The 57671-nt window shown below is 59.6% G+C and carries 47 protein-coding genes and 1 tRNA gene (2 of these 48 running past the window's edge); 13 read left to right on the top strand and 35 right to left on the bottom strand.

Going from position 1 to position 57671, the window contains the following annotated elements; genetic code table 11:
• Together LJ360_RS07610 and LJ360_RS07605 are read right to left on the bottom strand one after the other, a co-directional pair.
• Positions 1-202: the 5' end (the start) of an AMP-binding protein gene (locus tag LJ360_RS07610; protein ID WP_264995754.1), read on the bottom strand. The gene continues 740 nt to the left of window position 1, outside the view; the window shows 202 of its 942 coding nt (coding positions 1-202); its start codon is at positions 200-202; its stop codon lies beyond the left edge, outside the window.
• Entirely contained in the window at positions 186-905 is a 720-nt protein-coding gene (locus LJ360_RS07605) for a thermostable hemolysin (RefSeq protein ID WP_091849496.1), read from the bottom strand. Before LJ360_RS07605 ends, LJ360_RS07610 begins: the two co-directional genes overlap by 17 nt.
• A 135-nt stretch (positions 906-1040) precedes the next feature.
• Between LJ360_RS07605 and LJ360_RS07600 the strand changes: the two genes are divergently transcribed.
• The 5 genes from LJ360_RS07600 (at position 1041) to LJ360_RS07580 (ending at position 6386) form a co-directional block, all read left to right on the top strand.
• Entirely contained in the window at positions 1041-1733 is a 693-nt protein-coding gene (locus tag LJ360_RS07600; protein ID WP_264995753.1) for a response regulator transcription factor, read from the top strand.
• Entirely contained in the window at positions 1724-3118 is a 1395-nt protein-coding gene (locus LJ360_RS07595; protein ID WP_091849492.1) for an ATP-binding protein, read from the top strand. Before LJ360_RS07600 ends, LJ360_RS07595 begins: the two co-directional genes overlap by 10 nt.
• 91 nt (positions 3119-3209) lie before the next feature.
• Positions 3210-3956: a glycosyltransferase family 2 protein gene (locus LJ360_RS07590; protein ID WP_091849490.1), complete on the top strand. Its 747-nt coding sequence runs from the start codon at positions 3210-3212 to the stop codon at positions 3954-3956.
• A 1-nt stretch (position 3957) separates the two neighbouring features.
• Positions 3958-4641 carry a TVP38/TMEM64 family protein gene (locus tag LJ360_RS07585; RefSeq protein ID WP_091849488.1) on the top strand — a complete coding sequence of 228 codons (684 nt, stop codon included), beginning with the start codon at positions 3958-3960 and terminating at the stop codon, positions 4639-4641.
• Positions 4638-6386, top strand: a complete 1749-nt coding sequence (locus LJ360_RS07580) for an ArnT family glycosyltransferase (RefSeq protein ID WP_091849486.1) — start codon at positions 4638-4640, stop codon at positions 6384-6386. Before LJ360_RS07585 ends, LJ360_RS07580 begins: the two co-directional genes overlap by 4 nt.
• A 95-nt stretch (positions 6387-6481) precedes the next feature.
• On the opposite strand, the gene LJ360_RS07575 is transcribed toward LJ360_RS07580, so the two are convergent.
• On the bottom strand, positions 6482-7666 hold the full coding sequence (locus LJ360_RS07575; RefSeq protein WP_091849484.1) for a TAXI family TRAP transporter solute-binding subunit: 1185 nt from the start codon (positions 7664-7666) through the stop codon (positions 6482-6484).
• Positions 7667-7872: 206 nt separating this feature from the next.
• Here LJ360_RS07575 and LJ360_RS07570 point away from each other — a divergent pair, with 206 nt between their 5' ends.
• Complete coding sequence (locus LJ360_RS07570) at positions 7873-8568, top strand: TetR/AcrR family transcriptional regulator (RefSeq protein WP_091849482.1); 696 nt, start codon at positions 7873-7875, stop codon at positions 8566-8568.
• 141 nt (positions 8569-8709) lie between these two features.
• Here LJ360_RS07570 and LJ360_RS07565 read toward each other — a convergent pair whose 3' ends face one another.
• From LJ360_RS07565 to djlA, 4 genes are all read right to left on the bottom strand, one after another.
• The gene (locus LJ360_RS07565; protein WP_091849480.1) at positions 8710-10647 is read right to left on the bottom strand and encodes a TRAP transporter permease; all 1938 of its coding nucleotides are present in this window, start codon (positions 10645-10647) and stop codon (positions 8710-8712) included.
• A 92-nt stretch (positions 10648-10739) separates the two neighbouring features.
• Positions 10740-11933: a TAXI family TRAP transporter solute-binding subunit gene (locus LJ360_RS07560; RefSeq protein WP_091849478.1), complete on the bottom strand. Its 1194-nt coding sequence runs from the start codon at positions 11931-11933 to the stop codon at positions 10740-10742.
• A 189-nt stretch (positions 11934-12122) separates the two neighbouring features.
• Positions 12123-13313, bottom strand: a complete 1191-nt coding sequence (locus LJ360_RS07555) for a TAXI family TRAP transporter solute-binding subunit (protein ID WP_218144781.1) — start codon at positions 13311-13313, stop codon at positions 12123-12125.
• 158 nt (positions 13314-13471) lie between these two features.
• Entirely contained in the window at positions 13472-14251 is a 780-nt protein-coding gene (djlA, locus tag LJ360_RS07550; protein WP_091849474.1) for a co-chaperone DjlA, read from the bottom strand.
• 139 nt (positions 14252-14390) lie between these two features.
• Here djlA and LJ360_RS07545 point away from each other — a divergent pair, with 139 nt between their 5' ends.
• Positions 14391-15410 (top strand): CNNM domain-containing protein, encoded by a 1020-nt coding sequence (locus tag LJ360_RS07545; protein WP_091849472.1) that lies wholly within the window; start codon positions 14391-14393, stop codon positions 15408-15410.
• 124 nt (positions 15411-15534) lie between these two features.
• Here LJ360_RS07545 and LJ360_RS07540 read toward each other — a convergent pair whose 3' ends face one another.
• From LJ360_RS07540 to LJ360_RS07435, 22 genes are all read right to left on the bottom strand, one after another.
• A complete protein-coding gene (locus tag LJ360_RS07540) occupies positions 15535-15900 on the bottom strand; it encodes a MerR family transcriptional regulator (RefSeq protein ID WP_091849470.1) in 366 nt (121 codons plus the stop codon).
• Positions 15881-16183 (bottom strand): integration host factor subunit alpha, encoded by a 303-nt coding sequence (ihfA, locus tag LJ360_RS07535; RefSeq protein WP_091849468.1) that lies wholly within the window; start codon positions 16181-16183, stop codon positions 15881-15883. The genes LJ360_RS07540 and ihfA overlap by 20 nt, the downstream gene beginning before the upstream one ends.
• A gap of 2 nt (positions 16184-16185) precedes the next feature.
• The gene (gene pheT, locus LJ360_RS07530; RefSeq protein ID WP_264995752.1) at positions 16186-18558 is read right to left on the bottom strand and encodes a phenylalanine--tRNA ligase subunit beta; all 2373 of its coding nucleotides are present in this window, start codon (positions 18556-18558) and stop codon (positions 16186-16188) included.
• 31 nt (positions 18559-18589) lie between these two features.
• Positions 18590-19588, bottom strand: coding sequence for a phenylalanine--tRNA ligase subunit alpha (gene pheS / locus LJ360_RS07525; RefSeq protein ID WP_091849464.1), 999 nt, complete (start codon positions 19586-19588; stop codon positions 18590-18592).
• A 131-nt stretch (positions 19589-19719) separates the two neighbouring features.
• A complete protein-coding gene (gene rplT / locus LJ360_RS07520) occupies positions 19720-20073 on the bottom strand; it encodes a 50S ribosomal protein L20 (protein WP_091849462.1) in 354 nt (117 codons plus the stop codon).
• Between the two features lie 28 nt (positions 20074-20101).
• A complete protein-coding gene (rpmI, locus tag LJ360_RS07515; RefSeq protein WP_091849460.1) occupies positions 20102-20293 on the bottom strand; it encodes a 50S ribosomal protein L35 in 192 nt (63 codons plus the stop codon).
• 96 nt (positions 20294-20389) lie between these two features.
• Positions 20390-20935 carry a translation initiation factor IF-3 gene (gene infC, locus LJ360_RS07510; RefSeq protein ID WP_091849458.1) on the bottom strand — a complete coding sequence of 182 codons (546 nt, stop codon included), beginning with the start codon at positions 20933-20935 and terminating at the stop codon, positions 20390-20392.
• A complete protein-coding gene (thrS, locus tag LJ360_RS07505; protein WP_091849456.1) occupies positions 20932-22857 on the bottom strand; it encodes a threonine--tRNA ligase in 1926 nt (641 codons plus the stop codon). Before thrS ends, infC begins: the two co-directional genes overlap by 4 nt.
• A gap of 109 nt (positions 22858-22966) precedes the next feature.
• Positions 22967-25582, bottom strand: a complete 2616-nt coding sequence (locus tag LJ360_RS07500; protein WP_264995751.1) for a TRAP transporter permease — start codon at positions 25580-25582, stop codon at positions 22967-22969.
• A gap of 87 nt (positions 25583-25669) precedes the next feature.
• Entirely contained in the window at positions 25670-26662 is a 993-nt protein-coding gene (locus LJ360_RS07495) for a TAXI family TRAP transporter solute-binding subunit (protein WP_091849453.1), read from the bottom strand.
• Positions 26663-26878: 216 nt separating this feature from the next.
• On the bottom strand, positions 26879-29518 hold the full coding sequence (pepN, locus tag LJ360_RS07490) for an aminopeptidase N (RefSeq protein WP_264995750.1): 2640 nt from the start codon (positions 29516-29518) through the stop codon (positions 26879-26881).
• A 4-nt stretch (positions 29519-29522) separates the two neighbouring features.
• Positions 29523-30362, bottom strand: coding sequence for a DUF2797 domain-containing protein (locus LJ360_RS07485; protein ID WP_264995749.1), 840 nt, complete (start codon positions 30360-30362; stop codon positions 29523-29525).
• Positions 30363-30369: 7 nt separating this feature from the next.
• Positions 30370-30630, bottom strand: coding sequence for a YeaC family protein (locus LJ360_RS07480; protein WP_091849449.1), 261 nt, complete (start codon positions 30628-30630; stop codon positions 30370-30372).
• A gap of 167 nt (positions 30631-30797) precedes the next feature.
• Complete coding sequence (locus LJ360_RS07475) at positions 30798-31661, bottom strand: rhomboid family intramembrane serine protease (RefSeq protein WP_264995748.1); 864 nt, start codon at positions 31659-31661, stop codon at positions 30798-30800.
• Positions 31662-31666: 5 nt separating this feature from the next.
• Positions 31667-32677 carry a metallophosphoesterase gene (locus LJ360_RS07470; protein WP_264995747.1) on the bottom strand — a complete coding sequence of 337 codons (1011 nt, stop codon included), beginning with the start codon at positions 32675-32677 and terminating at the stop codon, positions 31667-31669.
• Positions 32678-32679: 2 nt separating this feature from the next.
• Positions 32680-33564, bottom strand: a complete 885-nt coding sequence (locus LJ360_RS07465) for an NAD(+) kinase (protein WP_264995746.1) — start codon at positions 33562-33564, stop codon at positions 32680-32682.
• A 129-nt stretch (positions 33565-33693) separates the two neighbouring features.
• On the bottom strand, positions 33694-34962 hold the full coding sequence (locus LJ360_RS07460; protein WP_264995745.1) for a DNA repair protein: 1269 nt from the start codon (positions 34960-34962) through the stop codon (positions 33694-33696).
• A 200-nt stretch (positions 34963-35162) separates the two neighbouring features.
• Positions 35163-37229 (bottom strand): NADPH-dependent 2,4-dienoyl-CoA reductase, encoded by a 2067-nt coding sequence (locus tag LJ360_RS07455; protein WP_264995744.1) that lies wholly within the window; start codon positions 37227-37229, stop codon positions 35163-35165.
• A gap of 367 nt (positions 37230-37596) precedes the next feature.
• Positions 37597-37673: transfer RNA gene (locus tag LJ360_RS07450), tRNA-Asp, on the bottom strand.
• A gap of 130 nt (positions 37674-37803) precedes the next feature.
• Positions 37804-39423, bottom strand: coding sequence for a response regulator (locus LJ360_RS07445; RefSeq protein ID WP_264995743.1), 1620 nt, complete (start codon positions 39421-39423; stop codon positions 37804-37806).
• A gap of 44 nt (positions 39424-39467) precedes the next feature.
• Positions 39468-40094: a response regulator FixJ gene (gene fixJ / locus LJ360_RS07440; protein ID WP_264995742.1), complete on the bottom strand. Its 627-nt coding sequence runs from the start codon at positions 40092-40094 to the stop codon at positions 39468-39470.
• A 96-nt stretch (positions 40095-40190) separates the two neighbouring features.
• Entirely contained in the window at positions 40191-42602 is a 2412-nt protein-coding gene (locus LJ360_RS07435; protein ID WP_264995741.1) for a Lon protease family protein, read from the bottom strand.
• A gap of 275 nt (positions 42603-42877) precedes the next feature.
• Between LJ360_RS07435 and LJ360_RS07430 the strand changes: the two genes are divergently transcribed.
• Entirely contained in the window at positions 42878-43162 is a 285-nt protein-coding gene (locus LJ360_RS07430; protein ID WP_264995740.1) for a hypothetical protein, read from the top strand.
• A gap of 61 nt (positions 43163-43223) precedes the next feature.
• On the opposite strand, the gene LJ360_RS07425 is transcribed toward LJ360_RS07430, so the two are convergent.
• From LJ360_RS07425 to LJ360_RS07415, 3 genes are all read right to left on the bottom strand, one after another.
• Positions 43224-43694, bottom strand: coding sequence for a flavodoxin family protein (locus LJ360_RS07425; RefSeq protein WP_264995739.1), 471 nt, complete (start codon positions 43692-43694; stop codon positions 43224-43226).
• 25 nt (positions 43695-43719) lie between these two features.
• Positions 43720-44772, bottom strand: a complete 1053-nt coding sequence (recA, locus tag LJ360_RS07420) for a recombinase RecA (RefSeq protein ID WP_264995738.1) — start codon at positions 44770-44772, stop codon at positions 43720-43722.
• 123 nt (positions 44773-44895) lie between these two features.
• A complete protein-coding gene (locus LJ360_RS07415; RefSeq protein ID WP_264995737.1) occupies positions 44896-45393 on the bottom strand; it encodes a CinA family protein in 498 nt (165 codons plus the stop codon).
• Positions 45394-45567: 174 nt separating this feature from the next.
• On the opposite strand from LJ360_RS07415, the gene mutS reads away from it, so the two are divergent.
• Both mutS and fdxA read left to right on the top strand, forming a co-directional pair.
• Positions 45568-48180, top strand: a complete 2613-nt coding sequence (gene mutS / locus LJ360_RS07410) for a DNA mismatch repair protein MutS (RefSeq protein WP_264995736.1) — start codon at positions 45568-45570, stop codon at positions 48178-48180.
• Positions 48181-48370: 190 nt separating this feature from the next.
• Positions 48371-48694 carry a ferredoxin FdxA gene (fdxA, locus tag LJ360_RS07405; RefSeq protein ID WP_091849422.1) on the top strand — a complete coding sequence of 108 codons (324 nt, stop codon included), beginning with the start codon at positions 48371-48373 and terminating at the stop codon, positions 48692-48694.
• A gap of 94 nt (positions 48695-48788) precedes the next feature.
• Here fdxA and LJ360_RS07400 read toward each other — a convergent pair whose 3' ends face one another.
• Entirely contained in the window at positions 48789-49733 is a 945-nt protein-coding gene (locus LJ360_RS07400) for a DegV family protein (RefSeq protein WP_264995735.1), read from the bottom strand.
• Between the two features lie 269 nt (positions 49734-50002).
• Between LJ360_RS07400 and LJ360_RS07395 the strand changes: the two genes are divergently transcribed.
• From LJ360_RS07395 to LJ360_RS07385, 3 genes are all read left to right on the top strand, one after another.
• The gene (locus LJ360_RS07395; RefSeq protein WP_264995734.1) at positions 50003-51184 is read left to right on the top strand and encodes an NAD(P)/FAD-dependent oxidoreductase; all 1182 of its coding nucleotides are present in this window, start codon (positions 50003-50005) and stop codon (positions 51182-51184) included.
• 417 nt (positions 51185-51601) lie between these two features.
• Positions 51602-52666 carry an AraC family transcriptional regulator gene (locus LJ360_RS07390; RefSeq protein ID WP_264995733.1) on the top strand — a complete coding sequence of 355 codons (1065 nt, stop codon included), beginning with the start codon at positions 51602-51604 and terminating at the stop codon, positions 52664-52666.
• Positions 52663-53526 (top strand): lipase secretion chaperone, encoded by an 864-nt coding sequence (locus LJ360_RS07385; RefSeq protein ID WP_264995732.1) that lies wholly within the window; start codon positions 52663-52665, stop codon positions 53524-53526. Before LJ360_RS07390 ends, LJ360_RS07385 begins: the two co-directional genes overlap by 4 nt.
• A gap of 33 nt (positions 53527-53559) precedes the next feature.
• Here the strand turns inward: LJ360_RS07385 and LJ360_RS07380 are convergent, their stop codons facing one another.
• Both LJ360_RS07380 and LJ360_RS07375 read right to left on the bottom strand, forming a co-directional pair.
• Positions 53560-56622 carry an efflux RND transporter permease subunit gene (locus LJ360_RS07380; RefSeq protein WP_264995731.1) on the bottom strand — a complete coding sequence of 1021 codons (3063 nt, stop codon included), beginning with the start codon at positions 56620-56622 and terminating at the stop codon, positions 53560-53562.
• A 3-nt stretch (positions 56623-56625) separates the two neighbouring features.
• Positions 56626-57671: the 3' portion of an efflux RND transporter periplasmic adaptor subunit gene (locus LJ360_RS07375; RefSeq protein WP_264995730.1), read on the bottom strand. Its footprint extends 34 nt past the window's final position; the window shows 1046 of its 1080 coding nt (coding positions 35-1080); the start codon falls outside the window, past its right edge; the stop codon is at positions 56626-56628.

Genomic DNA, 57671 nt, shown 5'->3' with positions numbered 1-57671 from the left:
CCAGGTCGGCCACCACCCAGGCCGGGGCGTTGTCGCCACAAAGGCCAATGCGTTGCAGCCCACGCTGCCTCAGTACGGCAGCAAGCTCCTCAGCGGACTCCAGCAGCTGCCGGTAGGTGAAATCTCGGTCACCAGCCACCAGAGCCAGTCGATCCGGGTGGGCCTCAGCGGCCGCCTGCAAACGCTCAGGCAATGTAGCCATAACGACCCTCCGCACATCGGGATTTCTCCGCAGTCTCCGGTTCCACCCCGGAGGCCAGCGCCACCTTGTCCATCAGGCCCCGGGCACGCAGGCCGGCCAGGCCCGCGGGGACATTCATGGCCATGACTCTCGGGTTGTGCCGGTAGTAACATCCCCAGCCATCCCCCCCGTCCGCCAGCCGCTCCGGCCTCGCGCTGCCAAGATCCGCCACCCGAATACCCATGCGCTGAAACCCGTTACGCAATTGGTCTGTGCCAGTGCAGACCACCCAGTGCAGCCTGCGCTGCTCAAGCCAGAGCGCCATCGCCGCAAACAGCAGGCGACTGACTCCGGCCTCGACACCAGCAAGGTGAGCAATTTCCATGATGCTATCGCGACAGCCGCCCGGTGCCGGCAAGGCGCGTTCCACGGGTTGGTCAAGGTAATCTTCAAGGAACAAGCGTTCCGAAGCTGCCTCACGTACGCCGACGGCAGCCAGCAAGGTGCCATGGGCATTGACCAGCACCATCAGCGGCAGCGGCCGCAGATCAGGACGGGCCCCATAGGCCTGCAGGAACCGGCGTTGTATAAAGTCGGTTACCCGCGGGGCGGCTTCAGTGTCGCAACGGACCTGGCACAATCCGTACTGGCCACAGCGCACCACAGGCGTCACCTCATCGGAGGAGAGGTCCAGGCTGGTGGGCATGATCAGAGGGTCATTCATAGGCTATCTCCCTGTTACCCCGAGACATTAGGGGAGCAGCCTTAACCCCGCCTTAAAGAAAACAAGGGGTTTTCTTAAGAAGCCCTTAAGATTTCTGTGCCAGAATGTGTCGGTGAATCAGATAAGGATGGCTCCATGCGCATTCTCCTTGTGGAAGACGACCACATGCTGGCCGACACCATGCTCGCCATGTTGCGGGAGGATCAGCACACCGTGGATTGGCTTGACGATGGCCAGCAGGCCCTCCATGCCCTCAGTGACGAACATTTCGACCTGGCCATCCTCGACCTGACACTGCCCCGACTGGACGGACTGGATGTGCTGGCTCGCAGTCGCAGTGCGGGTGTGCTGACCCCGGTCATTATCCTGACAGCCCGCTCTGACCTGGAAGAGAAACTCCAGGGCCTGGACGCCGGAGCCGATGATTACCTCACCAAGCCCTTCGCCATGGCCGAGCTTAAGGCCCGCATCCGTGCGGTCACCCGCCGGGGCAGTGCATCCCCGAGCGTTGGCATGACCGTCGGCACGTTGCACCTGAACCCGGACTCGGGCCAGCTGACCTTCGGTGACCAGGTGATCACCTTGCCCCGCAGCGAATTGCAGATCCTCCATTACCTGATGCGGCACCCGGACCAGGTAGCCACCCGACGCCGGCTTGAAGAGCAGCTTTACGGCTGGGACCAGGGCGTGGAAAGCAACGCCCTGGAGGTGCATATCCACCATCTGCGGCGGCGCCTGGGGAAATCGGTGATTCGAACCATTCGTGGCGTCGGTTACCTGCTGGACAGCCAGGAGGCCCAAAGTTGCGGAACCGCCCCATGTCCCTGACCCGTACGCTGATCGCCCTGGTTGCCTCCACTGTCATGCTGATTGCGGCAGTTGCCGCTGCCTGGAGCTATATCGAAAGTAACCATGAACTGGAAGAGCTGTTCGATGCCGAGCTGGCACAGAGCACCCGGGTTATCCAGGGCCTGGTGCACCACCTGGCCAGCACCGGGTCTCCGGAGCAACTGTCGGGCATTCTCCAGCAAACCCTGCAATTGCCCGAGGGGGCGCTGGATGAGGGAGACTATGACGAAGTGCTCCCGGACGGCACCGGCCACAAATACGAGAAAAAACTGGCCTTCGAGGTCTGGACCCCGGAGGGTACCCCCCTGCTGGACACCCTCGCCGCCAACGATGACCTGGCGCTGAAGCCTGGCTACGCCTGGGCAGAAGCCACCGGGTTCCAGTGGCGTACGTTCACCTTGCAGGACCCACAGACCGGCTACTGGATACGCACTGCACAGCGGGAGGACATTCGCCAGGAGCTCAGCCAGCAACTGGCCATGGGCAATATTTTCCCCTTGCTGATCGCCCTGCCTCTGCTGGTTTTGGCTGTTGCCGTTGCCATCCAGCTGGGCTTCCGGCCCCTGCGAAAGCTGGAGCAGCCGGTGAGACACATGGCCCCTGAGCGGATACACCCCCTCAATACCCAACACGCTCCGCGAGAAGTCAGCGGGCTGGTGATGGCGGTCAACGGTTTGCTGGAGCGCCTGGATGATGCCCTCGATCGGGAACGGCGCTTTTCCGCCGACGCCGCCCATGAGCTGCGAACCCCCCTGACCGCGTTGCGTCTGAACCTGGAAAAGCTGGAAGCCACGGACCCGGCAAAGTTCCGGGAACTGACGGCCGCCGTGGACCGGATGGGGCACCTGGTGGAACAGATGCTGTTGCTGAGCCGGGTAGACGCCGGTGTCGGGTTCAGTCCCGAGTATGTCAACCTGTCGGACATTGTTGCCCAGAGTATTGCCGATGTTTCTCCCCTGGCCCTGCGCAAGGGCATCGAACCGTCCCTGGAAGACTCGATCGGCCAAGCCATGGTCAGTGGCCAGGCGGCCTTGCTCAACACGTTGATGCGGTCTCTGCTGGCCAACGCCATACAGTACAGTCCCGAAAATACCCGGATAGACACACAGCTTTCGGCCGATGGCGACGGCTTCTGCATACGGATCTGTGACCAGGGGCCCGGCATACCGGCTGATCACCGGGACAAGGCCCTGGGGCGCTTCGGACGACTGGACCAGCGCCTTGGCTCGGGAGCCGGGCTCGGCCTGGCCATTTCCCGTCGCATTGCCGAGCTCCACGGTGGTGCGCTGATCCTTGAGGACCGACCAGACGGCCAACAGGGACTGTGCGTCAATATCTGGCTGCCGGTTCGCACGCCGGCTTAAGCTTGTCTTAAGGCTGATACCTCATTATGACGTTGGCTGGCTGCGGGCCAGTCCCCGTTTTTCCAACGTCGCCTGTACCGAGGTAGCCGCGATGCCCACCGAAACATCCGTATCCATCGTGATTCCCGCGAAGGATGAAGCCGGCAATATTGCCAGCCTGTTCCGGGAAATCCATGCCGTCCTGCACCATTACCACGACTTCGAGATTGTGCTGGTAGATGACGGCAGTGAGGACCAGACACTGGAAACCGCACGCACTGCCGCCGCCACGCTGGGCTGTCCATTCCAGGGCATCCGTCATCGCACCAGCATTGGGCAGAGCGGCGCACTGCGTTCCGGGATAGACGCCGCCCGTTTCCCCTGGATCATCACCATGGACGGTGACGGCCAGAATGACCCGGCCGATATCCCGCTGCTGCTGCAACAGGCTGCCACGGTGAACAAGGCCGACTTCTGCATTGCCGGCTACCGCAAGGACCGAAGGGACACGGCCTGGAAGCGGTTCCAGTCACGACTGGCCAACCGTGTTCGCAATGCGATTCTGCGGGACGGCGTGCCGGACACCGGTTGTGGGCTGAAACTGTTCCCCAAAGCCACCTTCACCAAGCTGCCCTGGTTTGATCACATTCACCGCTTCCTGCCGGCACTCATCCGGGGGATGGGCGGCGACATACGGGTGGTGGATGTCCACCACCGGCCAAGGCAGGCGGGTGTTTCCAAATACTCTGCCTGGAACCGTGCCTGGGTGGGCATCGCCGACCTGTTCGGTGTGTTCTGGCTGCTGCATCGTTATCCGGTGCCGGAGATCGTAGACCAGGTTTTCGAGGGAAGGGCCTGACGTGCGCCGCTGGGCCCGGTTTGTCATTTTCCTGGCGATCACCGCAGCCGGTATCGCAGCGATCCGGCTTGGCTGGCTGGATGTGGTTGCCGACCAGACTGCGTTCCGTCACAGACTGGTGGACGGCAATATTGCAGACATAGCGTTGATCAGCCTGTCTGGCCTGATCCTTACCGGGTTCGGCGGCCCTCGTCAGTTACTGGCCTTTGCCAGCGGCTTTGCCCTGGGGCCTGCCTGGGGAGCACTCTACAGCACGACTATTACCCTCGCCGGCGCAGTGGGGTGTTTCTACGTGGCCCGATGGTTCCTGCGCCCCTCACTGAAACGCCAGGCCAGGTCCCGGCTGGCATCTTTCGACAACCTGACCCGCGACAACCCATTCCTGAAGGTTTTGTTGATCCGGTTGATGCCCGTGGGAAGCAACCTGGTCACCAACCTCCTTGCAGGCAGCTCCGATATCCGGCTGGTTCCCTTTGCCGGCGGCAGTATCATCGGTTACCTGCCACAGATGGTTGTCTTTGCACTGGTCGGCGCCGGGTTCGGGCGGGCCAGCGAACTCCAGCTGGCGCTGGGTTTGGTGATGTTTGTTATCGCAGCGGGTCTGGGACTGGTCCTTTTCCGTAACCACCGGAACCGACAACTATCAACCACGATCAACCACCTCACCGCGCAGACTGACCGATGATTGCAGCCGCCCTGCCTGATGTGATCAGGAACCGGATTATTGCCCTGACCCCAAATGTTCAGATCCTGCTTTTGATGGGGTTCGCCGCGATCGTTGTTTTCACGGGTATCGGACTGCGGTCCCCCTGGCCGGCGGATGAACCGAGATTCGCCGAGGTGGCCCGGGAAATGGTCGATTCCGGCCAGTGGCTGATTCCCATGCGTGGGGGCGAGTTCTATCCGGACAAGCCACCAGTTTTCATGTGGGTCATTGCTTTCTTTTACTGGATTACCGGCAACCTCAAGGTTGCCTTCCTCCTGCCCAATGCACTCTGTGGCCTGCTGACCCTGGGGCTGGTACTGGATCTCGGGCGCCGGCTCGCAGACCATCGCACCGCCCTGATAGCCGGCTTCTTCCTGTTGCTGGCACCGCAATTCCTGATCCAGGCAAAGAACGCCCAGATCGATGCCATGGTGGCCTGCTGGATTACCGTTGCCTGCTATGGACTGCTTCGTCATTTCTTCGAACGTCCCGCCTGGGGTTGGTACTTCACCGCGTGGGGCTTCATGGGGCTGGGGATTATTACCAAGGGCGTCGGCTTCCTGCCCCTGTTCATGTTTGTCCCCATCCTGATTCTCGCACTACAGGACAGAGCGTTCTTCCGCGACAGCCTGAAATGGCGATGCCTGTTGGGTCCACTGGTCATGCTGGTGGTTGCGGCGGCCTGGGCGCTACCCATGATGGTCTGCGTGGAACAGCTCGGTACGGAGGCGGCCTATGCCTACCGGGACAACATCCTGTTCAAGCAGACCGGGGAACGGTATGCAGATTCCTGGGGGCATATCCTGCCCTGGCATTACTTCATCAGTAATGCTATTCCGTCCCTCTGGTTCCCCTTGCCACTGATACTGCTGGCATACTGGCGACCTGCCCTGGCCGCCGTCAGGCATCACCGGGTCGTGTTTACGCTGCTGATCTGGGTAATGCTCGTCGTGGCTTTCTTCAGCGTCAGCCCGGGTAAGCGGGGCGTCTATATCCTGCCGGCCCTGCCCATGTTCGCCCTGGCCCTGGCCGTCATCGTCCGCAACAGTGACAGCGCAGGATGGCTGGGCAAGGTACTGACAGGTCTGCACGGTCTGCTTGGCATTGTGCTTGTCACCCTGGGAATACTGGCGTGGAACGATCACCCGACGCTGGTGGACAAGATCAGCGACTACACCCGCAACCCCGACCACCTGCACCAGGCAGGCACCTTTGTACTGACCCTGGGCCTGGTCTGGCTCGTGTCCCTGGCGATGTTCTTCCGGTCTGATTCCCTGTACCGGTGGTTCTCTGCGCTGATGGTGAGCTGGCTGCTCTTCAGCACCTGGGGCTATAGCCTCGCCGAACCCTTCCGTACGCCTGAAAATGTGATGCGCAAAACCGCTGAGGTCTTGCCGGAGGGCGCCCAGCTGGGCCTGATCGATTTTGCCGAGCAGTTCATTCTGTTCTCACCGCTGGACATCACTCATTTCAGCTACCTGGATTCGACACAGGAACAGGAGCGAAACGCCTGGCAATGGATGGGGGAAGGGGCCGACCGGTATCTGCTGGTGGACAGCGATGAAAACCTTGCCTGCTTTGACACGCGTGGGGCTACTGATGTCGGGGTGGCTCACCGGGATGCATGGATAGTGCTGTCAGCGGACAATCGACTGGGGTATTGCGCACCACCTGCCAGCACAAAACGGTTCTTTACGCCCCGGCCGGCGCGCTGGCTGGACTGACAGCCCGGGTTGGCGTCACCGGGGACGCTGCCGGGTTAAACCTGAGAACGGAAGAAGGCTCCCGCAGGAGCCTTCTTCACACACACCATTCGCTATTACAGGCGTGACTTGAACCCTTCCAGGTCCTTGGTGTGCTTCTCGTGCAGCTTCACAAACTCCTCATTATCGGCAGACGGAGTGATACGCTTCTCGCGGGCCTCTTCCATAACGGCCTTGCGGGCTTCAACCCAGCGGTCCATATGCTCGATGGCTTCCTGACGGAGCTGCTCATCCTCGTCGCTCCACTTGCCGATTTCCTTCAGGTAACGAACGGTACCTTCGTGCAGGGGAATCGGCGAGTTCTTCATGTAGCTAAGGGTCATGTCCAGGCTCATCCGGGTCGCCAACGGGTGGGAGCCCTTGTAGTCGTCGTAATTTTCATGCAGCCACTTCACCAGCGCATACACTGTGTCGGCGTCCATTTCGGGACGGGTGGCATAGATGAAGTTGGAGGTCAGACCATCAACACCAACCGCGGTTTTAACCCCGAACTGAATCGTCGCAGGAATGGACATCGGTGAATACTGGAGGAAACCTTCCCAGGCCTCTTTGTTGTCCACGTCCATGTTCAGCCAGCGAATACCCCCCGGAGCACCTTCCATCTCGGACAGCACGGAACTGATCGGTGCACACCAGGCAACGTCTGCCCTGCCCTCAACCACCGAGCGGCAGTTTTCAGCATAGCTGCTGGCCGGTGCGTAATTGAAGACGTTTTCAGCCTCATCCTCGCTGATGCCGAGATAGGCAGGCATACCCTTACGTACCGTGGTCGTCATGGCCGGGGAAAAGGCACCCTGGGCCACACGCACACCACCTGCTTTCAGGTCTTCCATGGTTTCAATGTCGGAGTCACCAGATACAACAAACCCCCAGGGGGTATCATTGTGGTGCCAGACCATCCGTTGTGCGGACACAGGCGCAGCGACATAGCTGTCGATGCCTTCCAGCTGGTACCGCATTTCCGCCCCGGATACAGAGCTCAGGGCAATGTCCTGACGCTCCACCAGTCGACGGTAGCGCTGCATTTCACTGTCTTCGGGGACCACCCGGGCTGCCTTGTCGGTCTGCTCCTGGTAAACAGCAGCCCAGCCGTTTGTGGAAGCAAAGCTTCCGGTCTGGGTGCTGGGTGTACCAATCACCAGCAGGCGAGGCAGGTCTTCATATTCGGCGTGGGCGACACTGGTGACACCGACGGTGACCGCCAGTGACAGCAAGGCAGGGCGAAGGAAAGGAATCTTCATGGGGTTTCTCCAGAGTGTGTTGTTTTTGTAGCATCCCTTGGATCAGGATTTGCGATCTGTGCGATCCTGACACTTGTCAGACTACCGGGATTGAACCCGAACGGCAAAACCTGTTGTGGCCTGATCCACAGAGATTTACAGAAACTTTTCAATTCACTGACCGTAGCGCTACACTTTGCTGACATTTGTCAGGCATAACAATAACGATGAAACCAATACAGCACACCCCGGATAGCTCCGGGCTTGAACCTGCCCGTCCCGTGAAAAACGAACTACTGGAAGCCCGGGTCGCCGGCGTGCGAAACGCTTCCCTCGCCGAGAAACGCCGGGAACAGATCTGCGACGCCGCATTGGAGCTTTTCCTCCAGAAAGGTTTCGCATCGACAACAATCCGCGATATCTGTGCCCGCTCCGGCGTCAACCAGGCCAGCATCTACGACTATATTTCCAACAAGAACGATATCCTGCGGCGTTTGCTGAACCGGCTCTGGTTCCGCTCCGGCGCACCGTCACTGCCGGACCTGCTGGAGCAGCACCCGGAGAACAGCCTGCAGGACAACGTTGCGTTCTACCTCAAGGAGTTCTGGAGCAAGCGCCGCAAGGGCACCCTCCTGGCGTACCGGACCGTGCCTCACCTTACCAAGGAAGACCGCAAGACCATGCGGGCAAGGGACGAGCAGCTCATCAGCCGCCTGGCCGAAAGCATCGAGGATCTGACCCAGCTTCCCGAGAACGATCCCCGTACCCTGGTGGTGGCCAACCTGGTGCTCTTCATGGCCAGCTTTGGACCTTTGAGGGACTGGCTGCACCAGGACCTGGATAACGACCTGGTAGCCGATACGGTGGCCGCAGCAATTGTGGCGATGATCGAAAACCTGGCCCGTTACAGTCCGGAACAGTAAGAATCCCGGCCTGAACAAGACTGATCTGCTCGGCTGGTCACAGCGCTGCTTCTGACAGAAGTGGGGAACTAGCGGGCGTTGAGAGTCTTTAGAAGAGGGAGACACCGGCACGCCAGCAGGCGCACCGGTGTCCGGTGTCGGTCAGTTCAGTAACGGATTGGCCCGGTTTTCTTTCCAGACCCAACCAATCAGCAACACGGCCAGTGCCCCGCTGATGATAGTTGTCCAGAAACCCGGGAAGCTGAAGGCAAAGCCCACCGCCAGCAATGGCAGTCGCAACAGGTGCGGCACCTTGCCAGCGCCGAGCATCCACCCCTCCAGGCCGCCGGAAATCATCATTATACCCACCACGATGGACGGCAGCACGTAAACCAGCGGCGTCAGGTCACCCTGCAGCACCAGTGCCGGCTGGAACAGGAAGAACAGCGGGATGAAGTAGATCACCACACCCAGCCGCATGGCCGTTACCGACGTCCGCATGGGCGGTGCACCTGCAATCGTGCCGGCCAGGAACGCCGCCGCACCGACCGGCGGTGTAATAGCCGACAGCATGGCGTAGTAGACGATAAAGAAGTGTACTGCGATGGTATTCAGACCACCCACCTCGATAATCGCCGGCGCCAGGGTGACCGCCAGGAAGATATAGGCCACGATGGCCAGTCCCGCCATACCCATGATGAAACACGCCAGTACACCGAACAGCAGGATCAGGTAAAGGTTATCGCCACCCAGGCTCACCAGGCCTGACGTCACCGACCCGGTCACACCGGTGATGGTCAGGGCGCTCACTACAAACGCGATCGGCAAAATGATGGCAGCGGTCTGGGTGACCAGCACACCGATTTGCCGGAGGGCGTCAAACATGCGCCGCGGAGTCAGCCGGGTGTCTTTCTGCAGGAAGGACAGGCCAACCATTAGCAGACAGGCGTACCACGGGGTGTAATATTCCCACCGCATGTACAGCAGGCCCCAGATCAGGAAGACCATCACCGAAAGATACGGCCAGCCCCGCTTCAGGACGCTGCGGGCCGAAGGAAGTTGCTCTTTCGGCAAGCCCTTCATGCCGGTGCGCGCCGCGTAGGCATCCACCTGCAACAGCAGGCCGAAGTAGAACAGCAGTGACGGCAGGATGGCCGCGATCATGATGGTGGCGTAGTCGACGCCAATGGTTATCGCCATAACAAAGGCAATGGCACCCATAACCGGCGGCATGACCGCCCCACCCATGGAGGCACAGGCTTCGATCGCACCCGCGTAATGGTTCGGATAGCCCACCCTCTTCATGGTCGGGATGGTGATGGAACCGGTACCGGCAATGTTGGAGAACACAGAGCCGGACAGGCTGCCCATAAAGCCACTCGCAACCACCGCCACCTTGGCCGGACCACCCCGGTAGCGACCGAAACTGGCGTTGGCCAGGTCAATGAAGAAACCACCCGCACCCGTGGCCAGCAGCACCCCGGCGAACACCAGGAAGCCCAGGATGATTTCAGCCACGATCTTGGTGGTAATGCCCATCATGCCTTCCGCCCGGAAAACGTGGGCTTCGATCATGTATTCAAACTGGTAGGGAATACCCATCAGCAGGCCGGGGAAATAATCGGCGACCAACGGATACAGGCCCAACAGCACGACCACCAGCAGGAACGGAATGCCCCCACTACGACGTGCCAGCTCCATCATCAGCAGCCAGACCACTACCCCAAGGTAGAGGTTGCTCCACCCGGCCTGCACCATGTCCCAGGCGTTGGTGGCAAAGTAGAAACTGACGGCGATGACCACGATCGCAGCAATCACGTCATAGAAAGGTACCTTCGTCTGGCCTCTACGGGCCGGCAGGGCAATGAAGGCAGCAGCCGAGAACAACCCGATGAACACCCAGTAGTACTCGCCCTCAAGCAGGCGCTGACCGTCCCAGGTGAAGCCGAAAATATAGGCCAGACCACCCAGCAGTCCGAGAATGCTGAGCACGACAAAGGTAATACTCTGCCATGAAAACAGATGGCCAAGCCGCGTAACTTCCGGCTCGGCTTCCGGAAGGGCCGCAGGGGCCTGTTCCGGCGATGTCGATTGAGTCATAGGAGTCGGTTTCTTGTGTTAATTGTGAGGAGATAGTCGCAGAGGTGGACCAGGGCGGCAACCATAATCCGCCCTGGTTCCTACCAGCCTGGTTAAAGGCGTGTGCGGAAGCCTTCCAGGCCCTCTGTGTGCTTCCTGAAGATGGCCATGTATTCCTCATTGTTCTGGTCCGGGGCGATGCGCTTGTCCCGGGCCTCTGCCATGGCTGCTGCGCGGGCTTCGATCCACGCGTCCATCTTCTCGATAGCCGCCTGGTTCCAGGCGTCGTCCTCTTCGGTCCATTCGCCGATTTCCTTCAGGTAACGAACCGTACCCTCGTGGACCGGCAGCGGTGAGGTGTCCAGGTAGTCCCGGAATACTTCCATGGACATACGACTGGAAAGCGGATGCGAGCCCTTGTAGTCGTCGTAGGCCTTGTGGAACCACTTCGCCATGTCATAGGCAAACTCATCATCGGCGTCCGCCGGTACCGCGTACAGGAAGTTGGAGGTGAGACCACCCACACCCTTCGCAGTGCTGACACCCATATTGATGGTGACCGGCACGGTCATCGGGCGATGGGCAAGATAGGCATCCCATGCTTCCGTGTTGCTCTGGTCCATATCCAGCCAGCGGATGCCACCGGGAGCGCCTTCCATTTCTGCAAGCACCGAGCTGACAGTAGCGCAGTAGGCCACGTCTGCCTTACCTTCAACGACGGAACGGCAGTTCTCCACGTAGCTGCTGGCCGGCACAAAGGTGATCATTTCTTCCGCTTCTTCCTCGGACAGGCCCAGGTAGGCTGGCAGCGCCTTGCGGGCGGCGGTGATCATGGGTGGGGAAAAGGCACCCACGGCTACCCGGATACCGTCCCGCTTGAGGTCTTCCATGGACTCCAGGTCAGACTCACCGGATACCACGAAGCCCCAGGGCGTATCGTTATGGTGCCAGATCACCCGCTGGGCAACGGGCTTGATACCGGCATAGGCGCCAACACCCTCAGTCTGGGAACGGATCTCAGCAGAAGCCACAGAACTGATGTTGATATCGCGACGGTCGGTCAGGCGGCGATAACGCTGGGCTTCGCTGTCTTCCGGAACGATCCGGGCATTGGAGCCGGTCTGGTCTTTCAGTACCGGGGCCCAGCCATTGGTGGAAGCGAAGCTGCCACTGGAAGTGCCAGGGGTGCCGATAACCAGCAGCCGTGGCAGGTCATAGTCCTCAGCCTGGGCCACCGTAGCGGACACGCTAAGTGAGACGGCCGCAGCCACGGAAAGCAAGGAACGAGCGGGGGAAAAATTCGTCATTAACCAACCTCATTGATAGTTATTACACGTTGTTATCCTGCGATAACAACAGGCGAGCCAAATCCTGACAAGTGTCAGGCTAGAGTATCACTAAGGATCGGACGAATAAATCCTGCGAGCGGATGCTCTTAAACGAAAAAGCCGCTGGCGCTTGTCCAGCGCCAACGGCTTTTCAGGACAGAACCGGAATCAGAGTCGTGAACGGAAACCTTCCAGGCCTTCGGTGTGTTTGCGGTAAATCGCCATAAAGTCCTCGTTATTATGGCTGATCTCCACGCCTTGCTCCCTGGCCTCTGCGAGAGCAGCCTTGCGGGCTTCTATCCAGGCATCCATCTTTTTAATGGCCTCGTTGTTCCAGGCGTCGTCTTCCTCTGTCCACACATCAATTTCTTTCAGGTAGCGAACCGTGCCTTCATGAACCGGGATCGGTGAGCGGTCAAGATAGTCCCGGAAGATGTCCACATCCATGCGTGTTGCAAGTGGGTGCGTGCCCTTGTAGTCGTCAAAGCTTTGATGGAACCACTTTGCCAGGCTATAGGCGAAGGCGTCATCCACATCGGCCGGCACCGCATAGACGAAGTTGGACGCCAGGCCATCAACCCCCTTGGCGGTGCTGACGCCCATGGTGATCGTGGTAGGCACAACCATCGGCCGGTGTTCCAGGAAGCCCGCCCAAGCCTCCTTGTTATCGATATCCATGTTCAGCCAACGAATGCCACCGGGTGCCCCCTCCATTTCCGAGAGAACCGAGCTGATGGTGGCGCAATAAGCCACATCCGCCTTACCTTCTACTACGGACCGGCAGTTCTCCACATAACTGCTGGCGGGAACAAACTCCAGTTTTTCACTGGCCTCCTCCTCCGTCATGCCAAGGTAGGCCGGCAAGGCTTGCTGGACCGCCGTCGTCATGGGGGGCGAAAACGCGCCCTGGGCGACCCGCACTCCGCCTTTTTTCAGGTCATCCATGGTTTCAATGTCGGAATCGCCGGAAACCACGAATCCCCAGGGGGTATCGTTGTGGTGCCAGAGCATACGTTGCGGGACCGGCTCCATGCCGGCATAGGCACCGATACCCTCAACCTGGAAGCGCATTTCCGCTGAGGACACGGAACTCATGTTGATGTCGCGCCGTTCGGTCAGCCGCCTGTAGCGTTGGGGTTCGCTGTCCTCCGGCACAACGCGGGAGTTGGTCCCCAGCTGTTCCTTGAGGATCGGGGCCCAGCCATTGGTGGAAGCAAAGCTGCCGCTGGAGGTGCCCGGCGTTCCGATCACCAGCAACCGGGGCAGGTCATACTCTTCGGCCTTGGCCACACCCACCGAAACGCCGATAGCCATGGCGCAGGCAAGGGAAAGCAATGAACGGGGGGCTCTTGGTGACATTTTCATAGGATCTCCGCTAATGATTTTTCTTGTATCGAGGCGGGGACGGCGTGTTGGCAAACCTCCCACCCTCATCAAGCTAGAGGATCACTATTAGACGGTCAATAAGTAATACACTTTTACACCCGGTTTCAATGCAAATCAGTTGGACCCGGCACTCAGGCACTCTTTTTGCGGGCTTCCTTGACCACATCGTAGGCATGGCTGATTTCCCGGGTGCGCTCTTCAGCCATCTCCCGCATGCTCTCTGGCAGGCCCCGGCCGGCCAGTTTGTCCGGATGGTTTTCGCTCATCAGCTTGCGATAAGCCCGTTTGAGTTCAGCATCACTGGCTGACGGACTCACCCCGAGGGTCTTGTAGGCATCGTCAATCTGCTGGCCGGTGGAGTATCTCGAAGCGCCCGACGCACCCGCCTTGGCGCTTCGCAGCGTGGCCTCCAGTTGCTCCACCAGGCTCTCTGGCAGGCCCAGCCCCCGGGCAATGCGCACCAGCATCTCGTGTTCGGCGGGGTGCACCTCACCATCGGCGGCTACCGCTGACACCTGCACCTGCAGGAACATCTGCAGCAGGGCTGACTGGCCGGCACAGACCCGCCGGAAACGTTGCAGCTCCGCGTCCAGGTCAAAATCCCCGGCCTTGCCCCGATTGAAGGCGGCCTTGGCGGTCTCCCGCTGGCTGGCATTCAGGTGAAAGCGATCAAACATGGTCTCCGCCATGCGGATCTCATCGCGGGTAACCACCCCGTCGGCCTTGCTCACAGCGCCCATGACGGCGAAGACCGATTCCACAAACCCACTCTGCATGTCCTGGAGTCGGCCAACGACTTTCTTTTTCAGGCGTTTGAAAAGAAACGCTCCCACGGCGCCACCGATGATCAGGCCCGGCAAACGACCAAACGCGTAACCAATCGCAGCACCCAGTAATATGGCAAACAGCATGGATATCCTTCCCGGCAAAAGACTTTTCTGCACTATACCGTTTTTGTTTCCATTTCTCCCGGCGACCGGTAATCCGGACGCTTCACAAGTTCAACCGGCCGCGATAACATCCGGAAGTATTCATCCAACTCGGGACCCCATGACACTTCTCATCCTGTTTGCCGTAATTTCCATCGGTTTTTCCTTCCTCTGTTCCATTCTTGAAGCGTCACTGCTGTCAGTTACTCCAAGCTATATAGCCTCGCTTCGGAAGGACAGGCCCGAGCTTTTCAAACGGCTGCGCAAACTCAAGGATGAAATCGATGACCCCCTGTCGGCCATCCTGACCCTGAACACCATCGCCCATACCGCCGGCGCCACTGGCGTCGGCGCCCAGGTTGCCGTGGTTTTTGGCGAAGCCTGGCTGGGCGCTGCGTCTGCAGCCATGACACTGGCGATCCTGATACTGTCCGAGATCATTCCCAAAACCATTGGTGCCCGCTACTGGCGCAATATCGCCCCTGCACTACCGGCGACTCTCGGGTTCCTGGTAAAAGCCCTGCTCCCCTTTGTCTGGCTGTCCAAGCTGGTCACCCGCCGGCTGACGTCTGGCGAAGACGAAACCGACATTCGTGGAGAAATCAGCGCCCTGGCGGAAATCGGGCGTGACCAGCAAGCCCTGGACGAGGACGAGCGACGAATTATCCAGAACGTGCTGCGCTTCCACGAGATCAAAGTCAGTGCCGTGATGACACCGCGTACCGTGTGCAAGGTGATTTCACCGGAGACGACGCTCGACGAGTTTCTGCAAAAGGTCAGAACAACGCCCTTCTCGCGCTTTCCGGTGCTGGACGAAGAAGGGGAAGCGCTGGGCTATATCCATAAGGCTGACGTTATCAACCTGGCCTCCGATGCTGCGCTGATGGATAACATCCGGCCGATCAAACGGGTCAAAGCCAGCACGAATATCGAATTCCTGTTCTCCGAGATGCTCCGGGAACGTCAGCACATGGCCATCGTATACGACGAGTTGGGCACATGGCTGGGTATAGTGACACTGGAAGACATCCTGGAAACCCTGCTGGGCACCGAGATCATGGATGAGACCGATAATGTCTCCAACCTGCGCCGGTATGCCAAGCAACGCTGGAGTCGCAAGCTTCGTCAGCGCCGTCAGTAACCCTCGGCTCACCGAACAATCTGACAGAATCAAACAGCCTTTGTGGCTACATAGGCTCCATCAATAAAAAACCGGCCTGGAACCCCAGGCCGGTTTTTTTTGGCTAACTGATCCGTATCCAGCATTAACGGACCGGCGAGTTCAGCACATCCAGCACATCTTCGAGTTCAGTGATCATCTGACGGATCAGCTGCCTGTACTGGCTGGTATCTTCCTTGATTTCCTCACCGTTCAGCTTCTGCTTGGCACCACCAATGGTATAGCCCTGGTCATACAGCAGGCTGCGAATCTGCCGAATAGTGATGACGTCGGCACGCTGGTAATAGCGTCGGTTACCCCGGCGCTTGACCGGCGATAACTGAGGAAACTCCTGCTCCCAGTACCGCAGCACATGGGCCTTTACCTGGCACAGGTCCGCCACTTCACCGATGGTGAAGTAGCGCTTGCCGGGAATAACCGGCAGCTCGTTGTTATGACTGGCTTCCAGCATAGGTCTCTACTTTTTGCTTGAGTTTCTGGCCTGGCCGGAAGGTCACCACACGGCGTGCGCTGATGGGGATTTCCTCACCCGTTTTCGGGTTCCGTCCCGGACGTTGCTTCTTGTCCCGCAGGTCAAAGTTGCCAAAACCTGACAACTTTACCTGCTCGTTATGGCTGAGTGCGTCTCTGATTTCGTCGAAAAAAGCCTCGACCATTTCCTTGGCTTCGCGTTTGTTCAGGCCCAGTTCCTCGTACAGCCTTTCTGCCATTTCCGCTTTCGTCAAAGCCGCCATTATCAACTCCTCAGTGTCGCTCCCAGCTCGCTCTGCAGGGCCTGGATGACCCCGTCGAACAGCTCATGCACTTCATCATCATTGAGTGTGCGCTCGGGATGCTGCCAGAAGAGGCTCAGGGCCAGACTTCGCTTGCCTTCACCCGGCTTTTCGCCTTCATAGACATCAAACGCACGCAGCGCGTTCAGGCGCTCTCCGGCATTGTTGCGGACAACCCGGTCTACGTCTGCAAACGCAATCTCATTTCCGATAATAATAGCCAAATCACGGCGAACTTCAGGGTATTTTGAAAATTCTTTGAAATTAGGCACATATCCGGAAACGATAGGATTCAAGAATAGCTCAAACATCAGGATCGTGCCATCCAGATCCAGTTTTTTCTGCACCAGCGGATGCATGGCACCCAACCAGCCAACTGGCTGATCCCCAAGGAATAGCTGCGCGCACTGGCCGGGGTGCAGGGCCGGGTGCTCTCCAGCGGTGAAACGAACCTCAACCCCGAGCAGGCTGAACAGGGCTTCCAGCTCCCCTTTCACGTCGAAGAAATCGGCCTGGCGGCGACCGTTTGCCCAATTCTCAGGCAGCTGGTTGCCAGTCACAATGCCAGCGAGCATGGGCTGCTGGTCGATCTGCTCGCCGTCTTTCACAAACCTCAGACCGGATTCGAACAGGCGAATACGGGGCTGCTGGCGCTTCTGGTTGTACTCCAGCGTCTTTACCAGCCCGCTCCATAGCGTTGTGCGCATTACCGCCAGGTCCGCCGAGATCGGGTTTGCCAGGGCGATGCCGTCACGCGCCGGGTCCAGGATCGCCTGTACCTTCGGATCAACAAAGCTATAGGTGATGGCCTCCTGGTAGCCATTGGCCACGAAGAAATCGCGCACAGCTGACAGCGGCCGAACGGCCTCTTGCCGAGGGCGCATGGCCAGGGAACCAAACGGCTCGGTCACCGGGAGGTTGTTGTAGCCGTAGATGCGACCAACTTCCTCAATCAGATCTTCCTCGATACTGATGTCCGGACGGTAGCTGGGCACCCGCACGGTCCAGCGGTCCCCGGCCTGGTCAATAATGTCCAGACCCAGACGGGTCAGGATGTCTTCAACCCGCGACGCGTCAATGGTCATACCCAGTACGCCGGCCAGACGCTCAGCTCGCAGGGTTACCCTGGGAGCATCCGGCAGGTGCGCCTCGCTGACCACGTCAACAATCTCGCCAGGCTCGCCGCCGGTGATTTCCAGCAGCAAGGCAGTGGCCCGTTCCATGGCGGTACGGGCCAGCTCATAATCAACACCCCGCTCGAAGCGATGGGAGGCGTCGGTATGCAGGCCATATTCACGGGCCTTGCCGGCCAGGGCCACCGGCTCAAACCAGGCAGATTCCAGCACCAGGTCACGGGTCTTTTCAGTGACACCGGAATGCTCTCCACCCATCACGCCGGCGATGGCGAGGGGTTTTTGATGATCTGCAATAACCAGGGTGTCGGAGGTAAGCTTGACGGTCTGACCATCCAGCAGCACCAGTTCCTCATCCTGGTGGGCCATGCGTACCACGATACCGCCGTCGATCTCGGCCCGGTCAAAGGCATGCAGCGGCTGGCCCAGTTCCAGCATCACGTAGTTGGTAATGTCCACAGCCGGATCAATGGATCGGATGCCGCTGCGGCGCAACTTTTCCACCATCCACAGGGGGGTGTCTACGGAGAGATCAACGTTGCGAATAACCCGCCCCAGATAACGGGGGCAGGCGGCCGGTGCTTCGACGGTCACCTGTGGTTTCTCGTCATGGGTGGCTGGCACCGGATGCAGCTCTGGCTCGTTGACGGACTCACCGGTCAGTACGCCCACTTCCCGCGCCAGGCCGCGCAGGGACAGGCAGTCTGCCCGGTTAGGGGTCAGGTCCACATCAATGGTGATGTCGTTCAGGCCCAGGTAGTCACAGAGGTCCTGCCCTGTTGGCGCCTCGGCAGGCAGCTCCATCAGCCCTCCATGGTCCTCTGACAGGCCCAGTTCAGACTCGGAGCAAAGCATGCCATTGGAAGGCTGGCCACGCAGCTTGGCCGCCTTGATCCGGAAATTTCCTGGCAATACAGCGCCCACAACCGCAAACGGGACCTTGAGGCCTTCCCGGACGTTAGGGGCGCCGCAGACAACCTGTACGACCTCATCGCCACCAGCTACCTGGCAGACCCGCAACTTATCAGCGTCCGGGTGCGGTGCCACAGAGCGTACTTCACCAACGATTACCCCGGTAAATTCCCCTGCTACGGGCTCGAAACCGTCCACTTCCAGACCCGCCATGGTGATCTGGTCCATCAGTTCCTGGGTGCCAATAGCCGGGTTGACCCACTCGCGCAGCCACTTTTCACTGAATTTCATGTTAAATGCCTTGTCCTGATGCGATCTGGAATTAACGGAACTGGCGCAGGAAGCGCAGGTCGTTGTCGAAGAACATCCGCAGGTCGTTGACCCCGTAACGGAGCATGGCCAGGCGCTCTACCCCCAGGCCAAAGGCAAAACCACGGTATTCCTCGGCGTCGATGCCGCAGTAATCGAACACTTTCGGGTGCACCATGCCGCAACCCATCACCTCAAGCCACTTGATGCTGCCGTCCTCTTCCCGGCCCCACTCTATATCCACCTCGGCGGAGGGCTCGGTGAACGGAAAGTAGGAAGGACGGAACCGCACTTGCAGGTCCCGCTCGAAAAAGACCCGCAGGAATTCCTCGATAGTGCTCTTGAGGTCGGCAAAGCTCACGTTGCGCTCCACCAGCAGACCTTCCACCTGGTGGAACATGGGGGTGTGGGTCATGTCCGAGTCACACCGGTAGACGCGGCCGGGACAGATCATCCGGAACGGTGGTTTACCCGCTTCCATGGTACGGATTTGTACCGGAGAGGTGTGCGTGCGCAGCAACGTGCCCGGGTTGAAGTAGAAGGTATCGTGCATGGCCCGGGCTGGATGATGTCCCGGAATATTGAGTGCTTCGAAGTTATGGTAGTCGTCTTCGATCTCCGGCCCCTGCTCTACGGAGTAGCCGGCATTGCCGAAAAACTGCTCAATTCGCTGGAGGGTGCGGGTTACCGGGTGCAGGCCACCCAGGTCCTGGCCACGGCCCGGCAGGGTCACGTCGATGGACTCCCGGGCCAGCCGGTCAGCGATAGCGGCTTCTTCGAGGCTGGCGCGGCGGGCGTTGATGGCTTCCTCAACCTGACCCTTGGCCTCATTGATCTTCTGGCCGGCGGCAGGACGCTCTTCCGGGCTCAGTTTGCCAAGGGTCTTCGCCTGTTGGGTGATTACCCCTTTCTTGCCCAGGTATTCCACCCGGATTTGATCCAGTGTCTGCAAACTGTCCGCGTTCTTGACTGCAGTAAGCCCGTCCTGAACAAGTTGCTCCAGGTTTTCCATCAGTGCCTGCTCCAAACCAGAATATTGGGGCTATAAAAACAAAAACAGGGGAAGAGCGCGCCCTTCCCCTGTCAGGGATAACTGCAGCCGCAGTTATCCGTCGATCGATACTCGCCCGGGGGGCGAAGTAATCAGAGCGCCGCTTTGGCCTTCTCCACAACAGCAGCAAACGCCTGCTGCTCGTTCATGGCCAGGTCGGCCAGAACCTTGCGATCGATTTCCACTTCCGCCTTCTTCAGGCCAGCGATCAGACGGCTGTATGACAGGCCGTTGGCGCGGGCGCCGGCGTTGATCCGGGAGATCCACAGGGCGCGGAAAGCGCGCTTGCGGTTACGACGGTCACGGTAGGCATACTGATGCGCCTTGATGACCGCCTGCTTGGCTACCCGGAAAACACGGCTACGGGCACCGTAGTAACCCTTGGCCTGCTTCAGAATCTTCTTGTGACGACGGCGTGCAATCACGCCACGCTTAACACGTGCCATAAACTATTTCCTTCTCCAGACCGGTTGATTAACTGGCGATCATACGCTTGATGGAAGCAACGTCCGACTTGGCAATCATCTTGGTGCCACGCAGCTGACGCTTACGCTTCGGACTCTTCTTGGTCAGGATATGACTGGTGAAGGACTGCTTATGCTTAAAGCCGGTGGCGGTCTTCTTGAAGCGCTTGGCCGCCCCGCTCTTGGTTTTCATCTTGGACATTTCTTAAAACTCCGCATTCTGTTTTTCAATCAAATGAAATGTGTTCCTGAACGACAAATCCCCCGCCAGCGCGGGGGACCTGCCTGGTGTTCGGGATCACTTCTTTTTACGGGGCGATACAACCATGGTCATCTGGCGGCCTTCCATCTTGGGCCGTTGCTCTACCTGGGCCAGCTCCTCAATATCTTTTTCGATACGGTTCATGAGTTGCATACCGATTTCCTGGTGTGCCATCTCACGGCCGCGGAAGCGGATAGTGATTTTGCCGCGATCCCCGTTCTCAAGGAAACGTATCAGGTTGCGTAGTTTGACCTGATAATCCCCTTCTTCCGTCCCTGGCCTGAATTTCACTTCTTTGATCTGGACCTGCTTCTGCTTTTTCTTGGCAGCAGCCTTGGCCTTCTTCTCTTCGAAGACCTTCTTGCCGTAGTCCATTATCTTACAGACGATCGGATCGGAATCCGTAACCTGAACAAGGTCCAGAGTTGCCTCTTCTGCCTGCTTCAGGGCATCTTCGATCGACACAATGCCAACCTGATTGCCTTCGGCATCAATAAGGCGCACTTCTGTAGCGTCAATGTTCTCGTTAATAGGTGCGCGTGGTGCGCGACCACCCCGATTCGCTCGCTGTTTGATAATCAGTTCTCCGTCTTGGTTCTGCCTTTACGCGCGACCTCTGCTGCCAGCAGAGCCTCGAACGCTTCCGGCGTCATGGTTCCGAGATCTTCCCCTTTGCGGGTTCTCACCGCAACGGCGCCGTTCTCGACTTCCTTATCGCCGATTACGACAAGATACGGAACCTTGTTTAAAGTATGCTCGCGGATTTTAAAGCCGATCTTCTCGTTTCTCAAGTCAGCATTTACCCGATAACCCGCATCCTGCCACTTTTTCGCCAGATTCTCGCAATATTCTGCCTGGCGATCGGTGATATTGAGGATGGCCACCTGGGTGGGTGCCAACCAGGTGGGGAAGGCACCCTCGTATTCCTCGATCAGGATACCAATGAAACGCTCGAAGGAACCCAGCACCGCGCGGTGCAGCATGACCGGTGTCCGGCGCTCTGAATTGTCGGCCACATACTGGGCACCGAGACGGCCCGGCATGGAGAAATCCACCTGAATGGTACCACACTGCCATACCCGGCCGATGCAGTCCTTCAGGGAGAATTCAATCTTCGGCCCGTAGAAGGCACCCTCGCCCGGCAGCAACTCCCAGTCCACGCCTTCGCGGTTCAGCGCCTGCTCGAGGGCGGCCTCTGCCTTGTCCCAGACTTCGTCAGAGCCGACACGTTTTTCCGGCCGGGTGGAGAGCTTGTACAGGATCTGGTCAAAGCCGAAGTCCGCATAAACCTCGTGCAGCATACCGATAAAGGCAGACACTTCGTCCTGAATGGCATCTTCCTCACAGAAGATGTGCGCGTCATCCTGGGTGAACCCCCTCACCCGCATAATACCGTGCAAAGCCCCCGACGCCTCATTGCGGTGGCACGAACCGAATTCCGCCAGCCGCAGGGGCAGGTCCTTGTAGCTCTTCAGACCCTGGTTAAACACCTGGATATGACAGGGACAGTTCATGGGCTTGATGGCGAAGTCATGTTTTTCCGACTCGGTGGTAAACATGTCGTCCTTGAACTTGTCCCAGTGACCGGACTTCTCCCAAAGGGTGCGGGCGACCACCTGGGGCGTCTTGATCTCCTGGTAGCCGTGGCGACGCTGCATTGCTCGCATGTACTGCTCGACTTCCTGGTACAGGGCCCAGCCGTCCGGATGCCAGAACACCATGCCCGGAGCCTCTTCCTGCATATGGAAAAGGCCCAGCTTCTTGCCAATCTTGCGGTGGTCGCGTTTTTCAGCCTCTTCCAGACGCTGCAGGTAGGCCTTGAGCTCTTTCTTGTTGCCCCAGGCGGTACCATAAACACGCTGCAACTGCTCGTTGCCCGTGTCGCCCCGCCAGTAAGCGCCAGCCACCTTGGTCAGCTTGAAGGCCTTGAGCTTGCCGGTGCTCGGTACGTGGGGACCACGGCACAAGTCGATGAAGTCGCCCTGGCGGTAGAACGAGAGGTCTTCATCACCGGGAATGTCTTCGATAATGCGGACCTTGTACTCTTCCCCCATTTCGTGGAACAGCTTGACCGCCTCTTCCCGCGACAGGACCGAGCGCGATACCGGGATATCCTGTTTCGCCAGTTCTTCCATGCGCTTTTCGATCCGCTCCAGGTCTTCGTTGGTGAAGGGACGGTCGAACTTGAAGTCGTAGTAGAAGCCGTTGTCGATGACCGGCCCGATGGTAACCTGGGCTTCGGGGAACAGCTCCTTGACGGCCATGGCCAGCAGGTGTGCGGTGGAATGGCGAATGATATCAACACCATCCTCGTCGCGGTCAGTGACGATGGCCAGGTCTGTGTCCTGGTCGATCTCGTAGCTGGTGTCCACCAACTTGCCATTTACGCGCCCGGCAAGCGCAGCCTTGGCGAGGCCGGCGCCGATATCGGCGGCCACGTCATGAACAGTGACGGGATTGGGAAAACTGCGATGGCTGCCGTCAGGCAGGGTCACTACGGGCATGGGAAACTCCTCTCAGCGGTGATCCGTACCAAAGACCACGTGTTAACGGGAGCCGCGCTACCAGTGCGGCTCGAACGGTGCGGAGTTTAACAGGGTTTTCGCTGGCCTGTCAGGTGGCTGGCGCCGTCTCTGACGGATTTTCCTTACGGCGACGGCGCACCTGCAGCCAGCCCAGCAGCGCCAGCAGGGCCAGCGCAGGAATGTACACTAACTCCCTTGGCGGTCGTTCCTGCGGGACCCGGACCACGTCAATGGTCGAGCCGAACTCCAGCCCGGCTCTCTCTGCCGGACTGTCGAAACCGATGAAGTCGACGGTATAACGATCACCATCCGGGCTGCCCTCAATACCCATACTCATCAGTCGCTCTTCCGGCGTCCCGCCTTCCGCAATCGGCAGCTGCATCCAGGTGGAGCGCTCGTCACCGGAGATATCCAGGAGGGTGACCTGCAACACGACATAGTCAACCTCGGGATCTTCCGCCAACACCTCGATCTGGTCGACGATTTGAGCACCGGGTTGCTCGGCATATTCCGGATAAATTCGATCCCACCAGAAACCCGGACGGAACAGGGTGAACGCGATGAGAATCAGCAGCGCCGACTCCCACTTATGGCTTCGGGTCAGCCAGTAGCCCTGGGTCGCCGCCGAGAACGCGAGAATAGCCACCACGGCACTGACGATAGTGCTCACCAGGTCCAGGGGGCCGGTCAGTCCAATCAACAGCAACTGGGTATTGAAGATAAACATGAACGGTAGAACAGCCGTGCGGATGTCGTAGGCGAAGCCCTGGATACCGGTACGGATAGGGTCTGCCCCGGATATCGCCGCCGCTGCATAGGCGGCCAACCCCACCGGTGGCGTGTCATCTGCCAGGATACCGAAATAGAACACAAACAGGTGGACGGCGATCAGCGGCACCAGCAAGCCGTTCTCTGCGCCCAGGGTAACGATAACCGGCGCCATCAGGGTAGAAACCACGATGTAGTTGGCGGTGGTGGGCAACCCCATGCCCAGCAGCAGGCTGATCAGGGCGGTGAATATCAGCATCAGCATCAGGTTGCCGCCAGATATGAACTCGACAAACTCGGTCATCACCAGCCCGATACCGGTCAGGGTTACCGTACCGACCACGATACCCGCCGTTGCCGTAGCCACACCGATACCCACCATGTTGCGACCGCCGGTAGCAAAGGCGTGTAACAGCTCTGACCAGCCCTGATAAATGGATTTCCCGATACCTTCGTGCTTGCGGAAGAACGCCAGCAAGGGTCGTTGGGTCAACACGATAAACACCATGAACAGAGTGGCCCAGAAAGCGGACAGCTGGGGCGAGAAACGCTCAACGGTGAGACACCAGACCAGCACGACCACCGGCAACAGGTAGTAAAGGCCGGTTTTTACGGTTGGCGCAACCTCCGGCAACTGGGTCATGTCTGTACTGCCGTCGTCCACCTCCAGGGGTGGGAATTTCGCGGCATAGGCCACCAGGGCCATGTAGACGACCAGCAAGAGGGGCCCGAGCACCCAGACGGCCGCATCCCCCAACAAGGTCTTGGTCCAGCCAATACCATAATAGACCGCGAAGCTGAGGATGATCAGGCCAAGCAACAACACCACCCAGGTGAGCATGCGCTGGGCCAGGGTCGGCTTGTTCAGGCGCTCGATGCCCTTCATACCCAGCTTGCAGGCTTCCAGGTGGACAATGTAGATCAGTGCCACGTAGGAGATGAGCGCTGGCAGTATGGCGTGCTTGATCACCTCCAGGTAGGAGATGCCCACGTACTCCACCATCAGGAAGGCGGCAGCACCCATAATCGGGGGCGTCAGCTGGCCGTTGGTGGAGGCGGCAACCTCAACCGCACCGGACTTGGTGGCCGGGAAGCCCACGCGCTTCATCAGCGGGATGGTAAAGGTGCCGGTGGTGACGACGTTGGCAATCGATGAGCCAGAAATAACGCCGGAGAGACCGCTGGAGACCACAGCTGCCTTGGCCGGCCCACCGCGCATGTGCCCCAGGAGCGCATAGGCCACCTTGATAAAGTAATTACCGGCACCGGCCTTCTCCAGCAGGGCGCCGAACAGAACGAAGAGAAACACGAAGGTGGTGGAGACCCCGAGCGCAACGCCGAAGACCCCCTCGGTACCCAACCATTGATGGGAAGCCAGCTTGTTAAGGCTTGCTCCCTTGTGGGCAATCACATCCGGCATCCAGGGCCCAGCGAGGGAATAGGTAATGAATACCGCGGCCACCACCGTCAGGGGGAGCCCCAGCGCCCGCCGGGTGGCTTCCAGCAACAGCACCAGGCCGCCCAGGGCAACGACCAGATCCTGGGTGATGGGCGCACCCGGGCGCTCAGAGAGCTGGTCATAGAACAGGAACAGATAGGCCGCTGAGAAAGAAGCGGCGAGCGCCAGTATCCAGTCGAACCAGGGGATATGGGTGTCGTGGCGGCCCCGGAACATGGGGAACGCGGTGAATGCCAGGAACGTCGCGAAGGCCAGGTGGATGGAGCGGGCCTCAGTGGAATTGAGGATGCCAAAATTGACGATGTATGGCAGCGGCGAGGCGATCCATAGCTGGAACAGCGACCATACCAGCGGAACAATAAAAAGCAGGACAGACGCCGGCCCGGTCAGCGCCCTGCCCCCGGTTTCCGTCTGCATTACTTCGTGGATCTTCGAGACGTCAACGTTATCGGGCGCGGAGGGATCGCGGTTGGTCATGGGGCCGGTTCCATCGGAATTTCACGGTTCAGACAAAAACCGCCGGAGGCAGAACCCCCGGCGGTACAGCTCAGGCACTCAGTCCGATCACTCGATCAGGCCGGCCTCGCGGTAGTACTTTTCGGCACCCTTGTGCAGCGGCGCACTCAGGGCGTCGGATACCATTTCTTCCTTCTGCAGGTTGCCAAAGGCCGGATGCAGGCGCTTGAAGCTGTCGAAGTTCTCAAACACGGCCTTGACCACTTCATAGACCACATCCTCGTCCACATCGGAAGAGGTAACAAAGGTAGCCGCAACACCAAAGGTCTTCACGTCTTCTTCGTTACCGCGGTACATGCCGCCGGGAATGGTGGCTACCCGATAGTAGGGGTGTTCCTCGACCAGGGTTTTGGTGGCCTCATTGTCGACGGCCACGATGGTGCTGTCACAGGAGGTCGTAGCCTCCTTGATGGCGCCGGAGGGGTGACCAACCGTGTAGAAGAATGCGTCAATATTGCCGTCACACAGGGCCTGGGACTGCTCGGCGGCCTTCAGCTCGGCGGCCAGGGAGAACTTGTCCATATCCCAGCCCATTTCTGCCATCAGTACCTCGGCGGTGGCCCGCTGGCCGGAGCCCGGGTTGCCCACGGAAACCCGCTTGCCTTCCAGGTCCTCGAAGGTCTTGATACCAGAGCCCTTGCTGGCCACAACGGTGAACGGCTCCGGATGCAACGAGAATACTGCCCGCAGCTTCTCGACCTTTGCGCCCTCGAATTCACTGGTGCCGTTATAGGCATGGTACTGCCAGTCAGACTGCGCAACCGCCAGGTCAAGTTCGCCCTGGCTGATGGCGTTCAGGTTATACACGGAGCCACCGGTGCTTTCCACGGAGCAGCGAATGCCGTGTTCCTTGCGGTCCATGTTGACCAGGCGGCAGATAGCGCCACCGGCCGGATAGTAGACGCCTGTAACCCCGCCAGTACCAATAGTCACGAAGCGCTGTTCCTGCGCGGACACCGACATGGAGCCTGCGGCCAGACCAACGGAGGCGGCCAGGGCCAGGGTGGAGGCTTTGAGTCGCAGTGCGGTTCGGATTGCCATAAACGATTCCTTCTTGATTCGTATTTTTTGGAGCAGATTCCGGCCAGCCTGGCCGCAAACAGCGCGACCCTCGCCCGGAATCCGGCAGCGGGACGTAACAAAACGTCACATTCTCAGCTTTTCAGAACATAGCCCAGATCGGGCCCAAAATAAAGCCGCAGACCCGATAACCATCTGAGTCTGCGACCTTTAATGGTGCGCAGACGCACTGAAACCTCAATCCGCCAGGCTCTTGTGGACAATCTCGTAGACATCCCGGGACAGGCCACCCTTGTCACGAACCGATTCCAGCGCCTTGCGCATGCCTTCGCTGTAGACCGGGGCAAACTTGCGCCACCGGGTCAGTGGTGCGGCCAGGCGGGCTGCGATCTGGGGGTTACTGTCGTCCAGGCGACGGATGGTATCGGCCAGGAACCGGTAACCGGAACCTTCCTGGTCGTGGAAGTGCACCAGGTTCTGGCCCGCAAAGGCCCCGACAACAGAGCGAATCTTGTTGGGGTTTTTCCAGTCAAAGGCCTCATGCTCCAGCAGACGGCGCACCGACGGCAGGTCGCCGGTGACCGGGCTGGCCGCCTGGATAGAGAACCACTGCTCCACCACCTGTGGATCCTGGTGCCACCGCTGGTAGAACGCCTCCAGCGCCCGGCCCCGCTCTGCCTCAAACGGAGAGTTGACCAGCGCCCGCAGGGCACCGGCCTGGTCTGTCATATTGGTCGCGCTTTCAAACTGCCCCAGCGCCAGGCTGAGGGCCCCTTCATCGCCGATATGGAGCAGCCAGGACAGGGCCATGTTACGCAGGCTTCGGCTGGCGACATCTTCCGGTGTTACCTGGTATGGCTCGGCTGGTTGCTGCCGACGGTAGCAGTCCAGCAGTTCTTCCCGCAGGGCGGTAGCCAGCACCTTCACCACCCGCTCACGGGCATGGTGAATAATCTGCACGTCGGGCTTGTCTGCGAGCTCGATCAGGTAGGCCTCGGTGGGCAACTGCAGCATCTTCGCGACCAGCGCCTGGTCCGCATCCCGGTCATTCAGCAGCGTGCGGCTGGCTTCGACAAGCCGTGGATCCACTTCTGCTTCGGCATGACCGGACAGTTCACGGATCACCTCCACCGCCAGCCGTTGACCTGCGTCCCAGCGGTTGAAGCCATCGCTGTCGTGACTCATCAGGAACATCAGCTGGTCGCGGGTCCAGGGGTAGTTCACCCGCACCGGAGCCGAGAAGTTACGCAACAGCGACGGCACCGGCCGGCTGGCGATACCTGTAAATTCAAACGTATGGCTCTTTTCTGTCAGTTCCAGCACCCGGGTGGTCACTCCGGCGGAGTGCTCACCAGCAAGGGTGAGGGGGATATCGGTACCGTTGGCAGCCAGCAGTCCCAGTGCGAACGGAATGTGCTGGGGTTTCTTGCCGGTCTGACCAGGGGTGTCAGGAATTGACTGGGCCACCGTCAGGCGATAGGTCTGGCTGGCCTCGTCATAGTCATCTTCCACCGTTAGCACCGGCGTCCCCGCCTGCTCGTACCACAGCCGGAACTGGCTCAGATCACGACCGCTGGCGTCTTCCATGGCGCGGACGAAGTCGTCGGTGGTTACCGCCTGGCCATCATGGCGCTCGAAGTAGAGGTCGCTGCCTTTGCGGAACAGTTCCGGGCCCAGCAGCGTATGAATCATCCGCACAACTTCATTGCCTTTCTCATAGATGGTCAGGGTGTAGAAGTTGGAAATCTCCATGTACGAAGCGGGCCGCACCGGATGGGCCATGGGGCCTGCGTCCTCGGCAAACTGGGCGGTGCGCAGTAGCGTGGCATCCTCGATTCGCTTCACCGTGGGCGATCCCATATCGGCGGAGAACTGCGAGTCCCGGAATACAGTAAAGCCTTCCTTCAGGCTAAGCTGGAACCAGTCACGACAGGTCACCCGGTTACCGGACCAGTTATGGAAGTATTCGTGGGCCACGATGGCCTCGATGCGCTGGAACGCCATGTCGGTTTCCGACTCGGGGCGGGCCAGCACACAGGATGAGTTGAAGATGTTGAGACCCTTGTTTTCCATGGCCCCCATATTGAAGTCATCCACCGCCACGATCATGAAGATATCCAGGTCGTACTCGCGGCCGTAAGTTTCCTCGTCCCAGCGCATGGAGCGCTTGAGGGAGTCCATGGCGTGGGCGGTCTTGTCCGCGTTGCGGGGCTCCACGTAGATTCGCAGGTCGATCTCCCGGCCGGACATGGTGCGGAAGGTATCGTTTTTTTCCACCAGGGCACCGGCCACCAGGGCAAACAGGTAGCTGGGCTTCGGGAACGGGTCTTCCCAGGTCACAAAGTGGCGGCCGTTATCCAGCTCACCGCTGTCGACAGGGTTACCGTTGGACAGCAGCACCGGGTAGGCAGCCTTATCCGCCTCTATCCGGGTACGGAACCGGGCCATCACATCCGGCCGGTCCGGGAAGAAAGTGATGCAGCGGAATCCTTCGGCCTCGCACTGTGTACAAAACATGCCGGACGACTTGTAGAGGCCCTCAAGCCGAGTGTTGTTCTGGGGCTCAATCCAGGTCACCACCCGCAATTCGAACGCATCCGGTACCGAAGGCACCACCAGAAGGTCGCTCCGGTCCTCGTACTCATCCTTTGCCAATTCACGGCCATCCAGGTGAACGGATTGAAGTTGCAGGGAATCTCCGTTCAACTCCAGCGGACTGCCCTGCCCGTGCGCTTCGGGATTACGCCGGATGCTGAGGCTACTGTGTACACGGGCGCCGTCTTCAAACAGCTCGAAACGCAGGTCAGCATGGTCTACCAGGAAGTCCGGCACCCGGTATTCACTGAGGTAAATGGTCTTCGGTTGACTTGTACGCATGGTGTTACTCCGACAGAACCCGCACACGGACATCGTAGGCCGTGTACTTGCGAATATTGATAACGCCCGTGTCCAGCATCAGGTACTGGCCCTTGATGCCCTGTAACACGCCGGTTGCCACGGGCTCCTTGTCCAGGTTGTGGGTCTTGATCTTCTGCGGCCAGGCGGCTACCGGGTAATCCAGCTGCCAGGGCGGGTCATCAGCCACTTCAATGCTGCGCGGCCCGTGCTCGGAAGCCAGCCGGTCCAGGTCAGGTGCAATACGTTCCAGTAACCCTGCCCGCTCGGCCACCAGATCCAGCGCCGGTGCTTCGCCCTTTAGCATGGTTCGCCAGTTGGTGCGGTCCGCCACATGCTGCTTGCAGGCTACTTCCACCAGCCCGGCCAGGTATCGGGTGGCTACTCGCAGCATGGGTATCGCCGCTACGGCGCCCTGGTCGATCCAGCGGGTAGGCACCTGGCTGGCACGGGTTATACCAACCTTGAGTCCGGAGGAGTTGGCCAGGTAAACCACATGACCGGTCATACAATGGGTTTCGCCCCACTCCGGTTCACGACAGGTGCCCAGGTGATAATGGCACTTTTCCGGGCTCATGATGCAGGTGTCGCACGCTGCCAGGCGTTTGAAGCAGGGGTAGCAATACCCCTGATTGAAGCTTTTGCTGGTCTTGCGGTTGCAGTGGATGCAGCGAATCTCGCCACTGTAGGCAATCTCGATGGTTTGGCCCATCAACTCGTTCAGGGGCAGTTCCTGGTCACCCACCCTGAGCCGGTAACTCACCGGCTGATCTGGCGTCGCCGGCATTTTCACCAGCCGGCCGCTGGCCTCGTGCAGTTGGTTCAAGGGTACCTCAGCTGACAATACGGATGGTCTCGGGCCCTTCATCCTTGCCGGATGACTCGGAGCCACAGTTATTGCGTTCGATATACCCCACCCGGTCCGGCTCGGGGATATTGTGGGTCTGCTCGTAGTGGATCACCGCCTCAAGGCATGTCCGACGCTGCTCGTCGGTTACCTTGCGACCATCAGGCCACTTGCCCAGTTCGATGGCTCGACGCAGGTTCTGGTAGACCGTCGGATCGAGCCGTTGAATTAATTCCTCGTAAGTCATGAAAAAACTCCCGCAATGGGTTTGACAGCCTTAAACGAAAATGATTATCATTATCTCACCAAATGACGCGGTCGTTTCATTTGGTTCTCTCTCATCAGGAGCTTCGAGCTCACTTAATGCCCCGCCACTGGCGGGGCTTTTTTTGTCTGACAACGGGCTGGCACAGCTCAGACCGTGCGCCTCTGTCCTGGCGGCGGCACCAGCATCGCCACCAACAGGCCTCCCAGGAAACCACCCAGGTGCGCTTCATTGGCCATGCGCCCGATACCCAGCACTTCCGGCAAGGGCGTGAACCCGATAATCATCCACACCAGCGCAAAGGTCACCAGGGCCGGCGGGAACTGGAATCGGGGCTGTCGCTGCTGGCTGAGCCAGCAATAGCCGAGCACCCCATACACCACTCCGGAAAGCCCGCCGAACAAGGGTCCTGACACCAGGTACTGAAGCGTGTTGGAGGCAAGGCTGGTAACCAGGAACAGCGTCACGAAACGCCCCTTGCCGTCCATCCACTCCACCTGACTACCCAGAAACCAGAGCATCACGGCGTTAAACAGGATATGCATCACGCTGAAGTGCAGAAAATCCGGCGTAATAAGCCGCCAGACCTGCCCCGACGCCAGGGTTTCGGTGAGCCCCGCCAGGCGACCCTGAAAGCTCTGCCAGTCATGGAAGCGGGGGTCCACATACATGAACCATGCGGATACCAGGTTCTCCCCCAGGCCAGTCATCCACGCCACCACCGCCGCGATTGCGATCATGGCGAACACCAGGGGCGCATGCCGGGGGGATGGCTGCCAACGACCTCCGCGAACCGGCGCACGTCCGGCCTGGTTTACCCGCTCCCTTACATTTTCGTCCCGCATGTACTGCTCCAGCGCGGCCAGTACCGGCTCCGCCTGCTCTGGGTGAGCCAGCCACAGCACCTGGCTGTCCGGCTCCCGGGTAATGCGATGCTGCACCCCCTGCTGCCCCAGCCAGGTGCTGAACCCGGCCAGGTCTGCTTCCGGGGCCAGTTCCTTGATTCGATGCAAAGCCGTTACCTCGCCACGCTGTCTTCGGTCTGGAAGCTGCCACTGAGTTCCGGCCGCTCCACGTTCACGTAGACGAATTTTTCCGGCAGCAGTTCCTGCTCGCCGTCCATGCGATAGGCCACCAGTTTGCCGTATTTCACTGCACTGTAATCGAGACAGGCTACGTTGGGCTTTAATGGGGCGGGTTTGCCTTCCATCCAGTAGTGACCCACAAAAACAGGCCGCTCACCTCGCGGGTAGCGCAGGATTTCCCGGCGCTCTTTCTCCGACAACTCGCGACGGGCCACGTCTTCCGGCAACGGATCCGGCTGGAATACCACATCGCCGTAGGTGCGGGGATCATCGGCCCAGAACTTGGTGCGGAAGAACTTGCGGGTGTAACCGTCACGGCCGGTTATGGACATGCCATCAGGCAGCGGCAGGTCGGTGCCCCGCAGCAGGGTGTCCATCACCTGGCCGGCAAACGACTCGATAGCCGCCGAGGCATGGAGGAAATCCTCATCGATACAGGGACTGCCCTGGGTTTCGAGGAATTGACGAATCAACCGCTCATCCCAGCAGGCATGAACCGCCCGGAATTCTTCCTCCTCAATGAACAGGGGGATGTCGTAGAACCACTCCAGGAACTCATTCCACTCATGGGAATAACGATCAAACTGCTCCAGGGTCTCCCGTATCAGCCGGTCATGGCGGGCATTGTGCTCCCTGAGGAACGTCTTGCCGCTGCCTGGCCGGGCTCGGGTGCAATAGCCCAGGGCATTGTACTCATGGTTGCCCATAACGATCCGCGCCGAACCATGCTCCACCATGTCACGGACCAGGTGCAGGGCCTCACGGATGCGCGGCCCCCGGTCGATGATATCGCCAATAAAAATGGCCTGGCGTTTCCGGTGCTGGTAAATACCGTTGATCTTTCGGTACCCCATCTGCTCCAGCAGGTGCTCCAGGGTATGGGCGCAGCCATGTATGTCGCCGATAATGTCATAGCCCCGTGAGGGCGAACGTGCACTTGCCATGATCAACTCGCTGTTATCTCGCTGGCCCAACCGAGCTTTTCGCGGCAGGTGGCGTAGAAGTTGTGATCCTTCGGGTGTATCAGTCGGATTTTGAAAGGCTTCTTGGTGATACGGATGATGTCCCCAGGAGCACAGGCGATGTCCATCTGGCCATCGAAGCTGATCTGGGGGTAGGTCTCATTGGTGTCACCGATCACCAGCTTGATTTCGCTCTTGCCGTCCACCACGATTGGCCGGCTGCTAAGGGTATGGGGAAACATGGGTACCAGCACCACCGCATCCAGCTTCGGATGCATGATCGGACCACCGGCGGAGAGGGAGTAGGCTGTAGAGCCTGTCGGTGTGGAAACGATCAGGCCGTCAGATCGCTGACTGTAGACAAAGTGACCATCGATATACAGGTCGAAACCAATCATCCGCGTGGACTTGCCCGGGTGAAGCACCACATCGTTCAACGCGCTGCCAAACCCCAACGGCTGGCCGTCCCGCTCCAGGTTGCCGTCCAGCAAAAAGCGGTTTTCCTCAATGTACTCCCCCTGTAACACCTCGCCAAGGCGCTCTTCAAGGTCTGACGGTGAGATATCGGTGAGAAACCCCAGCCGCCCCCGGTTGACACCCAGCAACGGGATCTTGGACTTGGCCAGTTCCCGGGCGGCGCCCAGCAGGCTGCCGTCGCCCCCGACCACAATAACCAGGTCACAGATCTCCCCCATGAGCTTCTTGCTGGCCACCTGCAGGCCATGGCCCGGAAGCATGCCAGCCGTATCCTGCTCAAGGATCACCTGGTAGTTTTCGCTGAGCAGATAGCTCCGGAGTGCACGCAGCGTCTCAACTACCTTGACGCTACCCATGCGGCCGATAACACCGATATTCCTGAATTGATCCATTAAAGCTCTCAGTCTGGTCAGTGGCGCGGGTGTACCCCTGACCAGAACCCGGGGCTGATCAGAAGCGCCCTACCATCTTAACGAATTACGCATGGATTCTGAAAAGGATTGTCCCGCCGAAGCAAAGGATCAGGAGGCTGCGTGCTGCTCGCAGCGGTCATGGACACCAGGCTCGAAGTCCGCTGGCCGGCCGATACGCATCACCGGCTGGCCGCAAACGTCGCCCTTCTGTTTGCCCGACGCGCGGCAGACAGGGTTTTCGTAGTGATCCAGCCAGCGACGGTAGGCAGGCTCGGACAGACCGCACTTCCCGGCCGCGTAACCTGTCGGATTGTCGAAATATTTGCGCAGGTCACTAAATGGCAGGGTAAGGTGCCCTACCCCGGGGTGATAGCCCACCAGGAAGACCTTCTGGTCCTGCAGCTGACGCACGATGGTGTCCTCATCTGGCGCCTGGTTGCGGGCATCCCCAAGCGCCTTTTCCAGCTCGTGGTTGGTCCGCACCTGACCATCCAGCTCCCGCTGCTTTCGGTCCAGTTGCTCCCGCAGCAAAACCACTTCTGCCTGCGCGGCCTCTTCGAGGCCGGCCGGAGCATCTGAAACCACCGCCTGTATCTCTTCCAGCTGCTCACGCAACTCACCGACCTGCAGGTTCCGGCGTTCCAGGCGCTTCTTGAGCTTGCTGGACTCCAGCTTCGCCCGTTGCAGCTGCCTGTCCAGTTCGGTCTTTTCCTCCTGCCAGGCCTGGCGCTCAAGGCGATGCTCCCGCTGCATGGCCGCCAGTGAGTCCTGGTGGGCACCCTGCAGGGTCTTGATGCGCAGGCGTTGCTCCCGAATGATATGGGCGAGGCGGTTCCGCTGGGCGGCGGCTTCCTGGGCGGCAATATCTGTATCGGGCTTTCCCAGTGCGGTCCTCAGAACCGGGATCTGTTCATCACCACCCCGGTTCTTACGCTTGTACTTGAGATGGTTGGCCTCGACGGCCTTGCGGATGGACTGAAAGTGGTTGGAGCCCGGTGTCATGTCCGGATCCCACAACTCAGACCGGAAACGTTTTTCCGGGCAGCGGCTGCGACAGACCAGGCGAATCGGGCCCGCCCCCATATCCGGACCTGCAGAACCCTGTTGGGCAAGGGACTCTACCGGGATGTTCCAGTGGCTATCGGCCCGGCCTTCCTCATCGAAATAGATACGAAAAAAGACCAGCCCACGCACCAGCAAGTCATCGCCCATCTGGACAAAGACTGCCCGCACATCGGTATCCGCCAGATCTGACAGCCCGACATAGCCATCGAGGAAGGCGTCAAACTCCGTCGCCCGCATCTGCCGTGCGACGTCGATTCCATCCATCAGAAATACCGCTGCGTATCCGTCTTCCGATGGATCGGCTAAAGCCATTCAACGCCTCCCCGAGCAATACCTGAGTTACCAATCATGCCGCCACCCAACGGGTCACGGCCTTGCACCTGATACAGCAGTGTGCAGGCTGTGACGCATTTTAGCCAGATGTGTCGTTCTGCGGCAGCGCAGATCTGTGCGAATTTGTGACTGAGTGCCACCCGGGCAGCTAACCATGGCCCACCCGGACAGCATCATGGTCAGAGTGCGGCTGCGAGTCGGCTACCCTGGTCAATAGCTCGCTTGGCATCCAGTTCCGCTGCAACGTCGGCGCCACCAATCAGGTGTACCGGCAAGCCAGCGTTCTCCAGTTCGGCCTGCAGTTCCCTCAGGGGCTCCTGGCCTGCGCAAATGACAACGGTATCCACCTCCAGCACCCGATCCTCACCGGAGCCGTCCTTGCCAGCGAGGGTAACGTGCAACCCTTCGTCATCAATACGACGGTAGGTAACACCTGGCACCATGTGAACGCCTTTCATCTTGAGAGCCGACCGGTGAATCCAGCCGGTGGTCTTGCCGAGGCCCTTTCCGACCTTGGAAGCCTTGCGCTGAAGCAGCCAGATTTCCCGGGCAGGCGGCGTCACATCCGGGTCAACCCCTTCAACACCACCGCGGTGCTCGACCGACAGGTCCACCCCCCACTCCTTCATGAACGCGTGCTTGTCCAGGGACACCGACTTGCCCTGATGAACCAGGAACTCGGACACATCAAAGCCGATACCGCCAGCGCCTACGACAGCAACACGCTTACCGACCGGCTTTCGCTCAAGCAGGGCGTCGATGTAACCAATCACTTTCGGGTGGTCGATACCCTCAATTTCCGGGATACGCGGCTTGATGCCTGTCGCCAGGATAACTTCGTCGAACCCGCCCTGTTTCAGCATGTCCGCATCAGCGCGCACGCCCAGCCTGACGTCGACACCCAATTTGTCCAGCATGACCCGGTAATACCGAAGGGTCTCGTGGAACTCCTCCTTGCCCGGAATGCGTTTAGCCAGGTTAAACTGGCCACCTATCTCATCAGCGGAGTCAACCAGCGTCACCTTGTGGCCACGCTGGGCGGCGGCCGTAGCAAACGCCAGGCCGGCAGGACCTGCGCCGACTACCGCGAGTTTTTTGGGCTGCCCCGCCGGCGTGTAGTTCAACTCGGTTTCATAACAGGCACGCGGGTTGACCAGACAACTGGTCAGCTTGCCGGAGAAGGTGTGGTCCAGACAGGCCTGGTTACAGCCAATGCAGGTATTGATCTCGTCGGCCCGATCTTCAGCCGCCTTCAGTACCAGGTCAGAGTCTGCCAGGAAAGGCCGCGCCATGGACACCATATCCGCCTCGCCGGAGGCCAGGATCTGCTCCGCCACGTCGGGCATGTTGATGCGGTTGGTGGTTACCAGCGGGATGGACACTTCACGCTTCATGCGCGCAGTGACCTCAGTGAACGCACCCCGGGGCACAGAGGTGGCAATGGTCGGTACCCGGGCCTCATGCCAACCTATGCCGGTATTGATGATGGTCGCACCAGCCTGTTCAATGGCCTTACCCAGCTGGACCACCTCATCCCAGGTGCTGCCCTCTTCCACCAGGTCCAGCATGGACAGACGGTAGATGATGATGAAGTTCGGGCCCACCTGCTCCCGAACCCGGCGGACAATCTCGATGGGCAAGCGAATACGGTTCTCATAGCTGCCACCCCAGCGGTCCGTGCGCTTGTTGGTACGCTCGACAATAAACTGGTTAATGAAGTACCCCTCGGAACCCATGACCTCAACGCCATCGTAACCAGCCCGTTGAGCCAGTACAGAGGCGGTCACATAGTCATCGATCTGCTTTTCGATGCCCGCGTCATCGAGCTCATTGGGTGTAAACGGGTTGATCGGCGCCTGCACGGCCGAGGGTGCAACCAGCTTCGGATGGTAAGCGTAGCGACCGGCATGGAGGATCTGCATGCAGATCTTGCCGTCGGCTTCGTGCACGGCCTGGGTAATCACCTTGTGCTGATCGGACTCTTCGTCGGTGGTCATCTTCGCCGCGCCTGGCCCTACGGAACCCTCAACGTTCGGACCAATACCACCGGTCACAATCAGGCCGGCGCCACCTCGGGCCCGCTCGGCGTAGAACGCCGCCAGGCGCTCAAAACCATTGGGGCGCTCTTCGAGGCCAAGGTGCATGGAACCCATCAGGGTCCGGTTACGAAGGGTGGTAAACCCCAGGTCCAGGGGTTCAAGAAGATGCGGGTAGCGGGCTTTGCCCGGCTGTGCGGAGGTCGTCATTATAGGGTCTCTCAACTTTTCTTTATTTGCGGGCAACTCAAAAGATCGAGGGTCGGCACCGGGGGTAACGTTCCGGGACCTTCAAAAACATGGACGTTTTTGAAGAGCCTACATGGACGTATTCACGGCGTGTCCCGGAACGTTACCCCCGGTGGCGGCCCCCTGCTCCAAGACCATCGATCCTGACGGAATCAAGGCAAGTAGTCAGTCAACGCTGCCAGTGCCCGACTAAAGTAGAGATTTGCTCGCAAGAGCTCAAGAGCCGAAGAGAAGTTTCCGGAACAAAAATCGCCCACCTTCCGGCAAAAGTCCCAGAATGGAGATAGGAAATAAAGAGAAGAAAACAAAAACAAAAGAGGAGAAAAAATGGCGGAGCGGACGGGACTCGAACCCGCGACCCCCGGCGTGACAGGCCGGTATTCTAACCAGCTGAACTACCGCTCCGCGCTGGGTTGCCACTAACCTGAAACCGAAGGAGAAGATTTCAGCTGAACAGCCTGCCTGACTGCTCTGTGACAACGAGGGCGCATTATAAAGATGGCTCCCGGCATGTCAACGTTTTTGCTGAAAACTTTTAAGAATTAGTTTCCCGGTTCGGTGGAGCCACTGGCAACGTGAAGTAGAAGACCGCACCAGCACCGTCAGGACGCTCGAACCCGATCTCACCACCCTGGGCCTGAATCAGTGACCGACACAGTGTCAGGCCAATACCCATACCTTCCTGCTTGGTGGTAAAAAACGGCAGAAACAGCTTCTGCTCCGCATCCTCGGGAAGACCCTCACCATGGTCGCGAACATCAATCCGCACCGTGTGATCGTCAAGCATGCGGGCAGCCACCGATACCGGCTCCCTTGAACCGGCGCTACGGGTGGATTCCAGGGCGTTGCGAATCAGGTTGAGGGCCACCTGCTGAACCTGAATGGGGTCAGCCACTACATCCGGGACGTCGTCAGCCACCTGAACGTTGACGCCACCATCATTATTACGGGCATCCACTTCCGCAAACAGGCGAGTCTCTTCCAGCAAGCCACCCACAGAAAGCACTTCCTTGCCTACCGCCGGCTTACGCACAAAGCCGCGAATGCGTTTTACCACCTCGCTGGCCCGGTGGGACTGGGCTTCGATTTTCTCAAGGGTCTGGGAGAGCAAGTCCGGATCAGGGTCATCGGTGCGGAGCATGCGCAGGGCAACCCGGGCGTAGTTGGTGATGGCGGTGAGGGGCTGGTTTACCTCGTGGGCAAAGCCCGCTGCCATTTCACCCATGGTGGCCATACGGGACGCATGGGCAAGCTGGTCACGCTGTTCCTGAACCATGTTGCGGGCGTCTTCCAGGGCCTGTTCGCTTTCCAGTTCAGTCGTGATGTCACGGAAAACAACCACGGCGCCGGTAAGCTGTCCGTCCTCTTTCTTCGGGGTGGCGCGATACTCCGCCGGAAAGGCGGTGCCATCGGCCCGGTAAAGGGTGACGTTGCGCTGGTGTTCAGCAATACCCTGACTGCAGGTGGCCTGGACGGGAAGCAACGCGGACTCACTGGGCTCTGCCCCATCGCGCGTGTCGGCTTGCTCACCTGGTTCCTCCCAGAGCGCACCAGAGCAAGGCCGGGGCTGACGGAAGTGGAGCTCGAAGAAGTTCTGCCCGATGAGCTCTTCCACACCGCAGCCACTGATCACACTGGCTGCAGGGTTTGCGAAGGCGATATTGCCCTCAGCGTCCAGGCCATAGATGCCCTCGCTGATGGCATTGAGAATACGGCTCTGATCACTTTCCAGCTCCCGGTTGCGTTGCTGCAGGGCACGCTCGAGGCGAATAACCCGGGCGTGGGTACCCACCCTGGCAATGACCTCCTGGGCCTGGAATGGCTTTGATATGTAATCCGCACCGCCGAGGGAGAAGCCCCGCAGCTTTGCATCAACATCGTCCAACGCTGACAGGAATACCACGGCAGAGTCCGCCGTCGTCGGATCAGCCTTGAGACGTTCACAGACCTGGTAGCCATCCAGGTCGGGCATCATGATATCCAGCAGTATGACTTCGGGGTGATGACGCTGTGCCAGGCTCAGGGCCTTTTCACCGTCGTTGGCGATCAGCAGGCGATAACCCCGGTCCTTCAACGTTTCATAAAGGACCTTGAGGTTCTGGGCGTTATCGTCGACGAGAAGTACCGTAGGCTCGGTACTGGCCTGATCAGTCATAGGTTACTGCCGGTTGAAAAGGTACGGGGATGATGGGCCGTATTTCATCCGACGTCGATAAGGTCCTTTACGGACAATACCATGCGAACCAGGTGTGCCAGCGAGTGCGTCCCCATCTTGTGCATAACACGGGACCGGTGGATCTCCACGGTGCGCTGGCTGATGTCCAGTTCAATGGCGATCACCTTGTTGGCCTGGCCAGCAATCATCCGTTCCATGATCTCGGTTTCACGAGGTGTCAGGGTCTTGATCTTGCGGACAATCTCCTGGCGCTCACCAAGGGTCTTGCGCTGCTCCCGGTCCTGCTCCAGGGCGGACTCGATCTTTTCCAGCAAAGCCTCCTCACGGTAGGGCTTCTGGATGAAGTCCACTGCGCCTTCCTTCATGGCATCGACCGCCAGGGGTACATCCCCATGGCCAGTCACAAAGATAATGGGCAACAATGAGTGACGGGCATTGAGCTTTTTCTGCAGCTCCATGCCATCCATGCCCGGCATGCGAATATCCAGCACGATACAGCCAGCCATTTCCTCGGAATAATCGCCCAGAAAATCGGTGGCGCTGGGGTAGGTTTTTACCTGCTTGCCATCGGACTTCAGCAGAAGTTCCAGTGAATCGCGTACCGCCTCGTCGTCCTCGACCACGTACACGGTTTGCTGGATGTCTGTCATTGTTGTCGCTCCTGTGGTGGTTGGCCCTGACACGAAACCGGGCACCTGTCCGAACAGCCCTGCGAATCCGGGACTTATCCGGTAGTTTCCAAGAGGTTAATGGATCGTGGAGTCCTTTGCAGCCCCTGAGTGCGCATCATGCTCCTGGCGCTCGTGCTCCCGCATGTCTGCCAGGCGTTTTGCAATCGCGCCGAATACGGTGCCTCTCGGGTAGTTACCCTTGCGGTCAGCCCGCCCTGCAGGCTTACCGAGAAGCAACTCGATAGCTTGCTCGACCGTGTGAACCGAGTAGATATGGAACTGCCCTTCGCGAACAGCATTCACGACCTGGCTCTCGAGCATCAGGTTCTGGACGTTGGTGGCAGGAATGACCACCCCCTGGGTTCCGGTAAGGCCCTTGATCACACAGGTCTCGAAAAAGCCTTCAATTTTTTCATTGGCGCCACCAATGGGCTGGATCTCGCCAAACTGGTTCATGGACCCGGTGATGGCAAGGTCCTGTCGCACCGGAATATCAGCAAGTGCGGAAACCAGCGCACACAGTTCCGCCACCGAGGCGCTGTCGCCGTCCACCTCGCCGTAGTTCTGCTCAAAGGTGAGGCTGGCCGACAAATGCATGGGATCCTTGCGGGCAAACCGGGAAGACAGCCAGGCGCTCAGGATCATTACCCCCTTGGAATGGATGTTACCGCCCAACTTGACGTCCCGCTCTATGTCCATGACGTCACCGTCACCGTAATAGCAGGTAGCGGTTACCCGATTGGAAAGTCCGAACTCAAAGCCACCCGTGGACAGGACCGACAGCGCGTTCACCTGTCCGGTTCGTTTGCCCTCGGTGGTGACCAGGGTGGAACCGTCGCGGACCGCGTCATAGAACTGGTCACGAATCCTGCTGCTGCGATAACGGGCACTGGCCAGGGCCTGTTCGACATGGTCCGCATGTATCAGGCGCGCACCGGCCTGGCGGGCCCAGTAGTCTGACTCTCTCAACAGATTGGCGATATCTGCCGCGTGCAGCGACAGCCGTCCCTGGTGCTCTGCGGTGCGGGAGCTGTATTCAATGATGCGAGCCACCGCCTTGCGGTCACAGTGAAGCAGGGACTTTTCGTGCACCAGGCTGGCAATAAACTTGGCGTAGAGAACCTGGCTTTCCGGGGTTCGGCGCATCTCGTTCTCGAAATCCGCTGTGACCCGGAAAAGCTCCGCGAATTCCGGGTCATATTCCTGCAGCAGCATCCAGGTTTCCCGGTCACCGAACAGCACAATCTTGACGTCCAGCGGAATTGCCTCCGGCTCGAGCGAGATGGTGCCTGACAGAGTCAGCTCCCGCTCCAGGGAATTGATCATGATCGACTTGCCACGCAGGGCGCGCTTGAGGCCATCCCAGACGAACGGCTGCTCCAGCACCTTGATGGCATCCATCAGCAGGTACCCCCCGTTGGCCCGGTGCAGGCTGCCCGGACGGATCAGGGAGTAGTCAGTGAATACCGTACCCTTGAAAGTCACATTCTCCACATACCCGAACAGGTTGTGGTAGGTGGGGTTGTCCTCAACCACCACTGGCACTTCGTCATTCTTCTGGTGAACCAGCAGATTGACGAGGTACCGACGGGGCATTTTCTTGTCCAGGGACGCGTAGGCAATCGCCGCCTGCTCTTCGTTGTCATCCAGGAAGATATCCAGGTTTTCTGCCAGGTCCTTGCGCACGGCCTCCAGATAGGCAACCACATCCGGCAGGCTTTCATAGCGGGCCGTCAGCTCATCGATCTGATGACCTGAAATGGACTCCAGTGTTTCCTGGTTAAGGGCCTGCTGCTTCTCGGCGTACTCCTGTTCCCAGTCCGCAATCTTTCGAACCGCCTGACGGAGTTTCTTCTCGAGTTTGTTAATGTCTTCTTCAAACTTGTTGCGCTGGGCCTCAGTCAACCGGGCAAATGTCTCGGCGGTATGGGGCTCGTCACCGTTCATCGCCACGAGGCGATAGCCGCCAGGCGTGGTCAGCGTCAGGCTGACCTTCCTGCGCTTTGCCTGGTTAGCCACTTTCTCCAGTTCGTCTTCCTGTTTCTTGCCATACTCATTCTTCAACTGTTCGGCACGTTCAAGGAAGTTGTCACTGTCGAAGGTCTGGGGAATCATCTTTACCAGCCGGGACATGAGCTTTTCCATGTCCTGCTTCAGGTTCGCGCCCTCCCCCGCCGGCAGGCACAGCATCCGGGGCACCCTGGGGTCATCGAAGTTGGCAACGTAACACCAGTCATGGATCCGGTGCTCTTCATCCGAATGGTGTTCCAGGTAACGCAGCATCATGGTGCGCTTACCCAGTCCGTTGCGCCCCACCGCGTAGACGTTGTAGCCCCCATGCGGCATGGAAAGCGCAAAGCGGACCGCTTCCTGCGCGCGGTTCTGGCCCACGATTTCAGCCAGCGGATCCAGCTGCCGGGTGGTCTTGAAGGGGAGATCCTTGAGTACGCAAGCCTTGTAAAGCTGATTCAGGGGCAATGCCTTCAATGTGATGTCCTGTTGTTGCCAGTTAGGGAATCAGGGGGCGGTCAGCCGGCATTTCCGGCGCCGAGGAACCCGCCATTGTAGGATGTTGACGAACAACTGTCGCGTTCCGTAGGAGAACCGCGCTGAGCTGTGGAGCAGCACACAGTTTTTGACTAAAGGTTGACCAGGTGCCGCCGATAACCGAGTTGAAGGTCAAATCTGACAAACCGATGCAACAGCCCACTTTCCGTTGTCGGCCAGGAGCGCCGGGAGAGTTTTCACAGGGAGACTGACTTGTGGACATTCTGAAAACGCTGACTCATTCGCTTTCAGCACTGGAGCAACCGAGAAAGGTCCCGGCAAAGGAGGTCGTGCGAGTAGAAGACGCCCGACCAACACCTGAGGAGCCGGTAACAGATCGTCGGGTACAGCCGGACCGTCGTCGCCGGCAACTACCCTTCAAGGGGCAGGAGCGCCGTCGCAAAGGCAGCCGGCGACGGCCCTTGCTGCTGAACCCGAGGACCCGTCAGCCTGCTGACCTGGAAGATCGTCGGGGGCGCAATATCAGTACCAATGCCTGAGCGGCATGTGGCGAAACCCTGACTTGCCGAACAGACAACCCGGGGAGACTACCGGGTGTTATCAAAGCAGGCCGGCATCAAGGCTGGCTGCCAGCGTCATGCCCAGCTCCCGACACTGATCCTCGAATTCATTTCGATACTCGCCCCGACACAGCAGTGGCTCCTGCACCTGGCGCCAACGCAGCCCCGTAGTAATGCTTTCGATTGCCCGGCGGGTACCCGTACCGTCGTGGCCGGCACGAACATAAAAGCTGAAGGGTAATCCCTGGGTTTTATCCAGGCAGGGATAATAACTGCGATCAAAGAAGTCCTTGAGGGCGCCGCTCATATAACCCAGGTTCTCTGTGGTGCCGAGCAAAATGGCATCGCACCACAACACGTCGTCTGGCCCCGCGTCGAGCGGAGCAAGTACCCGGACGTCGACATTCTCGATGTCCGGGTGCCTGGCGCCCTCCTCCACCGCATCCCGCAGCTTGCAGGTATTTGGCGACGGGGCGTGGGCTACGATCAGCAGCTTTCTGGAATCCCCCACAGGAAGCTCCTTGCCTGCCGGATAATCAGAGCAGTTCGTCGTTGGTTTCTTCTGCCGTTGCCTCGGCAACCGCTTTCTCTTTGGGCACCGGCTTGGGCATCAGCTTTTCACGGATAGCCGTCTCAATCTCGGTTGCCACCTCAGGGTTTTCTTCCAGGAACTTGGCAGCATTAGCTTTGCCCTGACCGATCTTGTCACCCTTGTAGGCATACCAGGCGCCCGACTTATCCACGAAGCCTTCCTTCACGCCCATATCCAGCACTTCAGCCATATGGTAAATGCCCTTGCCGTACATGATCTGGAATTCAGCCTGCTTGAAGGGCGGCGACACCTTGTTCTTGACGACTTTCACCCGGGTCTCGTTGCCCACGACTTCGTCGCCTTCCTTTACAGATCCGATGCGGCGGATATCCAGGCGGACGGAAGAATAGAACTTGAGTGCATTACCACCGGTGGTGGTTTCCGGACTGCCAAACATGACGCCGATTTTCATGCGGATCTGGTTGATGAAGACCATCAGACAGTTGGCGTGCTTGACGTTACCGGTCAGCTTGCGCAGTGCCTGTGACATAAGGCGGGCCTGCAAACCAACGTGGCTGTCGCCCATCTCGCCTTCGATTTCCGCCTTTGGCGTCAGTGCCGCTACCGAGTCGACAATAATCACGTCAACGGCATTAGAGCGGACCAGCATATCGGCAATTTCAAGGGCCTGTTCACCGGTGTCCGGCTGGGAGACCAGCAAATCGTCTACGTTAACACCCAGCTTTTCCGCATAGATCGGGTCCAGCGCATGCTCGGCGTCGACAAATGCACAGGTCTTGCCCTGCTTCTGGGCCTCTGCGACCACCTGAAGGGTCAGCGTGGTCTTACCGGAGCTCTCCGGGCCATAGATTTCCACAATCCGGCCATACGGCAGACCACCAATACCCAGGGCTACATCCAGCCCGAGTGAGCCGGTGGAAACCGCCGGGATGGCTTCACGGGGCTGATCGCCCATCTTCATGACGGCACCCTTGCCAAACTGGCGCTCAATCTGGCTTAGCGCGGCGTTCAGTGCTTTCTTGCGATTATCTTCCATCGGTACAAACCCTCAATAGTCCTGGCCGTCTGCCCGGGCCGGTTACTGTATACTTGAACAGTATTAAAACACAGTCGCGACAGCAGACCAACCCCTTTCAGGGAAACCCGCCGTATCAGTCGTTTACGGCTTCTGCAGGTAATCAAGCAGGCCCTGCAGGGCATAGACCACACTCTGGCGGCGCACCGCATCCCGATCACCCTCGAAATGACAGCACTGGGCGACAATACCAGTGCCCGGCGACCCCCAGGCAAACCAGACCGTACCTACCGGCTTGTCCTCGCTGCCCCCGCCGGGGCCGGCAACACCGCTGGTGGCGATAGCGTAGTCGGCGCCACTGGCCCTCACCGCACCCGCCACCATCTGCCGCACTACCGGCTCACTGACGGCGCCATGCTCCGCGAGAACTGAAGAGGGAACCTGCAGCAGGTCACATTTCATACTATTGCTATAGGTGATCAGCCCCCCCAGGACATAGGCTGACGAACCGGCCCGGTCTGTCAGCGCCTTGACCAGCCAGCCGCCGGTGCAGCTCTCGGCGGTCACGACGGTCTCCCCCCTCAGGGAGAGCAGATCACCGAGCTGCTGAACCGTTTGTTGAAGCGTTGTTTCCCTGAGCATTCACACACCTCCTCATTTCATCCGCTGGCCGTTTCTCTTACAATCCGGTGGCCTGCCCGGGCCTCCCCTGGTTTGCGCACACCCGGACAGAATACTGGCCGGTGATTGTCCGATTCTACACGGGCAGTAAACAGACTCCAGACAGAGACCGCACAACTTTAACCGGACGTTTTCATGTCGGCAGCCCAGAAAGACCAGTCCCAGCATACTCCCATGATTCGCCAGTATCTCAAGATCAAGGGCGAACACCCCAATGAACTGCTGTTCTATCGTATGGGGGATTTCTACGAGCTGTTCTATGAGGATGCCCGGAAGGCGGCTGAGCTGATCGACATCACCCTGACCGCCCGGGGTCAGTCCGGGGGGAGCCCTATCCCCATGGCCGGGGTGCCCTACCATGCGGCGGAAAACTACATCGCCCGGCTGGTCCGGGCCGGTCAGTCTATCGCCATCTGCGAACAGGTTGGTGATCCCGCTACCGCAAAGGGTCCTGTAGAACGCAAGGTGGTACGCATTATCACCCCCGGTACCCTGAGTGACGAAGCGTTCCTCGAGGACCGCAGGGACAACCTCCTGCTGGCGATCCATCACAGTCGCGGCGGCTTTGGTATCGCCACCCTGGACATTTCCAGCGGGCGTTTCGCGGTTTCGGAGATTTCGGGGGTCGATGCCCTGCAGGAGGAAATCCAGCGACTGAGCCCGGCGGAAGTGCTGATCAGCGAAGACTTCCCCTACCAGGATGTACTCGAAGGTCTCAGCGGAGTCAGACGCCAGGGCCCCTGGCTGTTTGAAGGCGACACGGCCCACCGCTTGCTGACCCAGCAACTCCAGGTCAGGGACCTGACCGGGTTCGGCTGCGAAGACCTGACCCTGGCCATCTGCGCCGCCGGCTGCCTGCTGCAATATGCCCGGGAAACCCAGCGCACTGCCCTGCCGCACATCCGCAAGCTTACCAGGGAACGCCGGGAAGACGCGGTGGTACTGGACGCCACCAGTCGCCGCAACCTGGAGATCGACACCAACCTGCTGGGTGGTCACCAACATACCCTGGCCTGGGTCATGGACCGTACCGCGACTGCCATGGGCGCCAGACAGCTGCGGCGCTGGCTGAACCGTCCGCTGCGGGATGCAGACCAGGTGCGACAGCGCCAGCATGCCGTGGCCGCCTTGCTGGATGGCTTCCACTATGAGCCCGTGCATGACTTGCTCAAACGGGTGGGCGATATCGAGCGTATCCTGGCGCGAGTTGCCCTGCGTTCGGCCCGGCCCCGTGACCTGGCCCGGTTGCGGGATGCCTTCTCGGCCCTGCCCGACCTTCAGCAGGCGCTGACCCCGGTCAACTCCCACCACGTGGTTCGGCTGGCAACCAGCATCAGCGACTATCCGGAACTGAGCGACCTGCTGGAACGCGCCGTTATCGACAACCCACCGGTAGTGATACGGGACGGCGGCGTGATCCGGGAAGGCTATGATGAGGAGCTTGATGAGCTTCGAAATATCAGTGAGAACGCTGGCCAGTACCTGCTGGACGTGGAAACCCGTGAGCGCGAACGTACCGGTATCAGCACCCTGAAGGTGGGCTACAACCGGGTTCACGGCTATTACATCGAGATTAGCCGGGCACAGTCCGACCAGGCCCCGGTTGACTACATCCGCCGCCAGACCCTGAAAAATGCCGAGCGGTTTATCACGCCAGAGCTCAAGGAATTTGAGGACAAGGCACTGAGCGCAAAGAGCCGCGCCCTGGCCAGGGAAAAGGGTCTTTACGACGAACTGCTGGAACGCCTGGCCGAACAGCTGCCCCAGCTGCAGGACAGCGCCCAGGCCCTGGCCGAGCTGGATGTGCTGGTGAACTTCGCCGAACGGGCCACCAGCCTGCGCCTGATCGCCCCCGAATTTCGGGCCGAGCCTGGCCTCGATGTTGAAGCCGGCCGCCATCCGGTGGTGGAACAACTGCTGGATGAACCCTTCGTGCCAAATAATGTGCTGATGGACGAGCAGCGCCGGATGCTGGTCATCACCGGTCCCAACATGGGCGGCAAGTCCACCTACATGCGCCAGACCGCGCTGATTGCGCTGCTGGCCTACTGCGGGAGCTTTGTTCCCGCTGATCGTGCAATCCTTGGCCCGGTGGATCGTATCTTCACCCGTATGGGGTCATCCGACGACATCGCCGGGGGTCGCTCCACCTTTATGGTGGAAATGACCGAAACCGCCAACATCCTGCACAACGCCACCGCCCACAGTCTGGTGCTGATGGACGAGGTAGGTCGTGGCACCAGTACCTTTGATGGCCTCTCGCTGGCTTGGGCGACGGCGGAACACCTGGCCCGGGTCATCGGGTGTTATACCCTGTTCGCCACCCACTACTTCGAGCTGACGCAACTGGCGGACCAGCTGGAACATGCGGTCAACGTGCACCTGACGGCCACCGAGCACGAAGACAGCATTGTTTTCCTGCACACAGTGCATGACGGGCCCGCAAGCCAGAGTTATGGCCTACAGGTGGCGCAGCTGGCCGGGGTACCCCACAGCGTTATCCAGCATGCGCGCCAGCAGCTTAAGCGACTGGAAGGCGAAAGCAGCGGTACCGTGAGCCTCGCAGCAATACCAGCTACCAGCAAGGTACAACCGCCGTCAGCGCCAGAGGTGTTTCAGGGCGATATGTTCGCCAGCCTCGAGCCCAGCGCCGTTGAACGGGCACTGGAGGCGCTGGACCCGGACGACCTTACCCCGCGCCAGGCCCTGGAACAGCTTTACGAACTGCGACGTATGCTAAAGGCCTGAAGCTCTCACTCATAAGGTTATAGCGCCGCGGCGCTTGCGGGGCGCGCGGCCGCTCCCTACAATATCCGGCGCCGATTATTAACGATCAGAACGAAGGGTGGTGGCAACGCCGCGAAGGTTTATCCGGGCAAAGGCGGTTGCCGGAAACCACCCCACTGATGAGATTGACCACCAGACCAGGAACCTGACTATGACCTTTGTAGTTACCGACAACTGCATCAAGTGCAAATACACGGACTGCGTTGAAGTATGTCCGGTAGACTGTTTTTACGAAGGCCCGAACTTTCTGGTGATTGACCCGGACGAGTGTATCGACTGCGCCCTGTGCGAGCCGGAGTGCCCGGCCGAGGCAATTTTCTCCGAAGACGAATTACCGGCAGGCCAGGAACCGTTCATCGAGATCAACGCGGACCTGGCCGGCAAATGGCCCAACATCACGGAAAAGAAAGATCCGCTGCCGGACGCGGAAGAGTGGGATGGCAAACCCGACAAGCTGCAGTACCTGGAGCGCTGAACCGTGCCGGTATGGCTATCAGCCAAGGCATGAAGTACAAAGGGGAGCCCACGGGCTCCCCTTTGCGTTGGTCACATCGGCAACGTTTTAGCGATCAGTCCTCGAACCCGTGATCCGCCGCTGCCAGTGAGAGACAGATGCTTCCCGGCCCCAGGTAAATGCTGCTGGTAATCCCCATCCGCGACAACAGCAGCGTGACCCCGTGTTCCTCACAACAGCGTCGCAGGCGATCCAGCCCCGGCAGAGCCTCAATCTCCTCCCAGGCCATACCACAGGACATGGACACAGCCGGAGTTAGCAGGCCGGCCTCAACCCGCCTGATGGCGTAGTCCATGACTTTCTCGATGGCAGCGTCCATGGAGCGGGTCTTGGTCACCGGTTTGGCCACGATTCCGCGCCCCCAGATGACAGGCGTGATATTCAATGCCTTGCCCAGAAATGCCACTAAGGCAGAAACACTCTTGTCGCCCCGCCGCCTGGCCCGTTCCCGGATATAGTGAAGGTCGCGTGGTACCACACAAGTCCACAGATTGTCCGAGAATTTCTCTACTTCATGGCGTAGCGCATTCTTGCTGAGTCCCTTGCCCAGCAAGCCGGTGGTGTAGGCCGCAAGTAGCCCCTGACCCGCAAACAGCTGGCCACTATCGATCACCCTCATGGTGAAATTGCCCTCGACTCCGGCTTTTTCCCGCACACTGCGAGCCTGGGCCATCACCATATTCATTGCCTCAGTCGCGTTGTTATAGATCTGGCTTCGGGTGCGATCCACCGTCTCACAGATAGCAACGTCGTAGGCCGGAACTACCTTCTCCAGGAAAAGGTCCCGTATCTGCGCTGCGGAGAACGCTTCGGTTTCCGCGTGGTGTCCCTTGTCCAGCAAGCCCTGGCGATAGAAATCCTCCGTGGTTTCCGGGTCATGGTCATCCACGAACGTCTGGCCGTCAATTCGTGCCGTAAGGGGCAGTATGAACAGGCCGTGCTGCTGGATAAACTCATGGGGAAGGTCACAGGCGGAATCGACAATCAGACCGACTTTCATCTCTGCCTCCAGTCTCGGGCCCCTGAGCCTCCGTTGTTTCAAGGTCTACTCAGCGGGGCCGCTTGTTATTATTAATAGGGTTAACACCCCGGGCACCATATACGTACTCACGCAATAAATCGAACGGTCGATTGAAAATTTGCCGGCGTCGCCCTGCAATTTGACAATCTATTACCACCCGAATGGGCGGCACCGGACCGAACAGGACAAGTAACGAAGCGATCGTTATACTGCCGCCCTGCTGTTCCCCCGCACCAACCGAGGTCATCATGGCGAAAACCTTCGATGTGGTTATTATCGGAGCCGGTGCCGCCGGCCTGATGTGTGCCGCCACCGCAGGCTACCGCGGACGCCGGGTGCTGGTCATTGACCACGCACCAAGGCCGGGGCGCAAGATCCTCATGTCCGGGGGTGGGCGCTGTAATTTCACCAATCTCAACAGTAGCCCGGCCAACTTCCTGTCCGACAATCCACATTTCTGTATCTCGGCGCTCAAGCGGTATACCCCCCAGGACTTCCTTGAACTGGTGGACCGCCACGGCATTGAGCATGAGGAGAAGGCGGCTGGTCAGCTCTTTTGCCGCGACAGCGCCCGGAGCATTCTGGACATGCTGCTCACCGAGTGCGAATGGGCAGGCTCCGAGATCCGCCTCAAAACCTCGGTGGAATTGGTAAAGCGTTCCGCCAACTCCTATCGGGTAAAGACCAGCGCCGGTGAGGTGGAGTGCTCGTCCCTGGTCATTGCAACCGGCGGCCTATCCATTCCCACCATGGGAGCCACCGGGTTCGGCTACAACATTGCCCGACAGTTCGGGTTGGAAATCCGCCCTACCCGCGCCGGCCTGGTCCCGTTCACCCTGACCCCGGAGCTCAAACAACAGCTGTCACCCCTGGCGGGCATCAGTTGTCCTGTGGAAGTTTCCTGTAATGGAGAACACTTCCGGGAACCAATGCTGGTCACCCATCGCGGACTCAGCGGGCCGGCCATGCTGCAGATCTCCAGCTTCTGGCAACCTGGAGATCCGGTAGCCATCGACCTGTTACCGGGCCAAAAGGCACTCGAGGCACTGAACCAACTCAAACAGGAACACCCGGCCCTGACGCTGGAACGTTACCTGGCCCGTACCCTGCCCCGGCGCTTTGCCAGGGCGTTTGCAGAACTCCAGGGCTGGGACCGTCCACTGCAAGGCTATCGCAAGGCAGAACTGGAGGCAGCCGCACACACCCTCTCTGCCTGGACCCTGACACCGGCGGGGACAGAGGGTTACCGGACTGCTGAAGTGACGCTGGGAGGGGTCGATACCCGCCAGCTGTCGTCGAAAACGATGGCGGCGAATGACGTACCCGGGCTGTTCTTTATTGGTGAAGTGGTCGATGTTACCGGGCACCTTGGCGGTCACAATTTTCAGTGGGCCTGGGCATCGGGGGTCGCTGCGGGAAACATTGCCTGACGATTACCCCCCGGCCGATGGCGACGGTGATCGCGATCTGTTAGCGCGACATTCCCCTGAGGGCCACATTTTGCGGGTCCTGTTATACGAGACGGTACCGATCTCGCCCTACTATGCAGAAGGTTGGGGAACCGGTACCAGATTCCCTGCCGGTTTCAGCCGTCTTAACAACCAACCACACGCCACTAAGCAAAGTACTCAGAAATCCGGGATTTATATAACCGCATTGCGCGCCCCTGAGTAGCGCCCCTACGTGGCTGGACCAGTGCTTTTCTCATTCCATAACGCGAATGGTTTTTTGTTAAGGGGTTCCTGTTACCCCCGTGCGAATGACGGCACACTACAAACAACGGTTACAACAGCAGTACAAAAACGCCATTGACAAAATTCTAATGACAACAAGAGGGGTTCTACATCATGGACTTCAATGCCAGAGTGATCCCGCTCCACCTCCACCCCCTGGGCTTTATTGAAGTATTCACCCGCCACGGCGCGGACCTGGCAGACCTGCTAAGGGGCACGGGCATTTCGCCGGCGATGTTCGAGATGCAGGACATCCGGATCAGCTATCTGCAGCAACAGGCACTAGTGCGCAACGGCATTCAGCAGTGCCGGAAGCCGGGCCTGGGCCTGATTACAGGGATGGAACTGGACTGGAGTTTCTGGGGCACACTGGGCTACACGATCCATTCGAGCCCCAGCCTCAAGGATGCCGGCGAGGCCTTCCGCCGATACCTGGTAATCGCCCAACCCTACTACGCCCTTATGGTGTCACGCCCCACCACCTACATTGACTGCAACCGGCGAGTCGTGGATCCACTCGAGTATGCGGCTGACGAGGCCTACGACGCCGATATTCGCCAGTTTACCCTCGAATTCCGCGTGGCCATGACGTCAAGGCTCTGGACGCTTTGCGGGAATCCCGCTGCCAGGGATACTGATGTGCATGTCACCCTGGATTATCCCGAGCCTGGCCATGTGGAGCTATACAGCCAACTGCCCTGCAAGTCCGTGACATTCGGCGCTGACAAGACTGCCATATCCGCCGACTACAGCTATGTCATCAAACCTTTCCGCCCGTACCGCCGCCGCGCCTGGCGCAAGCTTATCCAGCAGTGTGAACAGGAGCTGAACCAGGCGCCGGTGGATATCACCTTTACTGACCGGGTGCGCTGGCATATCCGGGCTCACTTCAACCCCGACATCGACCTGGAACAAGTGGCCCGGGGCATGCAGATGCCCCCACGCTCCCTGACCCGGCGCCTGGCAGCCGAAAAAACCTCCTTCCGCAAACTGCTGCACTCGGTGCGTATGGAGATTGCCACCCACCAGTTGAGGTCATCCGCCCTGAGTGTGGATGAAGTGGCGGAGATTGTCGGGTTTTCCTGCGCCTCCAGCCTGCGCCGGGCGATGAAGAAGTGGTCGGGCACGACCATATCCAACATCCGGGAACGTCAGGGCATTGAGGAGCTGATGCCGTGAGCACCCGGATCCAGAAATCCCGGAAAGCCGCCCCCGAGCCCCAACGGACAAACCGGACCGTCATGATCGGGGGCGGCGCCGCGGTGCTGGTGGTCGTAGCTGTCACCATCTGGGCCGGGGGCCAGTCCCTGATTCCCGAGCCTGCGCCTGAATCCATCCCCGAACAGGTCTCAGGGCGCAGTTTCGCACCCGGGCAGCCTGCCCAGCCAGTGGCCAAACCGGAAGCCCGGACGTTCTCGGAGTCCCTGTTGGCGGCAGAGACACTCGAGCAACCTGCCGAAATAGCCGACCAAAGCACCGAGGAAACGGACCTGAATATCCCGTTCCAGCTTGAGCAGGTTGCCTATGCGCTCAGCCGGGTGGACGTCGATGAGAACGGCGACCTGGTCATCAACGAAGCCGCCCAGACTGTCCTGGAGCAGGCCTTCCTTGACGCCCGAGTCAGCATGGACGAGCAACAACTGGAAGAACTCAAAGCGATGATCGAGGCGGGCCTGGACGGTCCGGCCGGAACCCAGGCGGTCGAGGTTGCCGAAAAATACTATCGTTACAGCAATGCGTTCCGGGAAATTTCCGACACCCTGGCGATGCGTAGTGACACGGGCTCGTTGCGCAACGACTATGAACAGGTCATCCGGTTGCGCCGAACCCACCTGGGTCCGGAGCTAGCCGAACAACTCTATGGCCGCGAGGAAAAACTGACCCGTTACACCCTTGAAGTGATGGAGATACAGGCAGATCCGGACCTGACGCCAGAGCAGCGCGCCGAGAAACAGGAAGCACTTTTTGCCCGCTACCCGGAAGTCTCGCCGGAAGACGACCTCGAAAGTGCCCCCCAGGCAAAGCAGTCCACCAACTGACCGATGGCCTGCGGTTCCGCTCTTCCCCCTTGCTCAGACCTTTCCTTTCGAAGCCCTTGATCCGGGCCCGATCACCAGCAGCACCGGCGTCAGCAGCAAGGTAAGAAACGTCGCGAAGGCCAACCCACCAGCAATGGCACTGGAAAGCTGGGTCCACCACTGGGTAGAGGGGGCATTGATACCCAGGGAAGGCGTCAACAGGTCAACGTTCACTCCCAGCACCATGGGCATCAGGCCGAGTATCGTGGTGATGGCGGTGAGCAACACCGGACGCAGGCGCAGGCATCCGGTTTCCAGGGCCGCCTCCAGCGGCGCCAACCCCTCCGAACGCAACTGGTTGAAGGTATCGATCAGGATGATGTTGTTGTTTACCACAATCCCTGCCAGGGCAATGATGCCCATTCCCACCATGACCACGCCGAAAGACTGGCCGTTCAGCAGTAACCCCAGCAGAACACCAGCGGTCGACAACACAATGGCCGACAGGATCAGCAGGGTCTGGTATAGGGAGTTGAACTGTGTCACCAGGATCAGCGTCATCAGGCAGATGGCCACTACAAAAGCGGTCATCAGGAACTCCATCGCCCGGCGCTGCTCTTCATCTTCACCACCAAAGCTGACCTGGACCTGATCCGGCGGCTCCGGCAACCGGGATCGCAGGGCCTCCAACTGGGCGTTGGCGTTGAAGCCAGGCCCCACGTCCGCCTTTACCGTAATCGCCCGTTCCCCATCCAGCCGCGAAATGGTACCGGTCTTGGGTGCCGGCTCCAGGGTCACAAACTGAGACAGGGGCACCTGCCCCCTGGAGGTATTGAGTGTCTGTCGCTCGAGCTGATCCAGCTCCCGCCATGCCCTGGGCACCCTTACGGCAATATCCACTTCATCCCGCACGTCCGCCGGGCGGTAGGTGGCCAGCACCAGGCCATTGGTGACCAGGCGCACTGAGCTGCCGATGCTGGCCACGTCGGTACCAAAACGGGAAGCCGATTCCCGATCCACTTCGAGCCGCCATTCGATGCCCGGCAGGCTGCGGTCGTCCTCAACGTCCACAAATCCGCCCGTCTCTTCCATCGCGGCCCGCAGCCGGGTCACATAGTCGTCCAGCTTTTCATAGTCCTGGCCGGTCACCATGATCTCCACGGGTTTGCCGCCACCAGGCCCCTCCTCCTGCTGACGAAACTCCAGCACGATGCCCGGGATATCCGCCGTCATTTCCCGGAAATCCGCGAGAATCTCCGACGCGGGCCGGCGCTCATCCCATTCGGTAAAGCGGAACTGCAAGGTGCCGATCACGTCGGGCGCCATCTGCTCACCGGCACTGACCATAGAGCGGCCATACAGGGAAGACACCTCTGGTGACCCTGCCAGTCGCTTTTCTACCTCGCGCACAATGGCGTCCCGCTCGTGGATGGACAGGTCGCCCCGGGCACGGACCTGTACCTGTGCAGATTCCGGTTCAACCTCAGGGAAAAACTCCACACCATGGTTGAAAGTGCCGTAGGCCCATCCGATCGCCCCGACAATGACCAACGCACCCAACAGAGTGGTGCCAGGGAACCGCAGCAGCCTCGACAGCACCTTGCGATAACCCTTCACAAACACACCTTCACCCGAGGTTTCCCGCCGGCGCCTGCCACCGCTGACACCCCCCATGACCGGCAGGAACACCAGCGCCATGGCGAGGGAGGCCGTCAGGCAGATGATGACGGTGATGGGCAGGTACTTCATGAACTCGCCCACTGTGTCGGGCCAGAACAGCAGCGGCACAAACACCGCAAGGGTAGTCGCGGTAGAGGCGATTACCGGCCAGGCCATGCGACTGGCGGCCTCAGCCCATGCCTTGCGGGGCGACATGCCCTCGGACAGGTTTCTGTCGGCAAGTTCAGACACCACGATAGCGCCGTCCACCAGCATCCCGGCCACCAGGATCAGGCTGAACAACACCACTATATTCATGGTGTAACCCATTCCCCAGATCACCAGGATACCACTCAGAAATGCTCCGGGAATCGTGATACCCACCAGCGCAGCAGACCTCGGGCCCATGGCTGCAATCACCACAATGACCACCAGCACGATGGCGGTAAGCACGTTATTCAGCAGGTCCGAGAGAATATCCCTGACATCCCCGGACTGGTCCATGGTGTAGCGGACCTCCAGTTCCTCCGGCAGCCGCGGAGCCGCGGCGTCCATCAGGCCCCGTACCTGGGCCACGGTTTCCAGGATATTGGCGCCGGCACGCTTGGAAACTTCCAGCACTACGGCCGGTTCGCCATTGATGCGGGCAAAGCCGGTGGGGTCCTTGAAGGTACGCTGCAGCATAGCAACATCGCCAAACGTCACCACCCGGTCACCGCTGACCTTGACCGGCATGGCCATCACGTCTTCAACGTCTTCCACCACGCCGGGCACCTTGATGGCCATGCGACCCTGGCCGTTATCCAGGCTACCTGCTGCGACAAGCTGATTGTTGCGGCGCACCAGGGTCGCCAGCTGGTCATAATCCACCCCGTAACTTTCCAGGACCTGGGGGTTGACCACGATTTCAAGAAGGTCTTCGCGGTCACCGCCGATTTCCACCTCGAGTACTTCAGGGATGCCCTCAATGGCTTCCTGGAGCTCCCTGGCGATGGTGATCAGCTCCCGCTCAGACAGCGGCCCGGACAGGCCAATCGAAAGGATCGGGAACAGGGAAACGTTGATTTCCTGCACGGAGGGCTCGTCGGCCTCGGTGGGCAGCTCGGTCTGGGCGGCGTCCACTTTTTCCCGCACATCCTGCAGCGCCTGGTCCGGGTCAAAGCCGGCATCGAACTCCAGGACAACGGAGGCATAGCCTTCAGCGGCGGTACCGCGCATTTCCTTGATACCTTCCAGCGCGCGCAGCTCCTGTTCCAGGGGCCGCACCAGTAATCGTTCTGCATCCTCTGGACTGACACCCTCCAGGGATACAGAAACGTAGATCATGGGAATGGTGACGTCCGGGTTGGATTCCTTGGGAATCGAGTTAAATGCCGCAAGCCCACCCAAAACCAGAAAGCTGAATAACAGCAGGGTTGTGCGGCTACGGTCCATGGCCGCATGGATCAGCGCGCGCATGGATCAGCCCTCCGGGTCTGCGGGAATCGGCAGGACTTCCTGGCCGTGGGCAACGAAGCCCCCTCCACGGGTGATCAGCTGCACCGGAAAGTCGATGCCGCTGACCCATGCCCCGCTGGTGCTGACACTGAGCAGCTCCACCTGGCTGAAAGAGACCCGGTTGTCCCCGTTGACATGAAGGATCCCCGGACGTCCGTCCGGGCCCAGGCTAAGCAAGGCAGGTGACAGGTACAGCGCCTGCCGGGAAGGTTGCCGGATCGCAACACTGGCGCTGCCGCCGGCAATGCGCAACCTGTCGGGATTCTGAACCCTTGCCTCGATGCGAAAACTGCGGGTTTCCGGGTCGGCGGCACTGGCAATAAAGGTCAGTTTGCCCTCCAGCTCACGACCATCCAGCAGACTCACGGTGACCGGCTGGCCGGGTGCCAGTTGCCCCACTTGTTGCTGGGGTACAAAGCCGGAAACCTTCAACGGGTCGACCTGTACAAGTTCGACCAGCGGTTCCCCCGCCTGGACCAGGGTTCCGGTCTCGACCTGGCGGTCGTTGACGACACCATCAAACGGCGCCCGGGGCTCCAGGTAGGTCATGGCAAGGTTCGCCTGGCGCAGTTCCGCCCGGGCCGCCGCAAGCTCGCTCTCCAGTCTCAGCTTTTCAGACTCGGATACCAGCCTGTCAGAGCGCAGGCGATCAGCTGCCGCCAGCTCTGCTTCCAGCTGACGAACCCGGGCCCGAGCACCGGCAACCGCGGCGGGCCGGTCATCTTCGGAGAGCACCAGCAGGCGATCTCCGCGGCTGACCTCATCGCCAAGCTCGACATCCAGTTGCTCGACTTCGCCACTGAGACGCGCGCTGACCTCGAGGCGACGCCAGGCTTCAACCTGGCCCTGTAAACGCACGGCAGGCTCAAAGGTGGTTGCATGACGTTGTTCCACCTCCACCATCGGAAGTCCGCTGGCTCCTTCATTACTCGGCTCCGGCACGCTGTCTTCTGACGACCGGATGTCCCCTGTGGCCAACCAGACGATCAAGGCCACCAGAACCAGGACTG

It is taken from the genome of Marinobacter sp. AN1, assembly GCF_026013985.1.
GTDB lineage: Bacteria > Pseudomonadota > Gammaproteobacteria > Pseudomonadales > Oleiphilaceae > Marinobacter > Marinobacter segnicrescens.
The sequence above is the reverse complement of the archived record's forward strand: the minus strand, read 5'-3'. Positions and strand labels throughout refer to the sequence as shown.

What these genes read in the sequence shown, in the direction of transcription:
- LJ360_RS07605 (WP_091849496.1), bottom strand. Translation starts at nt 905, where the DNA reads ATGAATGACCCTCTGATCATGCCCACCAGCCTGGACCTCTCCTCCGAT.
- LJ360_RS07600 (WP_264995753.1), top strand. Translation starts at nt 1,041, where the DNA reads ATGCGCATTCTCCTTGTGGAAGACGACCACATGCTGGCCGACACCATG.
- LJ360_RS07595 (WP_091849492.1), top strand. Translation starts at nt 1,724, where the DNA reads ATGTCCCTGACCCGTACGCTGATCGCCCTGGTTGCCTCCACTGTCATG.
- LJ360_RS07590 (WP_091849490.1), top strand. Translation starts at nt 3,210, where the DNA reads ATGCCCACCGAAACATCCGTATCCATCGTGATTCCCGCGAAGGATGAA.
- LJ360_RS07580 (WP_091849486.1), top strand. Translation starts at nt 4,638, where the DNA reads ATGATTGCAGCCGCCCTGCCTGATGTGATCAGGAACCGGATTATTGCC.
- LJ360_RS07575 (WP_091849484.1), bottom strand. Translation starts at nt 7,666, where the DNA reads ATGAAGATTCCTTTCCTTCGCCCTGCCTTGCTGTCACTGGCGGTCACC.
- LJ360_RS07570 (WP_091849482.1), top strand. Translation starts at nt 7,873, where the DNA reads ATGAAACCAATACAGCACACCCCGGATAGCTCCGGGCTTGAACCTGCC.
- LJ360_RS07565 (WP_091849480.1), bottom strand. Translation starts at nt 10,647, where the DNA reads ATGACTCAATCGACATCGCCGGAACAGGCCCCTGCGGCCCTTCCGGAA.
- LJ360_RS07560 (WP_091849478.1), bottom strand. Translation starts at nt 11,933, where the DNA reads ATGACGAATTTTTCCCCCGCTCGTTCCTTGCTTTCCGTGGCTGCGGCC.
- LJ360_RS07555 (WP_218144781.1), bottom strand. Translation starts at nt 13,313, where the DNA reads ATGTCACCAAGAGCCCCCCGTTCATTGCTTTCCCTTGCCTGCGCCATG.
- djlA (WP_091849474.1), bottom strand. Translation starts at nt 14,251, where the DNA reads ATGCTGTTTGCCATATTACTGGGTGCTGCGATTGGTTACGCGTTTGGT.
- LJ360_RS07545 (WP_091849472.1), top strand. Translation starts at nt 14,391, where the DNA reads ATGACACTTCTCATCCTGTTTGCCGTAATTTCCATCGGTTTTTCCTTC.
- LJ360_RS07540 (WP_091849470.1), bottom strand. Translation starts at nt 15,900, where the DNA reads ATGCTGGAAGCCAGTCATAACAACGAGCTGCCGGTTATTCCCGGCAAG.
- ihfA (WP_091849468.1), bottom strand. Translation starts at nt 16,183, where the DNA reads ATGGCGGCTTTGACGAAAGCGGAAATGGCAGAAAGGCTGTACGAGGAA.
- pheT (WP_264995752.1), bottom strand. Translation starts at nt 18,558, where the DNA reads ATGAAATTCAGTGAAAAGTGGCTGCGCGAGTGGGTCAACCCGGCTATT.
- pheS (WP_091849464.1), bottom strand. Translation starts at nt 19,588, where the DNA reads ATGGAAAACCTGGAGCAACTTGTTCAGGACGGGCTTACTGCAGTCAAG.
- rplT (WP_091849462.1), bottom strand. Translation starts at nt 20,073, where the DNA reads ATGGCACGTGTTAAGCGTGGCGTGATTGCACGCCGTCGTCACAAGAAG.
- rpmI (WP_091849460.1), bottom strand. Translation starts at nt 20,293, where the DNA reads ATGTCCAAGATGAAAACCAAGAGCGGGGCGGCCAAGCGCTTCAAGAAG.
- thrS (WP_091849456.1), bottom strand. Translation starts at nt 22,857, where the DNA reads ATGCCCGTAGTGACCCTGCCTGACGGCAGCCATCGCAGTTTTCCCAAT.
- LJ360_RS07500 (WP_264995751.1), bottom strand. Translation starts at nt 25,582, where the DNA reads ATGACCAACCGCGATCCCTCCGCGCCCGATAACGTTGACGTCTCGAAG.
- LJ360_RS07495 (WP_091849453.1), bottom strand. Translation starts at nt 26,662, where the DNA reads ATGGCAATCCGAACCGCACTGCGACTCAAAGCCTCCACCCTGGCCCTG.
- pepN (WP_264995750.1), bottom strand. Translation starts at nt 29,518, where the DNA reads ATGCGTACAAGTCAACCGAAGACCATTTACCTCAGTGAATACCGGGTG.
- LJ360_RS07480 (WP_091849449.1), bottom strand. Translation starts at nt 30,630, where the DNA reads ATGACTTACGAGGAATTAATTCAACGGCTCGATCCGACGGTCTACCAG.
- LJ360_RS07470 (WP_264995747.1), bottom strand. Translation starts at nt 32,677, where the DNA reads ATGGCAAGTGCACGTTCGCCCTCACGGGGCTATGACATTATCGGCGAC.
- LJ360_RS07465 (WP_264995746.1), bottom strand. Translation starts at nt 33,564, where the DNA reads ATGGATCAATTCAGGAATATCGGTGTTATCGGCCGCATGGGTAGCGTC.
- LJ360_RS07460 (WP_264995745.1), bottom strand. Translation starts at nt 34,962, where the DNA reads ATGGCTTTAGCCGATCCATCGGAAGACGGATACGCAGCGGTATTTCTG.
- LJ360_RS07455 (WP_264995744.1), bottom strand. Translation starts at nt 37,229, where the DNA reads ATGACGACCTCCGCACAGCCGGGCAAAGCCCGCTACCCGCATCTTCTT.
- LJ360_RS07445 (WP_264995743.1), bottom strand. Translation starts at nt 39,423, where the DNA reads ATGACTGATCAGGCCAGTACCGAGCCTACGGTACTTCTCGTCGACGAT.
- fixJ (WP_264995742.1), bottom strand. Translation starts at nt 40,094, where the DNA reads ATGACAGACATCCAGCAAACCGTGTACGTGGTCGAGGACGACGAGGCG.
- recA (WP_264995738.1), bottom strand. Translation starts at nt 44,772, where the DNA reads ATGGAAGATAATCGCAAGAAAGCACTGAACGCCGCGCTAAGCCAGATT.
- LJ360_RS07415 (WP_264995737.1), bottom strand. Translation starts at nt 45,393, where the DNA reads ATGCTCAGGGAAACAACGCTTCAACAAACGGTTCAGCAGCTCGGTGAT.
- mutS (WP_264995736.1), top strand. Translation starts at nt 45,568, where the DNA reads ATGTCGGCAGCCCAGAAAGACCAGTCCCAGCATACTCCCATGATTCGC.
- fdxA (WP_091849422.1), top strand. Translation starts at nt 48,371, where the DNA reads ATGACCTTTGTAGTTACCGACAACTGCATCAAGTGCAAATACACGGAC.
- LJ360_RS07400 (WP_264995735.1), bottom strand. Translation starts at nt 49,733, where the DNA reads ATGAAAGTCGGTCTGATTGTCGATTCCGCCTGTGACCTTCCCCATGAG.
- LJ360_RS07395 (WP_264995734.1), top strand. Translation starts at nt 50,003, where the DNA reads ATGGCGAAAACCTTCGATGTGGTTATTATCGGAGCCGGTGCCGCCGGC.
- LJ360_RS07390 (WP_264995733.1), top strand. Translation starts at nt 51,602, where the DNA reads ATGGACTTCAATGCCAGAGTGATCCCGCTCCACCTCCACCCCCTGGGC.
- LJ360_RS07380 (WP_264995731.1), bottom strand. Translation starts at nt 56,622, where the DNA reads ATGCGCGCGCTGATCCATGCGGCCATGGACCGTAGCCGCACAACCCTG.